At 36.4% G+C, this 55,884-nt stretch carries 69 protein-coding genes, 1 pseudogene and 2 other annotated features (1 of these 72 cut by a window edge); of the genes and pseudogenes, 8 read left to right on the plus strand and 62 right to left on the minus strand.

Annotated features, from left to right (window positions below):
- Positions 1 to 329: 329 nt before the first annotated feature.
- The 20 genes and pseudogenes from B7E07_RS12895 to B7E07_RS23345 form a co-directional block, all read right to left on the minus strand.
- Positions 330 to 920 carry a DUF4256 domain-containing protein gene (locus B7E07_RS12895; protein ID WP_080846242.1) on the minus strand — a complete coding sequence of 197 codons (591 nt, stop codon included), beginning with the start codon at positions 918 to 920 and terminating at the stop codon, positions 330 to 332.
- Positions 898 to 1,887 (minus strand): glycerophosphodiester phosphodiesterase family protein, encoded by a 990-nt coding sequence (locus B7E07_RS12900; protein WP_080846243.1) that lies wholly within the window; start codon positions 1,885 to 1,887, stop codon positions 898 to 900. The genes B7E07_RS12895 and B7E07_RS12900 overlap by 23 nt, the downstream gene beginning before the upstream one ends.
- Positions 1,888 to 1,894: 7 nt before the next feature.
- Positions 1,895 to 2,872, minus strand: coding sequence for an alpha/beta hydrolase (locus tag B7E07_RS12905; RefSeq protein ID WP_080846244.1), 978 nt, complete (start codon positions 2,870 to 2,872; stop codon positions 1,895 to 1,897).
- Positions 2,862 to 3,410 (minus strand): helix-turn-helix domain-containing protein, encoded by a 549-nt coding sequence (locus B7E07_RS12910; protein ID WP_080846245.1) that lies wholly within the window; start codon positions 3,408 to 3,410, stop codon positions 2,862 to 2,864. Before B7E07_RS12910 ends, B7E07_RS12905 begins: the two co-directional genes overlap by 11 nt.
- Positions 3,411 to 3,948: 538 nt before the next feature.
- Positions 3,949 to 4,380, minus strand: coding sequence for a stage III sporulation protein AH (locus B7E07_RS12920; RefSeq protein WP_080846247.1), 432 nt, complete (start codon positions 4,378 to 4,380; stop codon positions 3,949 to 3,951).
- 11 nt (positions 4,381 to 4,391) lie between these two features.
- Positions 4,392 to 4,751 (minus strand): cupin domain-containing protein, encoded by a 360-nt coding sequence (locus B7E07_RS12925; RefSeq protein WP_080846248.1) that lies wholly within the window; start codon positions 4,749 to 4,751, stop codon positions 4,392 to 4,394.
- Positions 4,751 to 5,296 carry a GNAT family N-acetyltransferase gene (locus B7E07_RS12930; protein WP_080846249.1) on the minus strand — a complete coding sequence of 182 codons (546 nt, stop codon included), beginning with the start codon at positions 5,294 to 5,296 and terminating at the stop codon, positions 4,751 to 4,753. Before B7E07_RS12930 ends, B7E07_RS12925 begins: the two co-directional genes overlap by 1 nt.
- A gap of 92 nt (positions 5,297 to 5,388) precedes the next feature.
- On the minus strand, positions 5,389 to 6,219 hold the full coding sequence (locus B7E07_RS12935) for an energy-coupling factor transporter transmembrane component T family protein (RefSeq protein WP_080846250.1): 831 nt from the start codon (positions 6,217 to 6,219) through the stop codon (positions 5,389 to 5,391).
- Positions 6,210 to 7,922, minus strand: coding sequence for an ABC transporter ATP-binding protein (locus B7E07_RS12940; protein WP_080846251.1), 1,713 nt, complete (start codon positions 7,920 to 7,922; stop codon positions 6,210 to 6,212). The genes B7E07_RS12935 and B7E07_RS12940 overlap by 10 nt, the downstream gene beginning before the upstream one ends.
- A 194-nt stretch (positions 7,923 to 8,116) precedes the next feature.
- Positions 8,117 to 8,665, minus strand: coding sequence for an ECF-type riboflavin transporter substrate-binding protein (locus B7E07_RS12945; protein WP_373886054.1), 549 nt, complete (start codon positions 8,663 to 8,665; stop codon positions 8,117 to 8,119).
- Between the two features lie 39 nt (positions 8,666 to 8,704).
- Positions 8,705 to 9,562 carry an SAM hydrolase/SAM-dependent halogenase family protein gene (locus B7E07_RS12950; RefSeq protein WP_080846253.1) on the minus strand — a complete coding sequence of 286 codons (858 nt, stop codon included), beginning with the start codon at positions 9,560 to 9,562 and terminating at the stop codon, positions 8,705 to 8,707.
- Positions 9,563 to 9,619: 57 nt separating this feature from the next.
- Positions 9,620 to 9,878: a binding site (T-box leader), on the minus strand.
- A 95-nt stretch (positions 9,879 to 9,973) separates the two neighbouring features.
- Entirely contained in the window at positions 9,974 to 10,474 is a 501-nt protein-coding gene (locus B7E07_RS12955; RefSeq protein WP_080846254.1) for a small multi-drug export protein, read from the minus strand.
- 484 nt (positions 10,475 to 10,958) lie between these two features.
- Positions 10,959 to 11,390, minus strand: a complete 432-nt coding sequence (locus tag B7E07_RS12960; protein WP_080846255.1) for an NUDIX hydrolase — start codon at positions 11,388 to 11,390, stop codon at positions 10,959 to 10,961.
- A 37-nt stretch (positions 11,391 to 11,427) separates the two neighbouring features.
- Positions 11,428 to 11,712: a hypothetical protein gene (locus B7E07_RS12965; RefSeq protein ID WP_080846256.1), complete on the minus strand. Its 285-nt coding sequence runs from the start codon at positions 11,710 to 11,712 to the stop codon at positions 11,428 to 11,430.
- A 182-nt stretch (positions 11,713 to 11,894) separates the two neighbouring features.
- Positions 11,895 to 12,266: a VOC family protein gene (locus B7E07_RS12970; RefSeq protein WP_080846257.1), complete on the minus strand. Its 372-nt coding sequence runs from the start codon at positions 12,264 to 12,266 to the stop codon at positions 11,895 to 11,897.
- Positions 12,267 to 12,296: 30 nt separating this feature from the next.
- Complete coding sequence (locus B7E07_RS12975; RefSeq protein ID WP_080846258.1) at positions 12,297 to 12,845, minus strand: hypothetical protein; 549 nt, start codon at positions 12,843 to 12,845, stop codon at positions 12,297 to 12,299.
- A 40-nt stretch (positions 12,846 to 12,885) separates the two neighbouring features.
- A complete protein-coding gene (locus B7E07_RS12980) occupies positions 12,886 to 13,257 on the minus strand; it encodes a hypothetical protein (protein ID WP_080846259.1) in 372 nt (123 codons plus the stop codon).
- Between the two features lie 148 nt (positions 13,258 to 13,405).
- Positions 13,406 to 14,098, minus strand: a pseudogene (locus B7E07_RS12985) (Type 1 glutamine amidotransferase-like domain-containing protein).
- Positions 14,007 to 14,438: a hypothetical protein gene (locus B7E07_RS12990; protein ID WP_080846260.1), complete on the minus strand. Its 432-nt coding sequence runs from the start codon at positions 14,436 to 14,438 to the stop codon at positions 14,007 to 14,009. Before B7E07_RS12990 ends, B7E07_RS12985 begins: the two are co-directional and overlap by 92 nt.
- Positions 14,439 to 14,480: 42 nt before the next feature.
- Positions 14,481 to 14,645 carry a serine kinase gene (locus B7E07_RS23345; RefSeq protein WP_139785633.1) on the minus strand — a complete coding sequence of 55 codons (165 nt, stop codon included), beginning with the start codon at positions 14,643 to 14,645 and terminating at the stop codon, positions 14,481 to 14,483.
- Between the two features lie 192 nt (positions 14,646 to 14,837).
- Between B7E07_RS23345 and B7E07_RS12995 the strand changes: the two genes are divergently transcribed.
- A complete protein-coding gene (locus B7E07_RS12995) occupies positions 14,838 to 15,065 on the plus strand; it encodes a hypothetical protein (protein WP_080849189.1) in 228 nt (75 codons plus the stop codon).
- A gap of 23 nt (positions 15,066 to 15,088) precedes the next feature.
- Here B7E07_RS12995 and B7E07_RS13000 read toward each other — a convergent pair whose 3' ends face one another.
- The 6 genes from B7E07_RS13000 to B7E07_RS13020 all read right to left on the minus strand — a co-directional run bounded on the left by B7E07_RS13000 (position 15,089) and on the right by B7E07_RS13020 (position 17,658).
- Positions 15,089 to 15,700 carry a hydrolase gene (locus tag B7E07_RS13000; RefSeq protein WP_080846261.1) on the minus strand — a complete coding sequence of 204 codons (612 nt, stop codon included), beginning with the start codon at positions 15,698 to 15,700 and terminating at the stop codon, positions 15,089 to 15,091.
- A gap of 80 nt (positions 15,701 to 15,780) precedes the next feature.
- A complete protein-coding gene (locus B7E07_RS13005; protein WP_080846262.1) occupies positions 15,781 to 15,993 on the minus strand; it encodes a DUF6366 family protein in 213 nt (70 codons plus the stop codon).
- 61 nt (positions 15,994 to 16,054) lie between these two features.
- Entirely contained in the window at positions 16,055 to 16,384 is a 330-nt protein-coding gene (locus tag B7E07_RS23925; protein ID WP_080846263.1) for a hypothetical protein, read from the minus strand.
- Between the two features lie 312 nt (positions 16,385 to 16,696).
- Positions 16,697 to 16,858 carry a hypothetical protein gene (locus B7E07_RS23780; protein ID WP_176215201.1) on the minus strand — a complete coding sequence of 54 codons (162 nt, stop codon included), beginning with the start codon at positions 16,856 to 16,858 and terminating at the stop codon, positions 16,697 to 16,699.
- Positions 16,859 to 16,932: 74 nt separating this feature from the next.
- A complete protein-coding gene (locus tag B7E07_RS13015; RefSeq protein WP_218970423.1) occupies positions 16,933 to 17,265 on the minus strand; it encodes a hypothetical protein in 333 nt (110 codons plus the stop codon).
- Positions 17,266 to 17,364: 99 nt separating this feature from the next.
- Complete coding sequence (locus tag B7E07_RS13020; RefSeq protein WP_080846265.1) at positions 17,365 to 17,658, minus strand: hypothetical protein; 294 nt, start codon at positions 17,656 to 17,658, stop codon at positions 17,365 to 17,367.
- Between the two features lie 204 nt (positions 17,659 to 17,862).
- Here B7E07_RS13020 and B7E07_RS13025 point away from each other — a divergent pair, with 204 nt between their 5' ends.
- On the plus strand, positions 17,863 to 18,078 hold the full coding sequence (locus B7E07_RS13025) for a hypothetical protein (protein ID WP_080846266.1): 216 nt from the start codon (positions 17,863 to 17,865) through the stop codon (positions 18,076 to 18,078).
- Between the two features lie 1,374 nt (positions 18,079 to 19,452).
- Here B7E07_RS13025 and B7E07_RS13035 read toward each other — a convergent pair.
- Positions 19,453 to 19,764: a 2-acyl-glycerophospho-ethanolamine acyltransferase gene (locus B7E07_RS13035; RefSeq protein WP_257391449.1), complete on the minus strand. Its 312-nt coding sequence runs from the start codon at positions 19,762 to 19,764 to the stop codon at positions 19,453 to 19,455.
- A gap of 246 nt (positions 19,765 to 20,010) precedes the next feature.
- On the opposite strand from B7E07_RS13035, the gene B7E07_RS13040 reads away from it, so the two are divergent.
- From B7E07_RS13040 to B7E07_RS13050, 3 genes are all read left to right on the plus strand, one after another.
- Positions 20,011 to 20,496, plus strand: a complete 486-nt coding sequence (locus B7E07_RS13040) for an outer membrane protein assembly factor BamD (RefSeq protein ID WP_080846269.1) — start codon at positions 20,011 to 20,013, stop codon at positions 20,494 to 20,496.
- Between the two features lie 18 nt (positions 20,497 to 20,514).
- Entirely contained in the window at positions 20,515 to 20,970 is a 456-nt protein-coding gene (locus B7E07_RS13045) for an SRPBCC family protein (protein ID WP_080846270.1), read from the plus strand.
- Between the two features lie 138 nt (positions 20,971 to 21,108).
- Positions 21,109 to 21,297, plus strand: a complete 189-nt coding sequence (locus B7E07_RS13050; RefSeq protein ID WP_080846271.1) for a hypothetical protein — start codon at positions 21,109 to 21,111, stop codon at positions 21,295 to 21,297.
- Positions 21,298 to 21,881: 584 nt separating this feature from the next.
- Here B7E07_RS13050 and B7E07_RS13055 read toward each other — a convergent pair.
- From B7E07_RS13055 to B7E07_RS13065, 3 genes are all read right to left on the minus strand, one after another.
- A complete protein-coding gene (locus B7E07_RS13055) occupies positions 21,882 to 23,150 on the minus strand; it encodes an MFS transporter (RefSeq protein ID WP_080846272.1) in 1,269 nt (422 codons plus the stop codon).
- A 20-nt stretch (positions 23,151 to 23,170) separates the two neighbouring features.
- Complete coding sequence (locus B7E07_RS13060; RefSeq protein ID WP_080846273.1) at positions 23,171 to 23,827, minus strand: ArsR/SmtB family transcription factor; 657 nt, start codon at positions 23,825 to 23,827, stop codon at positions 23,171 to 23,173.
- Between the two features lie 636 nt (positions 23,828 to 24,463).
- Positions 24,464 to 24,862, minus strand: a complete 399-nt coding sequence (locus tag B7E07_RS13065) for a VOC family protein (RefSeq protein WP_080846274.1) — start codon at positions 24,860 to 24,862, stop codon at positions 24,464 to 24,466.
- A 191-nt stretch (positions 24,863 to 25,053) separates the two neighbouring features.
- Between B7E07_RS13065 and B7E07_RS13070 the strand changes: the two genes are divergently transcribed.
- A complete protein-coding gene (locus B7E07_RS13070; protein WP_176215202.1) occupies positions 25,054 to 25,455 on the plus strand; it encodes a DUF3888 domain-containing protein in 402 nt (133 codons plus the stop codon).
- A 69-nt stretch (positions 25,456 to 25,524) separates the two neighbouring features.
- On the opposite strand, the gene B7E07_RS13075 is transcribed toward B7E07_RS13070, so the two are convergent.
- The 8 genes from B7E07_RS13075 to B7E07_RS13110 form a co-directional block, all read right to left on the minus strand.
- Complete coding sequence (locus tag B7E07_RS13075; protein WP_080846276.1) at positions 25,525 to 25,734, minus strand: hypothetical protein; 210 nt, start codon at positions 25,732 to 25,734, stop codon at positions 25,525 to 25,527.
- 232 nt (positions 25,735 to 25,966) lie between these two features.
- Complete coding sequence (locus B7E07_RS13080) at positions 25,967 to 26,422, minus strand: VOC family protein (protein WP_080846277.1); 456 nt, start codon at positions 26,420 to 26,422, stop codon at positions 25,967 to 25,969.
- 433 nt (positions 26,423 to 26,855) lie between these two features.
- The gene (locus tag B7E07_RS13085) at positions 26,856 to 27,380 is read right to left on the minus strand and encodes a GrpB family protein (protein ID WP_080846278.1); all 525 of its coding nucleotides are present in this window, start codon (positions 27,378 to 27,380) and stop codon (positions 26,856 to 26,858) included.
- 324 nt (positions 27,381 to 27,704) lie between these two features.
- A complete protein-coding gene (locus B7E07_RS13090) occupies positions 27,705 to 28,199 on the minus strand; it encodes a hypothetical protein (protein ID WP_139785635.1) in 495 nt (164 codons plus the stop codon).
- A gap of 151 nt (positions 28,200 to 28,350) precedes the next feature.
- On the minus strand, positions 28,351 to 28,914 hold the full coding sequence (locus tag B7E07_RS13095; protein ID WP_080846280.1) for a GNAT family N-acetyltransferase: 564 nt from the start codon (positions 28,912 to 28,914) through the stop codon (positions 28,351 to 28,353).
- Positions 28,915 to 28,994: 80 nt separating this feature from the next.
- Positions 28,995 to 29,243 (minus strand) — a binding site (T-box leader).
- Positions 29,244 to 29,413: 170 nt separating this feature from the next.
- Positions 29,414 to 29,965: a hypothetical protein gene (locus B7E07_RS13100; protein WP_080846281.1), complete on the minus strand. Its 552-nt coding sequence runs from the start codon at positions 29,963 to 29,965 to the stop codon at positions 29,414 to 29,416.
- 130 nt (positions 29,966 to 30,095) lie between these two features.
- Positions 30,096 to 30,647, minus strand: coding sequence for a GNAT family N-acetyltransferase (locus tag B7E07_RS13105; protein WP_080846282.1), 552 nt, complete (start codon positions 30,645 to 30,647; stop codon positions 30,096 to 30,098).
- Between the two features lie 124 nt (positions 30,648 to 30,771).
- Positions 30,772 to 31,251 carry a hypothetical protein gene (locus B7E07_RS13110; RefSeq protein ID WP_080846283.1) on the minus strand — a complete coding sequence of 160 codons (480 nt, stop codon included), beginning with the start codon at positions 31,249 to 31,251 and terminating at the stop codon, positions 30,772 to 30,774.
- 404 nt (positions 31,252 to 31,655) lie between these two features.
- Here B7E07_RS13110 and B7E07_RS13115 point away from each other — a divergent pair, with 404 nt between their 5' ends.
- The gene (locus B7E07_RS13115) at positions 31,656 to 32,066 is read left to right on the plus strand and encodes a DUF3888 domain-containing protein (protein ID WP_218970424.1); all 411 of its coding nucleotides are present in this window, start codon (positions 31,656 to 31,658) and stop codon (positions 32,064 to 32,066) included.
- A 156-nt stretch (positions 32,067 to 32,222) separates the two neighbouring features.
- Here the strand turns inward: B7E07_RS13115 and B7E07_RS13120 are convergent, their stop codons facing one another.
- The 9 genes from B7E07_RS13120 to B7E07_RS13160 form a co-directional block, all read right to left on the minus strand.
- The gene (locus B7E07_RS13120; RefSeq protein ID WP_080846285.1) at positions 32,223 to 32,546 is read right to left on the minus strand and encodes a hypothetical protein; all 324 of its coding nucleotides are present in this window, start codon (positions 32,544 to 32,546) and stop codon (positions 32,223 to 32,225) included.
- Between the two features lie 69 nt (positions 32,547 to 32,615).
- The gene (locus tag B7E07_RS13125) at positions 32,616 to 33,065 is read right to left on the minus strand and encodes a GNAT family N-acetyltransferase (RefSeq protein WP_080846286.1); all 450 of its coding nucleotides are present in this window, start codon (positions 33,063 to 33,065) and stop codon (positions 32,616 to 32,618) included.
- Positions 33,066 to 33,169: 104 nt separating this feature from the next.
- Positions 33,170 to 33,406, minus strand: coding sequence for a hypothetical protein (locus B7E07_RS13130; protein WP_080846287.1), 237 nt, complete (start codon positions 33,404 to 33,406; stop codon positions 33,170 to 33,172).
- Positions 33,407 to 33,519: 113 nt separating this feature from the next.
- Positions 33,520 to 34,269, minus strand: coding sequence for a phosphorylase family protein (locus B7E07_RS13135; protein WP_080846288.1), 750 nt, complete (start codon positions 34,267 to 34,269; stop codon positions 33,520 to 33,522).
- Between the two features lie 53 nt (positions 34,270 to 34,322).
- A complete protein-coding gene (locus B7E07_RS13140) occupies positions 34,323 to 34,961 on the minus strand; it encodes a VanZ family protein (RefSeq protein ID WP_080846289.1) in 639 nt (212 codons plus the stop codon).
- A 126-nt stretch (positions 34,962 to 35,087) separates the two neighbouring features.
- Positions 35,088 to 35,291, minus strand: a complete 204-nt coding sequence (locus B7E07_RS13145; protein WP_080846290.1) for a DUF6440 family protein — start codon at positions 35,289 to 35,291, stop codon at positions 35,088 to 35,090.
- 88 nt (positions 35,292 to 35,379) lie between these two features.
- Positions 35,380 to 36,126, minus strand: coding sequence for an ABC transporter permease (locus tag B7E07_RS13150; RefSeq protein WP_257391450.1), 747 nt, complete (start codon positions 36,124 to 36,126; stop codon positions 35,380 to 35,382).
- A complete protein-coding gene (locus tag B7E07_RS13155) occupies positions 36,123 to 36,977 on the minus strand; it encodes an ABC transporter ATP-binding protein (protein ID WP_080846291.1) in 855 nt (284 codons plus the stop codon). The genes B7E07_RS13150 and B7E07_RS13155 overlap by 4 nt, the downstream gene beginning before the upstream one ends.
- 207 nt (positions 36,978 to 37,184) lie before the next feature.
- Positions 37,185 to 38,186 (minus strand): LytTR family transcriptional regulator DNA-binding domain-containing protein, encoded by a 1,002-nt coding sequence (locus B7E07_RS13160; protein WP_080846292.1) that lies wholly within the window; start codon positions 38,184 to 38,186, stop codon positions 37,185 to 37,187.
- 749 nt (positions 38,187 to 38,935) lie between these two features.
- Between B7E07_RS13160 and B7E07_RS13165 the strand changes: the two genes are divergently transcribed.
- The gene (locus tag B7E07_RS13165) at positions 38,936 to 39,706 is read left to right on the plus strand and encodes a serine hydrolase (RefSeq protein WP_080846293.1); all 771 of its coding nucleotides are present in this window, start codon (positions 38,936 to 38,938) and stop codon (positions 39,704 to 39,706) included.
- A gap of 348 nt (positions 39,707 to 40,054) precedes the next feature.
- On the opposite strand, the gene B7E07_RS13175 is transcribed toward B7E07_RS13165, so the two are convergent.
- The 15 genes from B7E07_RS13175 to B7E07_RS13245 all read right to left on the minus strand — a co-directional run.
- The gene (locus B7E07_RS13175; RefSeq protein WP_080846295.1) at positions 40,055 to 40,594 is read right to left on the minus strand and encodes a competence protein ComK; all 540 of its coding nucleotides are present in this window, start codon (positions 40,592 to 40,594) and stop codon (positions 40,055 to 40,057) included.
- A gap of 199 nt (positions 40,595 to 40,793) precedes the next feature.
- Positions 40,794 to 41,837, minus strand: coding sequence for a DNA sulfur modification protein DndB (locus B7E07_RS13180; protein ID WP_080846296.1), 1,044 nt, complete (start codon positions 41,835 to 41,837; stop codon positions 40,794 to 40,796).
- Positions 41,827 to 42,921 (minus strand): DNA sulfur modification protein DndB, encoded by a 1,095-nt coding sequence (locus B7E07_RS13185; RefSeq protein WP_080846297.1) that lies wholly within the window; start codon positions 42,919 to 42,921, stop codon positions 41,827 to 41,829. The genes B7E07_RS13180 and B7E07_RS13185 overlap by 11 nt, the downstream gene beginning before the upstream one ends.
- A 465-nt stretch (positions 42,922 to 43,386) precedes the next feature.
- A complete protein-coding gene (locus B7E07_RS13190; RefSeq protein ID WP_080846298.1) occupies positions 43,387 to 44,604 on the minus strand; it encodes an SEC-C metal-binding domain-containing protein in 1,218 nt (405 codons plus the stop codon).
- Positions 44,605 to 44,609: 5 nt separating this feature from the next.
- On the minus strand, positions 44,610 to 44,840 hold the full coding sequence (locus tag B7E07_RS13195) for a hypothetical protein (RefSeq protein WP_080846299.1): 231 nt from the start codon (positions 44,838 to 44,840) through the stop codon (positions 44,610 to 44,612).
- 9 nt (positions 44,841 to 44,849) lie between these two features.
- Entirely contained in the window at positions 44,850 to 45,230 is a 381-nt protein-coding gene (locus B7E07_RS13200; RefSeq protein WP_080846300.1) for a hypothetical protein, read from the minus strand.
- Between the two features lie 56 nt (positions 45,231 to 45,286).
- The gene (locus B7E07_RS13205; RefSeq protein WP_176215203.1) at positions 45,287 to 46,423 is read right to left on the minus strand and encodes a DUF1835 domain-containing protein; all 1,137 of its coding nucleotides are present in this window, start codon (positions 46,421 to 46,423) and stop codon (positions 45,287 to 45,289) included.
- A gap of 122 nt (positions 46,424 to 46,545) precedes the next feature.
- Positions 46,546 to 49,146 carry an FtsX-like permease family protein gene (locus tag B7E07_RS13210; protein ID WP_080846302.1) on the minus strand — a complete coding sequence of 867 codons (2,601 nt, stop codon included), beginning with the start codon at positions 49,144 to 49,146 and terminating at the stop codon, positions 46,546 to 46,548.
- On the minus strand, positions 49,143 to 49,826 hold the full coding sequence (locus tag B7E07_RS13215; RefSeq protein ID WP_080846303.1) for an ABC transporter ATP-binding protein: 684 nt from the start codon (positions 49,824 to 49,826) through the stop codon (positions 49,143 to 49,145). The genes B7E07_RS13210 and B7E07_RS13215 overlap by 4 nt, the downstream gene beginning before the upstream one ends.
- A 93-nt stretch (positions 49,827 to 49,919) precedes the next feature.
- Positions 49,920 to 50,924, minus strand: a complete 1,005-nt coding sequence (locus B7E07_RS13220) for a sensor histidine kinase (RefSeq protein WP_080846304.1) — start codon at positions 50,922 to 50,924, stop codon at positions 49,920 to 49,922.
- 1 nt (position 50,925) lies between these two features.
- A complete protein-coding gene (locus tag B7E07_RS13225) occupies positions 50,926 to 51,612 on the minus strand; it encodes a response regulator transcription factor (protein ID WP_139785636.1) in 687 nt (228 codons plus the stop codon).
- Positions 51,613 to 51,714: 102 nt separating this feature from the next.
- Positions 51,715 to 52,365, minus strand: coding sequence for a spore coat protein (locus B7E07_RS13230; protein ID WP_080846306.1), 651 nt, complete (start codon positions 52,363 to 52,365; stop codon positions 51,715 to 51,717).
- Between the two features lie 180 nt (positions 52,366 to 52,545).
- A complete protein-coding gene (locus B7E07_RS13235) occupies positions 52,546 to 52,866 on the minus strand; it encodes a hypothetical protein (RefSeq protein ID WP_080846307.1) in 321 nt (106 codons plus the stop codon).
- A gap of 1,574 nt (positions 52,867 to 54,440) precedes the next feature.
- On the minus strand, positions 54,441 to 55,103 hold the full coding sequence (locus tag B7E07_RS13240) for a hypothetical protein (protein ID WP_080846308.1): 663 nt from the start codon (positions 55,101 to 55,103) through the stop codon (positions 54,441 to 54,443).
- A 316-nt stretch (positions 55,104 to 55,419) separates the two neighbouring features.
- Positions 55,420 to 55,884: the 3' portion of a GNAT family N-acetyltransferase gene (locus B7E07_RS13245; RefSeq protein ID WP_257391451.1), read on the minus strand. It continues 33 nt past the right edge of the window; only the last 465 of its 498 coding nucleotides appear in the window; its start codon lies beyond the right edge, outside the window; its stop codon occupies positions 55,420 to 55,422.

Consider the following 55,884-nt stretch of genomic DNA (forward strand, 5'->3'; position numbering starts at 1 on the left):
CTTTGGGCGCTCGTATGTTCCCGGCATCTCGCTTTTTCCCGGCTGACGGGCACTTGGGATGCTCATATGTTCCCGCCATCTCGCTTTTTTCGGGCTGACGGGCACTTTGGGCGCTCGTATGTTCCCGCCATCTCGCTTTTTCCGAGCTGACGGGCACTTTGGGCTCTCGTATGTTCCCGCCATCTCTCTTTTTCCGGGCTCACGAGCACTTTGACCGCTCCTTTGTTCCCGCCACCACACTTTTTTCGAGCCCACGGGCACTTAGGACGCTCTTTTGTTCCCGCCACCACACTTTTTCCAAGCTGACAGGCACAAAATCACGCCATCTATTACACTCTCAACAACCCGCGAAATCCCCGCGCTGCATAGTAGGAGGATGCCCCGTTGTGATACAAAAACACTTGTCCAAAGCGGTAGTCACAAAATAAGGCTCCGCCAAGTGAACGAACCTCTTCTGGTGTCTGCACCCAGCTTGATGTTTTCTTGTCGAACTCTCCAAGTTTCTGCAGTGCGCGATACTCTTCCTCTGATAACAATTCAATTCCCATCTCAGCTGCCACATCAATGGCATTGTTTTCTGGCTTATTCGCTTTTCTTGACTCTAGTGCTTCACGATCATAACAATAGCTTCTGCGGCCTTTAGGGCTTTCTTCTGAGCAGTCATAGAAAATAAACTCGCCTCCTTGCTCGTCATATTCAACCACATCTGGTTCGCCGCCTGTTCTTTCCATTTCGTTCAGTGACCAGAGTTTCTCAGGCTGTGCTTCCAGTCTCGCTAGGACATCCTCCCATTTAAGATCTTGGTGACGATGCATATTGTTCTCAAACCGCGCTTTCAATGTTTGCAGTAGTTCTTCTCGTTGTTCATTTAACAGCTTTTTCATGTTCAATCTCCTTTTACTTGTTCGATTTCGTCTCATGTACTATGGGGGCAATCACATCAATTCGATTCGTCCAAATTCCGCCCCGGTAATCCTCTGGCACTCTTTCTAAATCAGCCTTTTGATCAAATCCTTCTGACCAATCTCCATTACCCGCTACTAAAATAACTCTCGTGTTGGCATCCTCCATCCGATTGATAAAAGTTTGAGGAAATCCCCACAGGTATGAAGCAAATTTTTCAGGGATATGAATTTGTGTGTTCTTGCATGCTTTAGGAACATAACCTGACCAGCCTAGCGCTTCGTATGATAGTAAACAGCTTTTCAATGTCTCTTTTGACATGGCACGCATTTCTGGGAGGGTTTCCTTTAAAGCCTCAACAGGTTCATTGCCTCCATATATGGTTAATTGTTGCAGCCGATCAGCTGTATACCTAGTTGTCAGGTATTCTGCTAATTTCTCTCCTTCAATTGGATCGTTGCTTTTAATATGAATTAAAAATTCCTTATCTGGAAAATGTGTCAGTACCTCTTGCAGTGTGGGCATTGGACCTAACTCCTTGCCTCGAAAAGGATATGATTTTCCATTGTCGGCTGTATAGCCATAGCCGATGTCAAGCTGTCTCAGTTCTTCCATTGTATGCTCTCTGATTTTCCCGCTGCCATCTGTTCTGCACTCCAGTGTCCAATCATGAAATACAGCAAACTCGCCATCTTTTGTAAGCTGAATATCCAATTCAACTACATCAGCTTCTGCTTTAAAGGCAGCCTCCATTGAAGGAATGGTATTTTCCAAGTACGGATGCTCCGGGCTGTAGATGATTTCTGCGGTACATATTTCTCCTGTAATTTCATCCATTGGAAAAGTCTGTGCTAAACCACGGTGAGCTAAAAGGAGGGGATCTCCCTTTCTCTCTTCTGCAAATAGAGAGCTATTGTTAAGATAAACAAAGAGAATAAGCAGGATACTAAATACAAGCAGACCCTTAAACCATTTTTTCATCATGATCTTCCTATCCGTTGAGCTTTTCTTCCTTAAAAATATTACACACATGCTGGTATCTGCTCAGCCAATCTTCCAGCCTATTAAACAGCTCCTGATCAATAGGCTGATGCAGCTGACTTTTATATTCTTTCATTGCACCTAGTATGGTGTGGGTGCCTTCAAACTTTCGCAAAATATGATTCATATTAGGAATAATATACCACTCAGAATCTCCTTTTACCATATTGGCAATCACTTCTGCATGCTCTGGCGGAACTTGGATATCCTTATCACCGGTAATGGCCAAAACAGGGCATGTGACTTCTTTTAAATAATCACAAACGTTATAAGAAAAAGTCTCTCTTAGCCATTTTGCATTCGTTCTTACTCCTTGAACCCGCATGACTGCCTTGTCAGACATAAGGATTTTATTGATGATTTTCTCATTTTGCTTTCTTGCCTTTTGTTCGGCACGAAGTAGTCTGAATAGCAGACCTTTAAAGCCTTTTGAGTGATTCATTTCTTTATAAGCCATTTCACTTTGTCTTGGAAGTAAGTCTTTAGATGGTTCCGCAGCTCCAGCCAGTAAAATAAGACCAGACACCGGCGACTTCTTATTTACAGCCGGGGCAATTAATGCTCCTTCGCTATGCCCAAATATAACTATTTTTTCTTTATCAACCTGTGGATGATTTTTCAGAAAGTCTACACATGCTGCTGCATCATCAATTAAGTCGTAAACGCCAGCCTCAAGATAGTCTCCACCACTCTTATACGTTCCTCTTTTATCATAATGAAGTGTGACAAAGCCTTTTGAATGAATAAAATCGGCTAAATCACTATAAATATTCATCTTAAAATTCTTAATATTCCCGTCGCGATCAGCCTTCCCCGTTCCCTGAATGATTAAGACGGCTGGGAATTGATTATCTGCTTTGCTTGGGATTTTTAAGGTGCCGCTTATTGGGTAAGCTCCTTGAATCGTAACCTCGCTGCTATTTGTCATCTTCCATTCTCCTTTTGTTTTCAGGAATAAAAATATTGGATACCAATCTTTTTGTTCTTTCAGGTGAAGGAGATTTTTGCAAATACGTTTGATACACTTCCCTCAAATCTCTTGTAAAATCTGCAAACTCCTCATCTGAAAGATGCATAGCAACTTGCCTGTATCCTACACCATCTCTCTGAAAATCGAGATCATCCTTCTGCAGGTATTCTTCAAAATTATGAGTAAGCTGTGCTTGAAAAATCATAAAATATTGAAGGTGGTCTTCTATTGTCAGTTCTTTTACATCATCATTTGTTATATTGGCATTTGCAATATTTAGAGAATAAACTTTTTCAATGGTCCCTCGAATTTGATTTTCCTCTGTAACCATTAAAACCTCTGATTTAACCAGTGCATCCAGCTGTCTGTATAAAGTTGCCTGTGGGATATCTTCTAATTCCTTCGTCAATTTCTTAACTGTTTTACCGTGCCCATCAAGAAACTTTTGTACAATTTTAAACCGAACCGGATGAAGGATAGCATCAATCTTGTTCAATTATGTTCAGCTCCTTTATTATCATTATATATAATATTATCAGTAATGATAATAAAAGGCAATAAGATGTTCATTTTAGCAAAAAAATGAGGCTGGGGTAAAACGAAATTGGTATTTCTAAAACACGAATATTCAATAATTTGCTTTGGGTATTTAAACAAGCCCGTTCCACCTGCGGGGAGCAAGCTGTGCCTCCTCGCCACTCCGTTCCTGCGGGGTCTCACCCTTTGCTCTTCAGCCCGGAGGAGTCGAGGGTCCTCCGCTCCATTTCACTCATGTTCATAAATATATTTTATAATCATAAATAAAAAAAACCGAGTGATTAGAAAGTTGACTTCCTAACCATTCGGTTCTATAGGCGTTGTTAAATACTTATGTCCTAGCATCTTTAGGTTATTCAATTTCTAGTATCTGACTCGGTAGAATATATGCCATGCATCTCTTCCAAATATCCTTCCCGAGCAATACACAATGTGTACGATTGTGCTCTAACCAATCTCTATGTTTCGACCAAACAGATCGTTATCATTTCAACCTATTATTTGGATAAAAATTCTTTCCAAACTTCGTCCTCAACCCCAAAATACCCTTCATGTGAACACGCAGCCAATATACACTGATCCTTCTGATAAAACATTAAATCCTCTGGCATATCCGGGCCGATCCAGCCAAAGAGAGATTGGCTGTATTCTTTTAAGAAGAGTTTTGTCGCACTGTTGTTCCGAAAATAATATACATATGCCTTGTTACCGTCAGTAAGTCTTGTTGTTTCCCATTTGGTTTGCACTTTTCTTTCTATTAAATGCACTTTAATATCTGAGATCAATTGATCCACATAAGCCAGATGCTCTGATTCAAACTCCATCCATTGCGTACTTTCAACAAACGCAAACCTATCTGAGTGTTTAAATAGAATATCTATTAATTGCTTATATGATTTGCCTTTAATATCTTTCATGATCATTACCATGATGTTGTCCCCTAATGAACCCTTAATGCCATAAAAGAGTCTGGATGCAATTCTTCACTTTCTAGTACAATAGCGGTTACGCCTAAATCTGTTTTCGTTTCATGCCATTCATCTTTTTCCCAAAAAACGGCGTCGCCTGCTTGAACTTTTATGTATTCTTCTTTCTCCCCTCTTACGAAACCTTCTCCTTTCATAATTAAAAGAAGCTGAGAGACAACTGCCTGATGATAGCCAATAACACCGTTCTTCTCCAGATGCATACAGCCCACATGAACAGGCTTTTCAGATTGAATGATTCGTGACATGATAAAATTTGAGTCGTATTTCGTTATTTGCTTCCCCACTTCTTTTCGAAAACTATAAATTTTCATTATGAACCTCCATCTTCACGAAATCTTGCCATTACATAGGAATTATAGTACTTCCCATCTGATAGCAGTCTGTCCTTTTTTATTAAGCCTTCGAATTCAAAGCCGAGGCTTTTGTATAGGTCTATGCCTCTCGTATTCGTTTCAAGAACACCGTATAATTCCAGTTTAGCTATATCGTTGTGATCGGCCCAAGCTATTGTTTGTTCCAGCAGATTTCTTCCTACACCATATCCCCAGTAATCCTTTAAAACACCTAACCCAAATTCAGCTTTATGGATAAATCTTTTTAAATCATTGCCGGCACATCTTGAATAAGCAATTAAATTGCCATCCGTTTCAGCAACTAGGAATAAACTTCTGGGATGATTTGTATCTGATTCTATGATTTTTTCAAAACCTGTTTGGTCAATAAAATCTTCTCCCTCTTCTCTGTCCATGTTTTCGGTTTCTCCGTCAATTTTTAGTCGTAACAAGGATAAATTCTTAGCATCACTGTGAACAGCTAATCTAATCTTAAAGGTTAGATCTTTCTTCGTTATGATCACTACAAGCTGCACTCCTTTTTTTATTTAGTTGAGTCATTCAAAAATATAAAAAAACTCCCCAAGCCAAAAACTAAACTCAGGAAGTAAATAAGTTACACAAACGGATTATAAAACCGGCTGCCATCATAAAAGGTCACAACCAGGCTGACAATCAGAATCAGGGTGAACACAATAAGTGTGAGGTAATCTCCAGTCTGAAAAGCACGGGCACTGTACCATGTTCGTTTGTTGTTTTTTCCGAAGCCGCGCAGCTCCATCGCGTTGCTGATGGTTTCGATTTTATCCAGACTCGAGAGGATGAGCGGGATGATAATCGATGCAGCGTTTTTTAGGCGCTTGAACAGCTTCTCATTTTTAGACATATCAATACCGCGGGCCTGCTGTGAGAGCGCAATGCTCTGATAATCGCGCTGTACATCCGGGATGTAGCGAAGTGCCAGGGCGACAGCATAGGAAATGCGGTAGCTGATCCCGATTTTGTTTAAGGACGCCGCAAATTCGCTTGGATTTGTCGTGACGATAAACAGCAAGGCAACAGGGATCACGGTGAAATATTTTAATGTGATATTAAATTGATAAAAGATCTGCTCCAATGTGAGATTATACCGGCCAAAAAAGTCTGCAATCACCGTACTGGTGACATAGATTTTGACACCCTCCTGCGGCGAGAACAAATAAATGGCGACATTATTAAGCAGTAAAAAGGCTAAAATAAACAGTAAAATAAAGGATATTTCTCTTAATTTAATTTTAGAAACTACGAAAATAGCAATTCCTAAAACGAATAAAAAGAGTAGAATGCGTGTGTCATAGGTTAGCATTGCCGCAAAAGACCAAAGGATAAAGCAGATCAGCTTCGTGACCCCCGTTAATCGGTGAATCGGTGTATTTCTTTCAATATAGGAAAGCATTTCTACTGCCATTGCTGTTTCGCCTCCCGATCAAAAGAAATAAACCTGCTGATAAAATCTAATGGATTTTTCACGCCAAGACGGTTTGCGAGTTCAAATAAGGACGTTTCCTTTAAGTTCGCATCCTGAATTAGGGCAGAATCTGTCAATACTTCAACAGCAGATGTATCGCCAATCTTTTTTCCGTCATTGATTACAATCGCTCTTGGTGTGTATTCAAGCATTAAATGCATATCATGTGTAATCATAATGATTGTCACACCATGCTGATTCAACTCTGATAAAAATTCCATGATCTCCGTATAATGGCGAAGATCCTGTCCAGCTGTTGGTTCATCTAAAATAATGATTTCCGGGTTCAGCACTAAAATGGAAGCAATCGTTACTCGTTTCCGCTGACCAAAGCTTAATGCGGAAATGGGCCAGTTTCGGAACGGGTAGAGTCCGCAAACCTTTAATGTTTTTTCGACTCTTTCTTTTATTTCAGCTTCTGCAACTCCACGGATCACGAGACCAAGTGCCACTTCATCATAAATCATATGCTTGGAAATCATATGGTTCGGATTCTGCATCACAAGGCCAATTCTTTCCGATCGCTGCTTGATGCTATCATTTGTAATATCTAAGCCATTCAACCGTATTTTGCCTTCATTTGGTTTTATAAAACCGCAGATCAACTTGGACAAAGTTGATTTTCCAGCACCATTACGGCCAACAATACTGACCATTTCTCCCTTTTCAATCGAAAGAGAGACATTTTCAATGGTTTTCCTGCCTGTACTATAAGCAAAAGAAATGTTCTCCAGCTCAAGAATCGTTTCCGATTTACTTGTAAAAGAGGCTGCTTCAAATTGATCATACCAGTTCAACATCTGATTTCGGCAGCTGTTCACATCAAATGTGCTGATATGTGCAGGTTTCATGTTTGCCGTCAGGTTACAGCCTGCATATTTGGCCGCTTTGACATAGAGAGGTTCACGGATACTGATATCTTCTAAAATATGGCTTGCCAATAAAGTATCAGGGTCCATGTCCGCGACAATGCGCCCATCCTCCATCACAATAATCCGATCCACATCGCGATGCAGTACATCCTCTAAGCGATGCTCTATGATCACGATCGTTTTATTCATTTCTTTATGAATGCGGTCAATCAGTTCAATGGCACTTTTTCCTGTTGCAGGATCCAAATTTGCGAGCGGTTCATCAAATAGGAGAATATCAACATCATCCACCATGACACCAGCCAACGAAACCCTTTGTTTTTGGCCGCCAGATAAATGATGAATAGAAGAGGATAAATGCTCCTCCATTTCAACCATTTTTGCTGTATCTCTGACAATAGAATGCATTTCATGTTGCTTTGTCAGGCTATTTTCCAGTGAAAAAGCGATATCCTCTCCAACGGTAAGGCCAATAAATTGACCATCTGGGTCCTGCAGAACGGTTCCGACCATTTTCGAGCGCGAAAAAAGATCCAGTGTGTTTGCATCTTGTCCCAATATCGTTAGTGTTCCTGCTGTATCTCCTTTATGCGAAAAAGGAATAAGTCCGTTCACACAATGGCCTATCGTGCTTTTGCCAGACCCGCTTCTTCCCACAATTAAAACCTTTTCACCCTCGTGAATGGATAGATTGATATTCTGTAATGTCGGTTCCACTTGACTATGATATTTAAAAGAATAGTCTTTGAACTCAATAACTGTTTTTTTCATTTTTTTCTCCTTGCTTGTAAGAAAAGTGCAGGCAGCAGTCTATGAAGCAATTAAACACTCTTCATGCTTTCTCTATTTGAAGTCATAAGAGCAATTGTATGCCGTAAACGCAGACAAACGCCGCCACCAAAATGGTGGCAACGCTGACACTCTGCAAGTATTCCCTATTTCTTGTGGGCAGCCAGCCATAAAGATTACATTTCTTTATGTAAGCTATTGCTTTGGCTGCGTGTTTTTCCATAAGCTACTAATAAGATTGTACCAATAATTCCAACTGTAATCATATTGGATATACCAGCAAATAAGCCTTGAAGGAATACTTTATTAGCCGGCTCAGCATAAATAAGGATATCGAGTAAAGGAGCAGCTAAGAACCAGCCAATTCCTTGAGCAATCACCTGAACGATGTTAAATGTAACAATTTCTTTTGTTCCAACCTTACCGGATTCTATTTGAATCTTTTTAGATGCCAGACCAATCAAAAGGCCAACAAGCGCTGAAACAACTACCCAGCTCCACCAAATAGATCCATATGAAATGGCGTCATTCAATGCATGCCCGATCAAGCCAATTAACGCACCAGCAATCGGTCCAAATACAATGGCCATTAGTGCTAAAAAGGCATATGACGTTTGAATCGTCGTGTTAGGCACCGGGGATGGAATGGCCGCAAATTTAGCTAGAATGATAAAAACAGCCGCTCCAATTCCGATCGCTACAATCGTTTTAATAGATAATTTCAAAAACTCCAACTCCCTTTTACTATTTTCTTTTTATAGGATTTAATTATATACAAGTTTCTGAACTTTTCGTATAGAAATTTTCCAATTTGGACCTGATTGTACATGATAGGCTTTTGCAAATGAGCCCTGATTCAAGGCAACACCAATTTTATCAAGCGAATTCACATAAAGAAGCGGTTCCCCTAAATGACTATCCGCAAAGGACCGTCCAAATGTCATGATGTTTTTATACACTTGTCTTGTGCCATTTTCAATCACAACTTCAAAAGAGTCGCCATATTCGATGCCTAATTCTTTAAACAGCACGCGATCGATATTAGACCAAAGATTTCCGAAGCGAATATCAAGAATATCAATATTTCCGCTCACAGAGCCATTTGAGATTACTGCTTCTTCTGCAGGTAATTCAATAACACTTGCTGGGTCTAATTCAGGTCCAACCTGTTCGTATGTTATAACGCCAGTTGCCAGTCTTGCTCCTGTGAAGGCATACACATCTCGGCCGTGGAATGTATAAGATTCCCCTGAACGCGGCAGTCTGTTTACCTTTTCATCAATCAATCTTGCTTCTTTTATGCCAATATGTTTCTTAATCTGAGTGAGTGTGCCGTTATCTGGTGTAACAATATAATGATTTAACTCTGTCTTCGCTACAATTGAACGGCGATCTGTTCCGACACCAGGGTCGACAACCGATACAAATACGGTGCCCTCTGGCCAATAAGAGATCGTTTGGTACAAACGATAGGCACCATCCCAAATATTGTATTGAGGTATATCATGAGTCAGATCAAAAATGCGCACCTTTGGATCAACAGATAAAGCAACACCATACATCGCACTTACCGCCCCATCGCTAATGCCAAAATCGGTTTGAATGACTAAATAATTATTCATGTTTTCTTCCTCCAATTGTTTTATAAAATAAAAAACCACGTCATTATCCCAAAATAGGATAAGGACGTGGTTCTAGATCACGTGGTACCACCTTACTTTACTGCGTATATGCAGCCTCATTCACGTACATGACAAATGTCGTTATACTGTGGTGTTTGTAACGAGCACCAAATCTCGCCGGAACCTAAACATGCGAATGCACTTTCAGCACGGAACTCAGAGGCCATTGTTCAGATCAGCACTTTTGCTTCTTTTCAGCTACCGAAGCTCTCTGTGTAAACTGCGTAATCTTACTTTTTCTCTTCATCGTTTGTGGAAATCATTTAATTATTCTAAATATTACTGATGATTATAAAATAGAAAAAAACGTTTGGCAAGTTGTTTTTTAACATTTACAAACTTTTAATCTTTTTATTCTGTATTTTCTAAGAAATTCTTCAGAAACCCTTCATTCCCTGTTTTCTCATAAAAATAATCAATTCCGTAATGAGAGGCAATACTCATCACAATCGTCCAGACAATAATACTGCCCGTCATCCAGAGTGTGATTTGTTTACGGGTCCCGCCATAACTCATGGCCAGGATCACACCAAGATGTGTCCCAATTAAAATAGGGGAAACAATCGTTAAGCCAGGCAAGCCATACTTTTTCCAGATGCGTGCCGCACGCTTCCCTTTCTTATCTGACCCCTCTTTCCCTTTCTTCTCCTTGTGCCGCTGCAGCCACACCTTCACATGATCAATCAGCAGAATCAAGAGCCAAATCGTAAGAATATTCCCAGCGAATGCAAATATGGTGACTGGTATTGCCGGCAAGCCAACCGCAATGCCCAGCGGAATAACACCAACAACTTCCATAAAAGGCGTTGCTCCTAGTAAAAAAATAACCAAATAGGCAACAAACAAATTCATTCGTATCCTCCCTTATTCTAGCCGGTAACTTGTTGTTCTTTATACTTACGAAATAGATGAGCGATCGTTTCAGATTTTTATCTTCAACAACATCGTTATCTCAAGTAAAAAAGCTAAAACCACTGCGGCTTCAGCTTTTTTGCAGTTATCTTATTTCGATTTTCGCTTTCTTAATTCTTTCTTTATAGCAGGAACCACTTGTTCTTTAATGGCTTTTTTCACTTTAGGATCATCGAGCAGCTTTTTTACTTTTTTAAGTACCATGTAATAAACCTCCTCTATCAATCATCTATTCCCGATTACGTGCTATTTCTAACATAACCCATTGAAAAATCTATATGTAATCATCAACAGCAGAATAGATTAAGACCATCTTTACCAAATATACCATTAAAAGAACAGCTAACCTAAATGACGGTAACCATCATATTTCCAAGATATCAGAAGATGTTCCATTCTTCTAAAAAAAAACCTTCTATCTAATCTAGTAGCCCAGCAATTCGTACAATTGCCCTGGTACTAACGTTGAATGTTGAGCGAAATCACTAATAGGCTTCCACACTAGTTTAAAGGGTGCCCCATTATCTTCAACTCCCATAAAAGAAGATTTTTTATAAAACGAAGGATCCGTAAATTCAGCTTCATAAACAAAGACAATTTCATGTCCCAGTTCGCCGTTATACCTAAATATATTTTCAAGCGTGCCTAAAAATTGGATGTTCGTAATCTCAGCACCAATTTCTTCATTTACCTCTCTTATTACAGCTTCCGCACTGGTTTCTCCGTACTCAATTCCGCCGCCAATCGGCCGATAATAGTTTTCACCCTTGAACTCGTCAAAACCTTCAGCCACTAATATTGAATGTGCCGTTCTGAAAACACAAATAGAAATTGCCCGGATTTGTCCTTTTTTCATCCTGTTCCTCAGCTTTCGTCTGCGCACCAATCAAACATTATTTTTTCTTTCTCATTTCTAAAAGTATAGGTGTTATATTTAATAGGATAGAAGCAATTGTCAAAAACCATAATGCCTTTTCCATACCAGGGACAACATCCATTAAAGCTGCCCAATCTTCAGCGAATACCCAATTTGATATGAGGCTATATTCTGCACAGAGTGTCAGTGCTGTAAATGATAGTCCCATTGCCATTGCTAGTTTATAGTCTTTTCCCTTTTTATACATATATAGATTTATGAAAGTTGCTGTGATGGCGATCAGTCCTAATATTACCCACATTATTATGCCTCCATGGTTCTGTTTCAGTTGATCTTCCGATAATCCTCACCGGTAAAATAGGATTAAATCCTTATACCGCTGCCGATCTCAAGCCTGCTTAGACGGTAGTTATTCATTGATTGTTCATCAGCTGCCAGCGTATTACTTCTCCGACTGCCCCTGATGATTATTCATCGTTAAATTTACCGATGCTGGTCAATTAAAATAGGATTCCCATCTGGGTCTTCCAATGTAATGAAAGCTGGACCTTCTGTTGATTCTTCAGCTTCTTTTATGATCTTTATTCCCTTTTCTTTCAATTCTTTTTGGAGTTCACGCACATCTGTAAAATGCTCGAGATTTTTAGCGTTGTCGTCCCAGCCAGGATTAAAAGTCAGAAGGTTTTTCTCAAACATTCCTTGGAAAAGCCCTATCACAGTATGTTCATTTTTCAAGATCAGCCAATTTTGAGTGATGTCCCCTCCTAAAGTTTTAAACCCCAGCGTTTCATAAAACTCCTTTGATACATGTATATCTTTAACATTCAAACTTACCGAAAATGCTCCTAGCTTCATCATAAAGTCTCCTCTCGTCTTTTTTATACTTTATTTTTTAAGAATCTCTTCCACTTTTAACACAAAACGATCAAACTTCTCTTCTGCCTCAGCTCTCCGTGTTGCCAAACAAATGAGAGGATAGTTTGGACATATTTTCTGCAAATGCTTTTCCTCAACCGGTAAATGACAGTCAATTCTTACCTCCCAAACCCCTTGCTCGTTCTTATAGGCAACCGCTTTATATTCACTATTCATATCTCGATTGAAATCAATATGCCAATGACGCCCAATCAGATGTTCTTCTATCTCTTTCGCATAATCACGATATACAGCAGTGATCCATACAAGCTCCATTTCCTGTGTTACGAGGTTGGCAGGAATAGGAGCATTACTCGGCAACTCTTCATAGTCATAAACGATACCCGCAAGAAAATAAGCTAAGTCCTTCTTAGCGTTTTGGATCGCTTCCTTTTTTGTCTTGCCAAGGCTTTTATAATGCTGCCATCCGGTTTCAGGATACAATGTTGGAAAATGGACGCCAAAACCTTCTTTATTTTTCTTAATAAATGCTGGGTAAACTGCGCTTTCAAATGCCATATGTACCACACCACTCTATTTTAATTAACAACAAAGCTGATTACTGTTTCCAGCCTAGAGGAACATTTACAAGTACATAATCCCCTGTCCACATTCTAGTAGAAGCAATTAGGCTTTCATTCTCCTTTTCAAAGAAAAACCCACTGCCCTCCTGCACCTGAAATTTCCATCCTTCCTTCTGAATCATATCCTTAACTTCTTTATAGGCTTTTCCTTGCTCCATTTTTGCTATAAACCAATCATAGTCCTGATCAGTGCCAATTTTAATCATATCTTTAGTCTGTAAAGAATTTAAGATTTCTTTCTTGCTCATCGCATCAATGGGCAGTGAAGGATAATAGAATTTACTATTTAAAGCAACTATGAGTAAAATGATTCCTATTGCGCCAGTGATCATTAGCCATTTATTCACGCGTTCTCCCCTTTTCCAACAACACAATACTATTTCTATAACTTGGGAATAAACTCCTGCTATTGAAGAACATACAGCTTGTTAGAAAAGTTTGTTGATTTTCTGAATCAACCTATTATTTCAGAATACAAACTGTTTCCAAAACCCCTTAAGTTGCACCAAGAAATTTTGTCTGCAATTCAGTTTCTATTAATGGAAATTCTACTGTATAAGCCTTTGCACCTACTCTAGAACTCACAATCTTCCTAAGGTCCTGTCCTATATAATGAAGTGCTACGCCATCATCAGCAGCAACTCCCGGTTTAATTTTGGCAGCTGAAATAAGCTGATGATAAGACGGTCTTCTTTCTGCTTCTCCATCATAATGCGGACAATTGCTTCCCTGTAAAAAACCGAGACATGTTAATGGTTCGAGTCCGTCTCCATAGGAGTCCGTAACACCTTCTTCAAACCATCAGATGGAGCCTGCACTAATTCCAGCTAAGATGATTCCTTGTTCCCAAGCTTCTTTCATCACAAGATCTAATCCCCATTCTTTCCATAAGGCCAATAAGTTTTTGGTATTCCCGCCGCCAACATAAATAATATCTTTTTCCAGTAAAAAACCTGCTAAATCCCTAGTGGGCGGTTTAAATAAGGAAAGATGAGAGGGTTCACAATTCATTTGTTCAAAAAACTGATAAAATCTTGAAGTATAACTGTCAGAGTCACCACTGGCTGTCGGTACAAAACAAATTTTAGGTTTCGATTTATTTGATTGATTCAATATGTAAGAATCTAAGAGTGGATGATTCGGTTCCATAGAGAACCCGCCGCCTCCAAGGGCGATGATTTGTTTCATTTATATCGTACCTCCAGTAGATTAATAATTTACATTGCTTTGCAATTAATGATGAGAGCTGCTGTGTCCATATTTTATAAATAACCTTCCCGTCTTCTTTTCCTTGTTCACTATGTATTTGAATGTTCACTTCATTAAAATCGGCCCAAGAAGGTAAATAATTTTCTAAAGATTTTACCAGCTTCTTTTCCGGTGTCACGCAGCCAACATTCATGTTATTCGCCAAGTAAGGTACCACATCAGAATACAAAGACTCGACCCATTCCTCGACTTCATACTCAGAATCAAAAATCATATGATCTTCTTTATAACCTCCACTTATCCCATTAGCATGCTGCATAGAAATACCTCCTTACCTTTTGAATCTAGAACATGCTAAATTTCATTTCTTTTTCCTTCTCGCCTTAATATAATATACTGGGCCAGCTACACAAATAAGCCCAATACCATTCATAATAAAATTACCTGCCTTGCCATATTGATCTACGGTTAGAGCAAATAAGAAACTGCCAAATAAAATAAGTATGACAGAAAAAAATACTCTCATTCTTCTCACCTTCTTTTCTACCTAAATATAAAAGTGGTTTTAAACAGCACAGAAAGTATTGATTCCTTAAATGAATGTAATACGATATCTATATATTCAAGTGAAAATATTGTTAAAAAATGTTCGTTGATCGTTTTGGTAATCACTCCATCGATAAAAAAATTTGCAAATGAAAGAGGCCAAATCATGGAAATTAGATGGAAAGTGGAAGATTTTATTTTTGATAGTCTAAGAGAAGCTGAAGTTTGGGCGCATTCGTTATCAAATGACTTAATGATTGAGGGAATAAATGGGTATCAAACACCTGACGAAAAAATTGCTTTTGCGTTAGCATTTTATCTTGCTAGTGTTCCTGAAAATATTGTTCATACTGATTATGATGGTCAAATTTATAAGGTGTGGTACAGTGTTATTTCCTAGGTTGATTTTACATTTTTCCTTAATTACTTATTTATTATGGACCTTAGCCAAATCAAGCTCTTATCAACAGACGTCTCAATATAACCAATTATCTGTTCAAGTGTGAATACGGTTAGAGGCATATCAAGTTCGTCTTTGTTATAATCCATGTCTCCAATAACATAAGGGATAAATTTCTCAATGTCGTTAACTCTTACCTCCTCAATTTCAATGATGGTTCCCCTCTTACTTAACGCCTCACTTAGATGTTCTTTAAGTCCGTAATAATCAATTAATTTCCCGTTCAGTAAACGAAAATCATGATGATATTGCTTAAATATGTTTTCATCTGCTTCCATTCTATTCTTTAGCCATGGCAGGTAAAAGCCTTTAAGCCAAAGATCATCAGCGATCAAGTGAGTATAGTAGCCTTGAATGAAGTTTGTGTCTTTATAAGAATGGTATTTATGTATAAAACCGTTATAGTCAATATAACGCGAATAATCATCAACCTTGCCTCTAAAAAAGTGAGACATATCTTTGGGAGCTACTGCATCAGCTGCAATGCCTCCTATCAGAAATGAGGTTTTATCACTTATAGCTAATTCATCCGCAATTCGATTCGCAATAATGACGTGCATGATTCTCGAACCCATATATTCTTCCCCCATTTAACCAAAGACCTCTCAGTCGTTATCATATTTACAGGTAAATTGCCCCGCCAAATTTAAGACTTTTAGAAAAAGATAGAAATAAAGATAAAAGCCATGACAACAACAAGAATCAGAATTCCTGCACCCTTCCACCCTAAGTCTCTAACTAATTCATGGAGATTCCCACTGTATGCACTGTTTATAGAATCGTTCATGATCCCAGTTGGATTGCGTTTCATTTCCTGCTGTCTTAACCGCTCTCTTTTTTGTTCCACCGTTTCTTCTTGGTCTTTCATCTCGACACACCTCACCATTCATTGTCTAAAAATCAGTTGTTTCATCTAATTTCCTGTTTCATTACCTCGTTTGAAGGATTCTAACTTGCTCAGACTGGAGATGAACTAAGTGATAGAGCGATAAGAAGACAACAATAAATAGGATGATCATAATTAAAGCGCCCTTCATATCTGTAGACCAAAGCCTAATAATTCTCTTTACTAAAAGTAAGAATATAACGATGGCACTTATAATGGAAAATAAATAGTAATCTACAGAGACACCTACCCAAAAAGCGATCAAGCAAAAAATAATCAAAAGTTCAAATAGAAGCTTACTAGGATTATTTTTCATTTCTATTTTTATCGTTTTCAGCTTTAGTAAAGTGATCGATAAAAAAATACCTATCATGGCAAAAAAGCTATCAACATACCATCACCACTTTCTAACTAATAAAGCCCATTCAATAGCAATCAACTCAATCATTCATATTATGAATCATCTGGAGACAACATACTTCCTTAAACAAATCAATAAATATCCGCTCACACCCTATATTTGCTAAATATTCAATTATCTTGATTATAACAAAAATATCCATAAGAAATAACCATAATTTGCATAAAAAGAGCTGCCAAAGAAATAACGGCAGCTGCAGCAATCATGAATCTTTTAGAATATGTTTCGTCGAAGTATAAGCTAAAAAAGAACGCTATCCTATCTCTACATTTCTCTTTTAAAGTAATAAACAGTCCCATTCACACCAGCAAGTTCCCATCCTTCTCTGCCCAGAGTATTAAGCTTCTCCGTTATGATATCTTCAAAGTTAGTACCGTTTCTTAATTGAATTTGAATATTTTCTACTCTGTATTCATACTGTTTCACCTTTCACCCTCCTCTGTTATGCCATCATAATTTTGTTCATATTTGGTTAGATACTTTAATTAACTCATAAACGATTATCCACTTACTCTACTATCTAACAACTCTTTGCAAAGTTTAGAACAAATACCCTGTTTACGAAATCTAGTCAACATCTCACTGAGATCGATATTTATTCCGTTTTCTTTAAGCGTTTCTTCCAATTTCTTATATGTTAAATCCGGTTCTATTATTGCTTTTTTATTAGGAAAGTTGATCTGAAAGGATTTATTGATTTCATCCTTCCTACTGCTGATTACTTTAACTGCAGATGTAAATGTTAACACTGTTTCTATAAAGTCAATTTCAGCATTTGATAAATCGTTGGTTTTTAACCAATTTTCTACAGTTTGACACATAATACCACCCACTTTTTAAAAATAAGCAACCGGCTTGTAAAGGGTAAAACCATTGGAATTTTGACCAAAAATTAGGAACCTATTTATGGCAAGGTTCCCTGGCATAATGACTTATTTTTCAATCTTTAAAATGGTTCTCTGTAATGGAACTCCACCCATACTTACATTTCTCTCAATGAGCAGATAATTTTTCCCGTCTATATTGAAGCGGCCATTTCCTTTGTAAGCGACTTCTTTCCCTTCACTTTCAAGTTTGTTTTTAATGGCTTCTACATATTCTTTTTTATTGAAATAACGTTCATCAAAATCAATTGTTATATTGCCTTTTTTGTAACCCATTAACCAGTTAAAAAAGAAAAGAAATCCGATGCCAAAAAGGATATAGAGAATGATTGTAAATTCCATTTAAATCCCTCCTTACACGGCACATACGAATAAAGTTAAAAAAGGTTTCAAAATTTTTCATTAATATTCACCTTAATTTAGCATCTGTTATTATGGGCAGCAGTTGTCTAAATAGCATATCCTATGGTACTTTTGGAATAAGAAGGATATTTTTTTAGAATATTGCGCATGTTTTTACATGTAAGAAGATAAGGCGGTGTTTAGTTGAATAATTATAAATTAAGAATCATCTATATCATTCCAAATGTGTTTTGTTACCTCATGGTGATTGGCTTCTCCTTCTTTGTTTTTAGGAATGCAAAAGGATTAGAGGAGCTTGGCAGACTATCTATCTGGGTGATTATGCTGTTACTGCTCTTTTTCGTCTCTATATATGGAAGCTATCGAATTTGGTCTTGGATTAAGGAAGGAAAAATATAAAGCCCTGGAATGTGATCGTAAAGTTTGTTGTTTTTGACTAAATACATAGGAAAATATTAGGAAGCGGACATTGAATGAAAATAGATTCAAGTTTAAACGGATATTTAATAGGGTCGACAATAATCTTATTATATTCTTTCATAGGACACTTGTTTAATATCGATATTTTAAAAGTTATGACCATCCGAAAAGATGAATTTAGCATTAGTATCGCAGGTGTTGTTATTTGCATCATCACAATGGTTTTACTAGTTTATATTGTTCGGAAATTTAAAAGTACTAGGTAGTATCTCTTTTGTATATAACTTTAAGAAGTCAAAGGATTGCAGTTTGCGCTTTTGTGCATGTAAAATAAATGCAGCTCATAGGTCCTTCGCAGTGATTTTAAGAACTTCTTCATATTAACAATGAGATCCTAAAATGTACTTTACCTTCAAAAATATATGATGGTAAAATAATATAATATTCTGACTATAAAAGGAGGAAAAAGGTTTGAATATAAAGTATATGTTCATATTTACTGCTGTTTTTGTATTATATTTTATCATTTCAAGAACAATTTTAAGCTATTTAATCGCACCTACTATGATTGTTAACATTATTTTATCGATTGCACTTATTATTATTTTATTAGTTTTAACAAAAATCACCGTTGATAAAATAGTTTAATATATTTAATAACAAAAGAATTTAGAAAAGCTAGTAAATCTTTGCCAGATTAATTGTATGAAAGAATTAAAAAGTATTCCACCACGAAAATCCCCTGTTATTGAAATCCAGGGAGCTTCTCCTTGAGCACTGTCATAGGAACCAACACACGTCAAAGAAATTCATCGATCAAGGTGCTTCTGTTTTTTGTCACCAAAGATGTTCCATATCCATAACACTGTCCAAAAAATAAGAACAACTATTATTGATATCCTTTATAAGGGTTCGGTAAAATATAAAAAACTATTAGCATCGCTATAAAAAATGGCGGCATTAAAATCCAATAACGTTTCCTCTTATTCAAATGATCACTTCCTTCATACATATAATTTTTTTCAGGTTCATAAGGAAAACCTAGCAGATTTCGAACAAAGAGATTTAGTTTAAGAATGGATGTCTTTATTTTGTTGCTGGATCTTGTCTTCTAAGTTCGAAATTCGTTTATTTAATTTGTAAATCACCGGTAAAAACATTATCACCACAGTACCTAGCCCTGCAATAAACATAAAAAGATAGCTTTCCATAAGATCTCTCCTTTTTGAATTAGTGTTCTTCGCACAATTCTTTATTCCACTCTGTTTGTTACAAATAAACTAATGTAATCTACCTCATTCCAGTTAGAACTAATAAAACACCCATTCGTTTTATAGGTTCATTTAAAAAACTTTAAAACTTGTCTAAGTATTCCATTATCAAAGCATAGATCACAATGCTGAGCGGTGTCACATTTACAAGTAAAGAGACGATTCTTTTTGCTAAGTTTTCTTTGCTGAACATGGAAACGATACTTAAAGGGATACCAAATACTGAAAAAAGAAAGATGAGTACTCCAATTATTTTTATGATCGATTTAATGCCATCATTTAAGGGGATGAGTGAAGAAAATAGGGAAACTGGGATAAAAACAATCGCAGCTAATGCTATATAGAATGAAATTTGTGTTATTATATTGAGATTTTCTCTCTGCAAAATTCTCACCTCTTGTTATAGAGTTTAGACTTCATTTTATGACTCCCTCTTTCCTTTCCGTGATGTGTCAGTACATAGTTAAATCCATTATCCAGTTTAGAGCTGGCTCCTGTCATCTAAATTTTCTCGTCACTTTACTTTTATAGCCAATTAGGATTATTAAAATGCTGGATCATTCTTGAATTAATAATACCTTCACAGATTTTTATGCTAAAGTAAAAGGACAAACCGCGGAATCTAGGAGAGTGATAACATATGAACAAATTAATTCCAGTTGTGTTTATTTTATCATTAATTCTTATGCTTACAGGGTGTAAGTCAACTGAAGAAAAAAAAGCAGAAGGTTTAATCAAGGATTATTATCAGTCAATGATAGATGGCAATTATGAGAAGGCTTTCGAGCAATTACACTTGTTCCAATATGATGTAAAAACGAATGATTATAAATTAGATGACGGTATCACATCTTCTGCTGAAGAAGCAAAAGAGTTCTATTTAAAGAAAGTAGAGATCTCGCAAGAAAAAGGTTATACATTAACAAACTTTGAGATTGGTGAAGTCGAATATGAAGATGGCCATTCATTCTGGCATCATATAAAGCTTCAAACAGAGCATAATGGCCAGGAATTTGAATGGAATGAAACAGCATCAATTTATAATGGGAGATTATTGATTGGCGGAGATGACCCATTTCAGATTTACCGTGACGGCAGAATGAACTTTGATATTGAAGGTTTTTAATTAAAAGGAGAAAATAAAATGCCTGTAATTGAGCATCAGCAATTTATTAAAGCACCAGTTGAAGTTTGTTTCGACCTTGCAAGAAATGTAGATATTCATACTCAAACGACTTCTAAAACTAGGGAAAGAGCTGTTAGTGGAGTGACAGAAGGATTTTTAGAACAAGGCGATACGGTTACCTGGGAAGCCACTCATTTTGGGATTAAACAAAGATTGACAGCCAAAGTGACAGTAATGGAGAAACCACATAAATTTGTTGATGTTATGGTGACGGGAGCTTTCCATTCCTTCGTTCATACCCATCAGTTTATTGAAGAAGCTGGCGGAACCATGATGATTGATAAATTTCAATATAAATCACCATTCGGTCCAATTGGTGTTGTAGCCGACAAGTTATTTTTGGAGAAATATATGACGGCATTCATAGCTTCTCGTGCAAAGGCATTGAAAAAGATTGCTGAGAATATGGAATAACCTTCCTAAAATATTCAAGATCAGCTCTGTTAATCGAGTAGTTTTTCTCTTTTAGACTATAAGGATAGTTTTTTGGAACAAGGGAATGACAGACAAGAAGTTGAATATAGTTAACAATAGACAAAGGAGGAATTAATAATGGTTTTGGTATGGAGTTTTGTAGGAATGTTTGTTGTTGCACTACTCTTATTTGGATATCTCTTAGATAAAAAAACCAACCGTTATAAACGAATCAGTGATAAGAATGCTAAAGAAGGCCAAGAATTAATGAAGGATGAAGCACAAAAGCACAACCCACCTAATTCGAACCATACAAATTGGTGGTAATGAAGATTAAATGAAATACAACATTGGCTTAGCAAGTATTCGGTTCTTACATTATTGGGTGCTGCGGTCAATGACTACGAAAGGGAACGATACAAACGGAACTGATACCTTCTATGTTAGGGTAAAATGAAAGGTGTGACTGTCATTAAAAATGAAACAGTTTCTGCTAAAATAACTGGGACACTTTACTGGAAAGTATCATTCCCTTTTTATAGTAATTAATAGACTCAGATGATAAGACATTCTGATAAGACTGTTCTGATTTTTTAAGGTGGAGGTGATTATGAAAGAGCCAACATATACACTTTAATGAATAATGTTTATCTGGCTCTTTTGAGATGTTGGAGTTATTGAGCTAATGCACCCTATAGTTTAAGTGTATTTGTTCACAAATATATCTGCTTTTTTAATAATTTATGTAACAACCTATATTCAAATAAAAAATAACGTTACTTCTTTATGAAGTAACGCTCCTTTAAGTTTGACTAAATCTACAATCCCTTCATATATCACCAGCCATTAATCATAGTGCAATATTAAGTTATTACTATACTTACTTTAAAAAACTATAATCTCCCTTAATTTTAATCAACTATTTTCTTCTTTGACCATACTACTACCGGTATCAATATTAAAGATAATACTCCACCAATAAAAGATAATGTTGTATAACTCGAACCAGCAACGACCATACCTGAAAGAGCTCCTCCAGAAGCACCTGCTAGGGCAATTAAAACATCTACTGTACCTTGAGTTTTAGCTCTAGTTGAGGTTTCTGTGGAATCTACAATTAATGCAGTACCACTGATTAAGCCAAAGTTCCATCCTAATCCTAGTAAGGAAAGAGCAACTGTTAAAAGAAACATCGATTCACCTGGAGCTAGTGCCCCTATTAAGCCTGCAAGGAGTAACGTTACTCCTGAAGCTATTGCCATTGGAATGCGGCCAATTTTATCCACTAGAATGCCTGTAAATAATGAAGGAAAATACATAAACCCTATATGAAAGCCTATCACAAGGCCAATTTGTCCAAGATCATGGCCATGATGCCCCATATGTATAGGTGTCATTGTCATGATGGCAACCATTACAATCTGTGTAAGAACCATAATAGTTGCACCAACCATAATACCTTTCCTATTTTCTGCTTGTTCCTCAACTATATTGTCAGTTTGCTTACCCTGTTCCAAGTTAACAGTTATTGATTTTGCTATAATTAATGGATCTGGCCGAAGTAAAATGAAAAATACAAGACCTGCCAGTATATAAGCCGCAGCAGATAATATAAAAGGACCTGATAGAGAGGGAAGTGAGATAGAAACTGCAAAATCACCCATTATATTAACTAAGTTAGGTCCAGCCACCGCTCCAAATGTTGTGAAGACCATAGAAAAACTAACGGCCGTTGCTCGTTGTTTCGTGTTAGCTAAGTCTGTACCTGCATATCGTGCTTGTAAGTTAGTTGCTGTGCCAGCACCGTAGATTAGTAAGGAAGCAAATAATAAGATTATACTATTTAATGATGATGCTATTATTACACCGATTGCTCCAATTCCACCAATCGTAAAACCAGCAGTAAGGCCGATTCGTCTTCCATGCCTTTGAGAAAGTCTTTCTACCAATAAAGCAGCTCCTGCAGAACCAAGAGTAAATAAAGCAGAAGGAAGTCCAGAAAAGGCATCGGTACCAAGCATTTGTTGTGCGATCAGAGCACCAACCGTTATACCTGCAGCTAATCCTGCTCCTCCAAAAATTTGTGAGATACTAACAATTAATAATGTACGCTTATATAATCTTTTTCTCGTTTCCTGTGAATTTATATCAGTTTTTAGCTGATATGTCTCATCAGACATTATTGCACCTTCATTCCATATTATTTAGTTTCAGCAAACTGATTCCATTCATTTACATCTTTATCTAATCGAAAAGCATTGTATCCATGAGAATTTAATAGCTGTACTGCTTCCACAGCCATAAGGCAATAGCAACCACGGCAATAAGCAACTACCTCACAGTTTTTTGGTAATGATGCCAGTTTTTCATTTAATTCTTCAATAGGGATAGAAACTGCTCCGGGAATATGAGATTCATTAAATTCTTCTTTTGGTCTTACATCAATAAGGATTGCTTCCCCGCTTTCCATCTTTTCTTTAAGTTCTTCTAATGAAACGCCATTAACATCCAAGTTACTATTCATGAATTCTTGCTTTATTTTTTGTACCTCTACTAACTGATTTTCAGAAAGTGTACGTAATGAATTTAAAAATTCTGTTACACCTACATCAACCAGTTCATAAATAACGTAATTCCCTTTCTTCTTAGACTTCACTAACTTTGAATTAGATAATGTTTGTAAATGTTGTGAAACATTTGCCACACTCATAGTTGTAGCTTTCGTTAATGCTTCAACAGTCTTAGGACCTTGAGATAAAAGATCTAACAGTTCAATTCGTTTTGGACTAGAAATGCTTTTCCCGATTCTTGCGAACTCTTGATACAACAAATCCTTTAGATTTCTCTCATTGTACATATTTATTCTCCTTTCCATTTAACTATTCAAGAGTTTTATTGAATAGTTAAATGTTAATGCAATTTAGTGCTTATGACAATAATAAATTTATTTATTATCCATCGACATAAACACAAAAAACCTGCAAACTACTGCAGGTTTCAAGTATAAATCTTAAAGCTATCAAAATCTTTGTGAATAAGTGTACTTAAATTAAACTGCCGCCCCGTTCCTACCATAAGCACAGTTTCACTTATTACAGGAATGCTACCCCTATAGTGAAATAACTTCAACGCAAAAGGTCACTTCTCCTTAATTCAATACGAAACTTATTTTTTAGTGTCTTTATTAAGACCTTTTTCTAAAAGTTTAATAATTACTTCATTCTGTTTAGTGGTTTTATGTAAATCCTTTGATATTATTGGTAAATAGTACATTATGAAGACACCAACGGCTAAAAAAAAATAGAACAAAAACTAATTGCAAATCGACTCATCTCCTCAAAATAATCTTATAAGTAATCTTAACATTATTTATTCAACAAACCTGTCCCGTTTGTTCCATAAGAAAAGCCGCCTTATTTGGCAGCTGATCTGAAACATAAGCACCCGTTATGCTTTTTATTGTTGGTATGAACAGGATATTAAGTTTTTCATATTATTTAGGTAGATTTAGTTGCCACGAAACTCCAAAACGGTCATTTAGCCAGCCAAATTTCTTACTGAATCCATAATCTCCTAGTGGCATAAGTGCTTGTCCACCTTCGTTCAGCTTCTCATAAACATTGTCAAGTTCTTCTTCGGTATTACAAGTAACAAATATTGAGAACGAAGGTGTGAAGGAAAACTGATGTTTTACATTACTGTCAATGCACATAAATTCTTGACCTTTTAAAGTGAAAGTAGCCTGCATGACAGTTCCTTCATCCCCACTTTCATTTGCACCATATCGAACAATATTTGTAATTGCTGAATCCTCAATCAAAGATGTGTAAAAATTCATGGCTTCTTCTGCTTTGCCATCTTGAAACATTAAAAATGGTATGACCTTTTCCATTATATATCTACTCCTTTTAGGATATTTTCTAAATAATAGTTCAACTTGTGTTAAAAATCCATTCTTTATCTAAACTGCCCTTATAGCATCATAAGAAAACGGCTTCCCTTTATTTAAGGAAAGCACCCATTAGTATGATAAGACTTTCTCTAAATGTTCAAAATAAGAACAACATTGAATGGAGGTTTCATATGAAAAAAAACCTTGTAATATTAATCGCCTTCCTGACTCTTTTCTCATATTCTCCTATCCAAGCCGAAACCGCAACTAAAAATGAGATACAGTTGCGTGATGATATCATCCTCAGTTTGTTATTTCTACCCATCGACAAAGCACTCGAAAAACATTTTGGCAAACGGAAACAGTTTTATTGTCAACGGATTCTCCAAATCAAAATGGTGGAACCATACGAAACCTACCGTTACTTTAATGTCACTGTGCAGTTAACCACATTTGAAGGTGCTCACGATTTCCCATATGATTTAGTTACTATCACTTTTAGTAATAAATATAGTATGGGATGGCGGAAGATGGATATTAAAAGCATAAGGATAAATCAGAACGAAGTAACTAAGTGCATACATCCTTTATAAAAGGAGGTCTTTTGCTGTTGAACGTTGGGGACCAGTTAGTCAAAGTCAAATGTTACTACATCATCTGTTCTATGTGCGTTCCCCTTGTCCTATTACAATACTATATGAAATATTAAGTTTATCCCAAACCCAAGCCTGAAAAACCCTATCAATTTCTATTTTTAGTGCTTCATCATTCAAATCCCCATCAATACCTAATTCTTTAAGAGTAAATGTTTCTGTAGCCTCAGTACCATCATATTTTGTACTGCTGAATGAAAAAGTAACTGTCTTACCCATCGGATTATCACCTATTTTTCTCCTGAATAAATTCACCTTTAATTACAGTTTACAGTATTCCTTCTTATTGCACTAACTTCACTGTTAGTCACATAAGAAAAGCTGCCTGGTTTGGCAGCTGGATTTTAAACATAAACATACGCCTACTAGAATTAGAGCGATTTTAGGTTTTTTCATATACCGTTTCAAATTAATGCACCCGTTATTTTAATAATGAGAAAGCACATTATTTCTAATTTTTATTATTCCAATCTCTAAACTCCATCATTTTGAAGTCAATTTCCTCATCTATTTTCAGTGGGGTAATAAACTCTAAAGAATTTCCATCTGGGTCTTTAAAATATAAAGCAGCGTGGGATTGTGGGTTATTCGGCAGAACAATTGGTTGTTGTTCTGGTTCAAAACCAAAGGCTTTCCGAACACTTACACCTCTTTCTTCCAACCATTCTTTAGCATTTAGTAAATCATCTAATTCTACATGGAATGCAATGTGTCTAAGTGAAGGGTGATAAGGGGTCTCTACCTTATCTGTTTCCCATAAACCAAGCCAACTCTTTCCTTTTTCAATCCAAAAAAATGTTACTGCTTCTCCATGATGAGCTAACTCTAATCCTAAATTACTATAAAACTCAGTTGATTTGGATATATTACGCACTGGTAAATGTGCTTCATAAATACCTTTAATCATATGTAAAACTCCTTTAATATAGATATCTTTTATACTCTAAATATTGGTGAAAATATCCTTCCTAAATAAAACTGCCCCTTTAGTGCAATAACTTCAAAGAAAAAGGTCACTTCTCCTTAATTCAATATGAAACTTTATTTTTCAGCGTCTTTATTAAGACCTTTTTCTAAAAGTTTAATAATTACTTTATTCTGTTTAGTGGTTTTATGTAGATCCTTTGATATTATTGGTAAATAGTACATTATGAAGACACCAACGGCTAAAAGAAATAGCACAAAAACAAATTGCAAATCGACTCATCTCCTCAAAATAATCTTATAAGTAATCTTAACATTATTTATTTAACTCACCTGCCCGTTTATTTCATAAGAAAAGCCGCCTGAATTAGCAGCTGCTCTTGGATTTAAGCACTAGTTACTTTAAAAAGTGATCACTATTTACTATACATTTCCATTATAGCTTTTTCGATAATAGTTTTAATAAACGGTTCTTTTTTCTTTGTATATGTTGGTCTATCGAACTTATATTTAGAAGCAAGTTCTTTTTTTAATGAAGCATACTCTTTAGCTACATGGGGGTGTAACCTAAGATAATCTCGAAACAATAATTTTTCAATCCACTCACTGCTGTTGATTTCACATATATGCAAATGACAAGTGCCCTGTCCCATTACTCCCTTCCTAAAAAACCTTCTTTCTTTAAACTCAGGTTTATAAACATATTCATATTCAATTCCACTTAGAGGAATAACAAAGTTGGATACTTCATCTAAACACTGGACTCCTACAATAATATCAATTATTGGTTTAGCTTCTAATCCCTTTATTGAAGTGCTTCCAATATGTTCAATCCCAACAACTTTATCACCTAAAGCATCAACAATTCTTTTCTTCTCATATTCAAATTGTTTTTCCCAATTAAGGTTATAATCACTAAGATTAACAATTGGTTTTGTCATGTTGTTCCCACCTATAAAATAATACTTTTTTATCTAATTCTACAAAGCTAAACGAAAACCTCCTTCAACTAAACTGTCCCTGTTTGGTACTGAAGATATGCATCCTATAGGTTTAGTGCATACCTTTAAAAACTGATTTCACTTATTACAGGAATGATGCCCCTATTGTGACATAATAAAAGCCGCCTCAATTGGCAGCTACTCTTACAGTTTAAGTGTATTTATTCACATTGTTTTCTCATAAGCCTTCTACCTATAGTAATTAAAGGAAGATGTCTTAGCAATAGCTGAATTTTCAATGATCCGTCATAGAAGAAAAAATGATTATTCTTCAGTATCAAACCAATTAACTATAAGTGGAATTGTCTTTGCATAAGAACGGATTTCTTTTATCGTTTCAATTACATGATATGTACCCATCTTTTGTTCTTCTTCATCTGAACACTCAATCCATAAGGAGAGCTTAAGATTGTATTCTAACCAATCTAACTTACCTAAAAATCCATTTTCAAATACAGGAGCCCAATCTGTTTGAAATTCCCCCGTTCTCTTTTTATAACCAGCAATAAAAGAAAAAAATCTTTCTTTATCTATATTACCTGTTTCATCTTTAGAGCAATAAAGTGCAATTTCTATTAAATCATGCATTGTATTTATATAACCAGCTGACTCCCAAACAATTAACATAGGATCGTCTAAATTACATATAACATTTTTCGGATCTAAATTTTTATGACTAATTACTAAATGTGTTGAAAGCATTCTATTAGCTTTGTTAGCTAAAGAGGTCCACTCATAAAGTTTATCATAACAAGACATTCTGATAAGACTGTCCAAATTTTTTAAGATGGAGGTTAATGAGTAAGAGCCAACATATACACTTTAATGAATAATGTTTATCTGGCTCTTTTGAGATGTTGGAGTTATTGAGCTAATGCACCCGTTTGTTTAACTGTAAATGTTCACAATGTTACTTTATTATGGAATAAAAACAAGTGTCAGTCAGCTTGCTACCATCTGCGGATAAATCATCATTTCTTAAAGTGCCTTCTAATACAAACCCAAGTTTTTCTGGGATAGCACGACTTTTAAGGTTTGTTGATTCACACCTTATTTCAATTCTTTTAAATTTGATATAATTCAACCCAAAGTTTGCTAATTTCTCTACTGCTTCTGTCATATATCCAATACCGCTAAACTTTGTATTTATCCAGTACCCAATTTCACATTTAGGAATGTCCCAGTCAATTCCCTGAAGGCTTGTTGTTCCAATAAAGTCATTGCTTTCTTTTTCAAATATAAGAAAGCGAAAACTTTCTCTCTTTAAAAAATTTATGTGAGCATTTCTTAAATTTATCTCTGTTTCTTCAACAGTAGGAAGTTCTTGAGCAAATGGCAACCACGCTTTTAATTCATAAAAGGATTCACTAATTGCTTGGTTTACAATTTTACCGTCTCCTGTTTGAAGTGGTGCTCGAAGTATTAGTCTCTCTGTTTCTAATTGTATAGGAACATCTAACAACAAAGGATTCATTTGATTTCCCCTCTCTGAATTTTAATATTAAAAATGTAAAAGTAATACAATAAAAAAACTCTCACCTCCAAGAAAAAATTCTTGAGGACGAGAGTTATAACTTCGTGGTACCACCTCAGTTTGTTGATATGTCACCATATCAACCTCTTCAGGTACATTCATACCCTATCTTTCTATCGGAAGAATCCGTCTCACTATCCCTAATTTTCATTAGATTGGTAAGAAGCTCCGAGGCTTTATTCATTAAGACGAATACTACTCCTTTTCAGCAAACAGGAGCTCTCTGTAAATATCCACTTCTTAACTACTCTTCTCATCAACGCTATTTATTATGAAATTTTCTAAAAATTATATCCTTTATCATAAATCTTGTCAAAAAATTCTTTGTTAAATGTACCTGCCCCGTTAGTCATATAAGAATAGCTGCCTGGTTTGGAAACTGTCCTGGAATATAAGCACCCATTAGCTTAATAACTTTAAACATAGTACCCAAATGACATCACCTTTTATATCTGGTTGAAACTTTCTCACTCAAGGAATCTAACGTAGAATCAAACTTATAATGAATAATCAATTGATTCGGTTCTTCCCATTCTAATTTATATGCACTGTCCGAAAATGCCTTATAGCCATCATCTGTATTAATACTGGTTAAATAAGTCATATATAATCTTGAATTTGATAATTGGTATAGGCGACCATAACCTCTTTCAATCACTATAAATTCTTCTTTATTGTCTGGAGAAGAAAACCTCGTGTATTCAGCCTCTATTAGTAGATTTGGAAGGGACGGTACGATTATGAAAAATACCCCTACCGCAATTATTATTCCTTTTATACCTCTATCATTGAACAAATAGATTAGCGATACTATTGCCAGCATTATAAGCAAATTAGATAATGCCTGATGACTAATACCGTTTGGTGGTGTCCCTATCTGAACAAATACTCCATTGATTTGTAATGTTAGCAAGGAAAAAAGAAATAAAATACTTGTAATAAATGTGATAATAGCTACCTTTGAAAATTCTTTTGTATTACTTTTTTCCACTCTTTATCACCACACTTGAATAAAAATAGTAAATCCTTCTTCAATAATCCTCCCCTTTTATAAAATAAGAAAGGCTGCCTCATTTGGTAGCTGATCTGGAGCATAAGCACCCGATAGTTAAGAACTTTTGTTAATTCCAATCTTTCTTTAGTAGTGAATAAGAAAAATGGTCATAGTATTTGCCTCTAAACAAATGTTTGTCTCGATAAATCCCTTCATTTTTGAAACCTAAGCTCTCTAATGTATTTGATGACTTTTTGTTTTCCAAAGCTACATATGCATTTATCCTATTTAGTTTCATATTACTAAAGCCACTCTCTATTGCTGCAATCAATGCCTCTTTCATATATCCGTATCCCCAAAATTCATACCACAAATCATAGCCTAATTCAGCTATATTATTGGTTCTGTCCCATAAATGAAATCCACAGGTGCCAATCTTTTCATTGCTGTCTTTTTTCTCTATAATCCATCTATTGTATCCTTTTTCTTCTGGATTTTCATTCCACTTAATAAATTCGATTGCATCCTCTTTTTTCGTAAATATCTCTTCATCATATAGAAATTCACATATTTTTTCATTACTGAAGAGTTTAAAGATAAACTCGGTATCAGCATCGTTGACATTTCTTAATTTTAATCTATTAGTTTCTAATTCAGGGAAAAACCTTTGCTCACTCATTATAAACACCCTTTACATTGATTTGCCGTCTTATTCCATTAAACTGCCCCGTTTATGGAATTAGAACAGCCGCCTAGTCTAGGTCGCCGAAATTGAACGATAGACCCGTTAGTTCAAGTAGAATTTATAATAATGGAAGAATATCAGACAAATCGATAAATTCTAGTTCAGCTTCTGCTTCTGCTTTCGAACGATAAACGGTAATTTTATCATAGGGTTTCATGTTGTCTTGCCATGTTTCTATATTACTTAGAAAATTTTCTGCGTTTTCGGAAATTATAAAGCACTCTAAATCCCTATTGATATAACAAATTGGTGCGTCATTTTCCGAATCACACTGTTGATAAACAGTTCCGAAAAATCCTCCTTTACTATCTTTTGCCATAATATCTACATGTGGAACCGTAAAAAACTCTAAATGCGGAATATCATCGTCAAAGATAAATTGAATATCATTATCGTTAGCGTATCTTTGATACTCCTCATTTCTATCATGAACACCCATTGAATAAATGGTTGTTCCTGCTGTTATAATCTCAGTATCTTCTAAATTAATAACTATAGCACCAGAGAATGCTGTTCTATCTAGATAAATTTTTCGCATATAAACCCCCATTTAATCTTATTTTAAAGTAAAATGCTTATTACTTTTGTGATTTCTTATTCAACAAAACTACCCCGTTTGTATAACAAGCACAATTTTGTTGATATGCATAAATATTAGTATATATAGATTTTTAATGATTATCGAAAATACACAAAGACAAACAGCGGTGCTTAATCGTTAAGACCATCAAATACGCTCTCAGTAAAAAAAGAGTCATTAACTGGAAGAAAGTTTCTCAGTTTATCAAGCAAAAACTGTGTCGTCTTTTCAAGCGGTCACAAAAGATTGGTTTATTTATATTATCACCTAATAATTGGTATGCGTTAAATTGCTCCAAGTGGAATACTATCTTTGAGGTGAATAATATGAAAAGATTAGTAATGTTAACTTTTTTAATTTTAATGAGTTTTTCAGTCCCTATTTCTCTAGCACATGCAGAGAAAGATCCTAGCAGCAAGATCAACAAAGAAATTTACGCTTCTCCAGAAGAGCTTTTGGTTGATATGATTAATCCTTATATCACAGAAGTTGTTTATAAAGAATGTGGAGAAGGAGTGAATTGGACATTTGAGAGAGTCAACAAATTAGAATTGATTGTCGATCATACGGGATCAGAGTCAAAAAGTTGGTACGAACTTGAATTGATGATTCGTACATTTAGTTCTAACCTAAAGAATGAAGCTATGAATTTGGACACGGTGACCGTAAAGATTGATCCTAAAACGTACTTCGGCTCAATTGAAGGTAAGAGAAAGAACCTTGATGAAGTGTCCGTTAAAGCAGTTAAATACAGTCATCATCATCATGAATAAGGACTGTTTGAGCTGTTGCAGAACAGCTCATTTTTTGTAGCTGACTATTTAATGAAGTTTACTTTATCTGAAAACATAACATTTCTCAGCAAAAAAATGAACGAGTAAACTGTAAACCACGTTATAACACGAACACCATTTTTGTTAATCATGATCTCATTCATCATCCGATTTTTTGCCAAAATGAACTTCTGAGGGTAAATTCTTATCTTTGATAGTCTCTATAAGCAGCGGTTTATAGTGTAGATCAAGGCCCTGCTGAACTTCACTAGGTATGACACAAATCATTTTAATTTCATCCTTGTAGATAAATGAATCAATATCCGCTTTTTTTTCGTTTTTCGTTAAAATCCTTACATCGTACCCATTTAGTTTTTTTCTCTTACGCAAAATCTTTAACATTAAAACATCTTCACTTGTTGTTTTCACAATAATGTACTGCCCGAGATAATATCCTAGATTATTCGCTAGATTAATCATACTTCACCTCTTAAACTTAAATGCTGGCGGCATTTCCTCTGCCGCTGGGAAGTTATAAAAAAATAATTTTTACAGCTTTAAAAAATGTGTTGAATTAGGATATTTATTTTCACATATAAAACCAAATTTAAGATAAAATGCTCCTGCCTGTGTTGTATCTGTATAAAGAACAAGGATACTGTAATAACTTTTAGCAGCAGTGATTATTTCCTTCAACATAAAACCGCCAACACCTTTTCTTCTAACATCTCTGGAAACATAAAATCTTCTTAGCCTTCCGATTGTTTTATCATTGGTGAAGGGGTCTATATTCAGTCCAGCTATTGCTATTAGCTCCTCCTTCTCATTAAAAACACCATATAACCATTCACCAGGTTTATTAAATGTATTAGTCCCTTGTATATAATCCAGCTTTAATCTTTCTAAGAAATGAAACCCTTCTTCTTTGCTTTCTTCAAGCAACGGATCTATATCTACACCGGAAAGGTTCTCTATCGGTTGTATTTTGAATGTTGACATTTTCCCTCCTGAAATTTTAAAGTTTTGCACCAACTGATAATTTGAACTTTGTAAATCTTTATAATTCTAGCTCCTTATTCAAATACAGCTTGTCAGTGTTTAAGCTAATCCATTACTAAAGCAACCCAAACTTTATAAACCTGGCCATCATAATGTGACTGCACTTTAAATTCAGGAATTGATGCCAGCAAAAAAGAGAGTGCAAAGGCAATCTTGCAATCCGGGGTTATGTATCCATCAAATAGTCTTCCGTAGATTTCATTGGCAATTGAATCCGCCCAAACTTCAGCTTCTCTTAGACTATCAAAGATAAACTCTTCCGTTTTCCATCGAACCTCCATTTTGACACCTCATTATATCGATCAATTTAATGTAAGAATAACTTAAAGTTAAAGCCATCCCTTTATCCAATTACATCGTTGCTCCTATTGCCATGCTGTAATCAGTGCTATCACTAATCGCAGTTTGCAGTTAAGTAAAGCGCAACGTCTCTGATCTTTTCATCAGTCTCAGCTTCAATTTTTTCACGCTCTAGTGTATAGGAATAAAGTGTATCTCCTGCTATCAACTGGTCAGATAGATTTAACAAACCAACCGCGCTTTTACCAAACTTTCTGGCTGCTGCCAATGTTGCTGCTGTTTCCATATCCACTCCCTTATGACCGTTTAAAACCCATTCTTGAATCATCTCTTGCGTTTCCAGAAGCATTGCACTTGTTGATAAGACACTGCCGACAACATATGAATAACCCTTTTTTTCACAATATTCCACTGCTGCATTAAGAAGCTGCTCATCTGCCTTAACAGTCATGTGATTGGGAAGATACCAATGTGATGTTCCATCTTTCATTTCTGCTTCTGAAACAATAAGAATATCACCATAATTCACATCAAAAGATATACCTCCAAAGTATCCAGTTTGAATAAACTGATTGGTTCCTGCCATAGCAAATTGGTGTGTCATCATAGTTGCCATAGAGCTTCCATAAACATTGGCAAAGCCAATAGTCTTTCGTTTATATTTACCGATTACAGTGTTCCACTTTGGCAGCCACAAGTCCTCTTTTAAAGTATCTTTCCAATAATGCAGATTTTCTTCATGATTCCACTCCCCATGAATGATCAGGGATGCAGGAATCTGTAATTCATTTGCACAAAGAGCATTCAGCCAATCACGTTTAGTAAAATCACCATACAATTTCATACTTCTCACTCCCTGGAAAAATATCTGAACAATCATCCTAAGTGAAATAAAGATTATGATTTCGAATATATATTAAACAATTCTGATTTACTCCTAATCTTCTTACCAGCTATTAATTTGCCTAGACTAAAACACCAATACCCCAAAGATCCGCCTAATGTATTTAAAATAATGTCATCAATATCTGGAGTTCCTGCTGAAAAGATCAGCTGAATTCCTTCGATTAATATGGAAGTTAAGAAGATAAGGCATAATGATTTAAAATTTGTTGTAAATCTCTTATATAAGACGTGCAAATAAATACCGAATGGGAATAGCATAATAAAGTTCCCAATAATTTGTTCATCAAATATATGATAGTCAGTAAAAATATTAAATGGGACTAAATTGACGTTTCTGCTCAGGGAAGAATTGGTTAAGAAGTTTTCTAATGTTAGCGGGAATAGAGTCAAGTAGTACACACAAGCTATATATACATAGAAGCTTGCTAGGACAATCAGTTTGAAAATAGATATTTTTTTTCTCATGCACACATCAATCATGACAAATAAACTCAAAGGCAATATATTCAATGCAATATCGAACAGATGAGTGCTATTTATGCTTTCTGAAAATAGATAGGCAAACCTTGAATAGACCATATTTATGATCAATAAGAAAAATGGAATAACGGCAATGACTTTTTTAAACATAAAATCGGTCTCCTTTCTATTTTCTAATAATTGTTATTTTTCTAAAAGTATAACATAGATGCAAATATTCAAGGTCACTTTCAAAACAAAAACCCTTCCACACCTGAAAGGGTTTTTACTACTTTATTATTCTGAACCGTCAATCGGATCCACAATGACTTTTCCGTTTTCATCTAATAATGGGGTTAATCCGCTGCCTTGTGTATTCCAAACATGCATATAATTAACACCTGTTTTCCGATCCACTAAAATGTAGATCAGTCCGTGCTGATAATTTTGGACTAGTTTTTCATCAAATCGTTTTTCTTCTTTGTTTTTGTCTCGAAACATGCTTTCTCACTCCTAATTTAATTTTTTAATAGCCTTTTCGCTTCTTCGTAATGTTTTTTAGAAGGTTCCCTGTTTATTTTCCTCACCGCTAGCGATCTAATCCATTTTTCTTGTAAGCGTAAATAAAGATGCCTAGAGATACAATCAGCCAGCCGAAGAGTACACCTATGTCCGTTGTATTCCATTGGTATCCACCTTCTGAAAACAAGCTGTTGACATAGTTTGTTAATACACCTGTATACGTGTAGTTTAAAACTTCTGCAAGGTCTTGCTGCAGAACTTTTAGCACGGGTACTGACGTTAAGATTAGTGTGATCGGTAAACTGATTAAAGAGGTTTGTGCTTGGTTTTTGGAAAATATGCCTACAATATAGCCAATTAACAAGCTGATAAAGCTGGCCACTGTTGTAATGATAAAATAACTGGCAAAAGGGAGTTCTGTAAAAGAAATACCGCTAACAGGAATCATAATCAAATTCGCTAAAACTAGAATCACAAGTGGCGGAATTAATGTTCCGATTAGATATTCTAACCCGTTCACTGACGATGTCATGAGAACTCGCAATGTGTTCTTTTCCTTTTCTTCTGCTAATGGACTGCTGCTCATTGAAATACCCGCAATGGCAATGTTAAAAACAACCCCAAAGCTTAGCACAAAAGCACTGGTGGAGAAACTCAATCCCTCTTCATTTACATTTAAATCCGGCATGATATTTTTCATGACGATTGCGAACCCTATTGCAAAAACAGGTCCTAAAATGACACCGAGGTTGTTGATTAATGTTTGAAACTTCATCCCTATAATCGCTTTTACTTTTCTCGCCGAAACGCTCACACTAATTCCCTCCCGGTTAATTCTAAAAATACTTTTTCTAATGTCGGTTCACATGAATGAATGGTCATAAGCTCATCATTTGCCATCCACTGGCCAATTTTTTGCCCTGTTTCGTCTGAATGGGGTAATGTCAGCTCTCGTTGATCCTTTAGCAAGACTCTATAGCTTTTGTTGCGATTATATTTTAGGCATAATGCCTTGGGGGATCCATATTCGACTATAATGCCATCATTCAGAAGAGCAACATGATCGCAAAGCTTTGTTGCTTCGTCCATATTATGTGTGGTCAGGAAGATCGCTGTCCCATTTTCTTTTAATTCTAACAAGAGTTCATGAATGGCTTCGGCTGTACTGGGATCAAGACCACTTGTTGGTTCATCTAAAAACAGCACCTTCGGCTGATGCAATAAAGCTCTTGCAAGAATTAACCGCTGAGCCATGCCCTTCGATAATTTACTCGCAATTTTATGTTTATCCTGCAGCAAGCCAACTCGTTTTAAAAGGAAATCAATCCTTTCTAGATCAACATCTAATAATTTTGCAAACAGCTTCAGGTTATTGTATACGGACATCCTTTCATATAATCCGCTATTATCTGTCACAATGCCTACCTGTTCATAAATCGTTTCATTTATCTGTTCTACCGGCTTTCCTAAAACGGACGCTGTACCTGAAGTTTGTGTTAATTGACCTGTTAATATTTTGATTGTTGTGGTTTTACCTGAACCGGATGGTCCAAGAAAACCAAAAATCTCTCCTGATTTCACCGAAAATTGAAGATCTTTTAAAGCAGATTGATCTTTGAATGTTTTCGATAAGTGCTCAACGTGAATCACTGTCGACTTATTCAATTGCGTTTCTCTCCCTTATCATAAAGATATTTAGCCTGGCTTCCTAAAAAACGGTCCTTATCTGGACATGTTCTTTTAAGCCGCCCCTCTGACTTTAGTTTAGGGAAATGCATTGAAAAAGTCGTAAAAGTCCGCTGAATCGTACCAAAAAAAGCCCAAATGCATCAAAAAAAGGCTGAAATGTACTCATTTCACCCTCAGTTGTACCTAAAAATCAATATATTGTTTCATTTCCTCTAAACGATTCCGGGATAGAGGCAATTTCACGTGAGGATTTCCTTTCAAAATTAATGTATAGCTATTTTTCGAATAACTAATTAATTCTGACACACGCTGCAAGTTCACTAAATAGGAACGATGACATCTGAAAAAACCAAATTTACTTAATTTTTCTTCTAAGACATTCATTGTTAGATCAGTTGGAAAATACTCTTCATCTATCCGTATATTGCTGACACTATTAATACTTTCAATGTAATCAATTTCATCCGGACTAAAGAAAATCGTTTTATCAGCCATTTTACAGCTCACTTTAAACACATTCGTCGGTTTAAAGCTATTTTCATCCTCTTGCTTCTCATGAGAGGCATCATCTTCATCAAGGGCAAGATCCGTTTTTTCGAGTCCTGTCGATGTATGATATCGATAAACCTCATTGCTTAATAACAATAATTCCTCGATGGAATTGGATGTAAATAACGTAGCAATCTCTTTTGACCGAAACGGCTCTAATGCCTTTAAATATAGCTCAATTCCATCAGCTGTTTGATTATGTAAGGGATTTTCGATTAAAATCACATCCGGAGTGTACAAAAACATGCGAAATAAACTGACCCTTTTTCGCTGATCCTCTGTCAGCTTTTTAATTTTCGTTCCCCAAACATCCAAAAGAGAGAAAGCAGGTATGTAATCCTCCAAATCGTAAGCGAAGTTTGCAATTTGCTTAAAAAATTTCATGTAACTTTGTACGGTTAACGTATCATATAAGCCATCATCTTTATGCTGAGATAAAATATTGTCCGTTTCAATTTGTATTTGACCACTTGTCGGCGGAACACTCCCGGAAATCAAATCAAATAGCATGACACTTTCTTCGCTGGACATTTTTATTCCGATTTGATCGTTCCTTCTAAGAGCTAAATTAATATTTTTTAGAATGATACGATGATCTTCTTGTTTCATGACGTTTTCTAATGAGAGTAGGTTCATTGAATGCACACTTTCTTAATTATATTTGGCTGTTTTCGAAAACATTGCTGCTATAAATCTAAATGAGTAGAGGGTGATTTCCGCTCCGAGATGCTCGCTTTCCGAGATGTGGTAAGCTTGAGCCTCCTTATCGCATACCTCATATGGAGTCTCAACTACCCACTCCACCCAGAAGTTTCGTCCCTTTTGCTAAGCTGTATATTCATTTTACTAATTTAACCAGCGATTAATATAACCGATGTCCATATAAATATAATCTTTACTCATGATAGCAAGCAGAACCATCGATTGTCCAATTCGGTAAAAGTGTAAAAGGAGTACAGGAGGCGTGGTGGTGGCTCTTCTAAATTGCTGTGAATATAATGCTTTATTTTAATGAAAAAGCAATATTTATCGGTGATATTGGAAACCATCAGCAAACACTTGTTTCTGCATTTAACTGATATATGTTTGGCAGTCTGTTTATTACTCTTTATGAACCATTACTTAAGGGGAAACCTGAATAAGTATTAAAATTTATTCATTCTTTATGAATTGCTGCTTAGTGCACTAAGCGATTGGACGAGAGTGATACTATTTTTTAGTGCTAAGAGATGCATTATATAAATTCTACAAAATGTTGCTGACTGGTGCAGTATTTTTTAATGGTCTAATAACGAGGAATTCCAGTTTTAAAGAAGGATTTTTGAACTTGGATAGCTAATTTGATATATAGTTAATATACTTATAATGTAAAAAAGAGGTAAAAAATGAAATATATCCAAGAAAAATTAAATGAAATAAATGGTGAAGTTGGAATTATTGTCTTTTCAAATTCAAAAGAGGAAATTATTTTCTCATCTAACGAGGATTTATTAGTTCCTCTTGCGTCTGCTGCTAAGGTGGGAATTGGTTATTGTATCGCTAAGTTTATAGAAGAAGACGAATTTAAATGGACTGACCAGATTGACCAAATAATTTTTAATCCAAAAGAGGATAGCAAAGAAATATACCCACACCTCCAGTCAAGAGACTCTCTTTTATTACAGGAGGCAGTTGAAGTTATGATTGCTTGTCACGATAGCTTAATTGCGAATCGTGTTGTTCATTATTGTGGAGGTTGGGAAAAGATTAATCAAAAAATACAATCTAGTTTTATTCATATGAATTTCACAGAAGACCCCAGAGATATACAAAACGTTGGAAAATTGAGCGAGTTAATGGGCCTAATGCAGATAATATACCAAGGCTATAAACATAACTCTAAGATCTGGGCTCCTATTGTCAATGGTTTAGTCAGGCAGCGTGGGGTCATTAAGGGAATAGCGTCTCACCACCTGACTCATATGACTGGTGGTTTATCTAACGCAGCTATTGATCTTGGAATCTTAGGAGAGTTTTCTAAACATCCCTATTTATATATATTGGGTGCAAATAAACTGCCGAATAGATTTAATGATGATTTCGCAGATAAAAAAATTATGGAATTGATGGTTTTACTATATAAACTAAATCAAATTGAAGTAAAGGATTTAAATTAAAGTATTTTTCAGAAATAAAACTAAATATGAGAACAAATATACTTAAATAGTACTTTAACACTTAAAAAAAATAATGAAAGAGCCTAAAATATGCAAGTTTTCTGCACTATGCCATTTTTAGTATTATTTAAATGCTAAATATACCACTTCATAAATAAAATTCAATTCATCCTGGAGGTAAGAAATATTCCAAAAATCTTTAATCAAGTCTTTAAGTATGGGATTAAATTTGATTGGATTTTCATTCAGAAGAAAGGTAGAACTTCTTTGGCTTTTATGAATACAGCATTTTGAAAGAAAGCGAGGAACCAACTTCAGTTCCCCGCCGCATATCCTTTATTTATGATTCTAATCTTTGTTATATTGCATCTTTCTCTCCATCGCTAAACTAAAGTTTTCATAGTTATCGATATAGATGAGCTTCAGTCTTCTCTCTCTAACAATGTTTCTCAACAATAGAGCGCGATGATATTTTGCTTCAAAGCACGTTCGGCTTAGATTGACGACTAAAGTTGTGTCATCATTAAAAATGACTTTCGTGTGCCTGCCATCTACACTTGGATAATCTTTTATATGTTCAGGATTAAGCCATTGGCAGGTCTCTTTATATGGTGATGTCACTGGGAACATCACTATATTGTTGAATTCGCAAATGACAATTGGCAGCATGTTATGATTTCTGAAGTGTATTTTTGAAAATTGCATAGCTGCCTGGAAGCTTGATTTGTTATTTTCTAATGTCTCATTTAGTATTTTTCTTGGTGATTTCCTTACTTGAAGTATGTCTCCTTCTAGAAGTACTGTTGAGTATAGGTTTCCGAACTCATCATAATAAGGGTTAATGACTTTGGTTCGTTTATTTATATTGTATTCATTGAAATACTTCAAATAAAAGCCTCCTTAAACTCATGTACTATTTTATTATTTTCAAAAAAAGGGTATACTCACAAGTAGAGTTGGTAGGCAACTCTTAGGAATCCCTAGACATGTCCTTCTACGACACTTTGTCTAGGGATTTTCTTTGCGTTGGTCTGCTGTTTGAATGAACATCACTCCCTTTGTATTCATATTGGATCTTTCCTATACATTACATGGTTCTCACCTCCTTAAGCCAGTGTATAAGTTTATCCAGATTGACTTTATTGTTAGCGATATAAAATAATTGTTCCCGGCCAAGGTTTTTTCCCTCAAACTGCTTCCACTCCAAATTCGAAGGTTTCCAATCGACCTGTTCTAGGCTCTGTATCCGTTCTTTTATCATCAATTTGCGCTGTTCAACGTTTTCTTCTATTTGGCCCTCATTTACATACTTGGCAATACTTAAAAGGACAGGAAAGCTAGCAAGCATACATTGACGATAATCTCCTATTTGTGTTGGAGAATAGATCTTAAAAAGCTCAGCTAAAAATGTGTTAACCAAATTTATATAGTCTTCCTGACTTAGCGGCAGCGGTATTTTTGATTCTTCTCGTCTAGGAAGGGGCTGCCCATTCAAAAAAACTTGAACAATCTGTCTAAGCTGTGAAAGGGAAACAAACTTTTTATTTGTTGGTCTGATAACGGCCCTTTTTTCTATTTCAACTCCTGCAATTTGAAGGTCGGTGTTCGATTGTAATATTTTATTTGTGATTTGGTTCACTTGATTACGCGAATCATAGGCAATTATTTTAGATAACGCAACTGTTTTTCCTTTTGTATTTAAATCAATATAAAGCTGATCTGCCTCTTCCTTTGTCAGCCTCTCAAACATTTGAATGGCAAAGCTAGTTTGCTGCAGCAAATATTGCAGGCTGTAGCCTTTTTTTATTTCCTTCGGGTCTTCGCTATGCTTTGATTTCATGATCATTTCTTCTAATTGCTGCAATGCAATCATTCTCTGGGTACCATCAACAATTGCAAACTGATTTGGTTGATGATGCTCTGTTAATGGTTCTTCTATGTTTGCTACAAATGGGGGCAAGTAAATATGTCCTGTAGCAGCGTTATCAATGATATATTTCTTTATAATTCTAACCTGTGACTGATTTACATCTCTTAATTGTATTGCATTTGCCTTAAGGAGCTGAATCAACTCAGCAAAGGAGTAAATCAGAAAGGTTTGTTTTTTAGAAAATACAAGATTAATGCCCATGAATGAGCCCCTTTTCCTCTTCAATTATAGTTGTAAATAGATTAGCTGTTTTTCTGATTGTTGTAGTAGCAGAGTGGTTTATGATTCGCTTTTTGTCGGGGTCGTATAAATGATAGAATAGCGGGTCATGATGCTTCCAGTTACAGCGTTTACTTAAAATGTGCAAGGATGCTATGGCTTCCTGATGAGTTAATTGGTGGTTTTTTGTAAGTGTATAAACGGTATAACCAAGTGCAATCTGGATACCGGTATATCCTGATACATACTTTCTTCGATTTGCTATTTGCCGAGGAAATAGCTGTTTCCATGCAGTGAAAAAGGCAAGACTAATTTCCTCAACCTCTCCATCATGATATTTCTGAAAGAATGGTTCTCCTTTTTTAACGCTTAAAATCCCTTCAAACATAGCTAAAAGACAACGCCTCATAACAGCGAGTGATGTCACGGCAGTGCTTTGCATGGTAATCCGTGATAACTTTTGTTCAATCTCGTAATATTCATTTACTTTCTCAGCCACTTTTCTAGCCAGTTCAGTATACTTGTCTCGCTGATCATATTGCATGACTAAACCAACATGTGCTTCTCTTCTTCTAGTATTAATATCCGAGAACAGCTGCTGCTCCTCATTTGTCGCTAAATCTAAATAGATATACATCGAAATAGGATATTCTTCTAATTGTTCAATTTTTCTTTTGAGTAGGCTTCCTTCTTCTTCGTTCCCTTGCATCTCAACCATTTCTAATTTTGTTTTCAGATAATTCATCGCACTAGATAGAGCGCTTGTTCGGTGTTGGCCGTCTAGTATAAACAGCTTGCTGCCAGGCTCCAGCTTCCATTTTTGCTCTTCCAGCTTAATTGCTCTTCTCGCTGAAAAAATAAATGGGGAAAAATAGAATTCTTTAGTATCGAGGGCATTCAGAATAAACTCTCTAATTTCGAGCCGCTTTTTTGGATCCAGTTCCCGCTGTACTTCAGGGTCGACTTTAAAGATCGACTCTAAGGATGAAAATCTAAGCTGAGATATCAGCACTTCTTTTCCAAATTGATGTAAGCTTTGTCCTTCAAGTAAATATGAATTTGCCATGCAGTACCAACCTCCTATTAGGTATTATGCAAAATAGGAAATGTTCTGTAAATGACTAAATCCAGTGCACAGCCTCTTATATAAAACATAAAGACGAAATTGCGTATTACTTGTGTTTGCTTCACTCTTGACAGTTCATCAGATTTTCGTATAATAGAATATTTCTCTTCATACAGAGAAAAAATCACTATGTTTCTATCATTTTCATGAATAAATTCCTTTCTTTTTGCTTCTCTTTAGCTATATAGAATCTAGTTTTCTCTAGTTCACAAAGTTTTCATAGTTCCAAAACTTTTTTTAAAATTTATTTCATATGAGGACATTCTTTGTTTTATATAGATTTTCTGTATCTATGCTAAGGTTTAAAGCAGCTTTTTATCAGGCTGTCTGGTAAAAAGCAAACCGAACTTTAGCTATTAGCATAAAAAAACTGCTCCTCAACCGATTGGTTAGGAGCAGTTTCTTTTATTTCCCGCAGCACTTCTTATACTTCTTCCCGCTGCCGCAGGGGCATGATTCGTTTCTGCCCACTTTTTGCCTTGATTTTATATCAATCATGTTGCTGCTGGCAGGTGTTGCTAACACAGCGGTTGGCTTTGTATTTGGTTTGCGGATTTCTTTTGGTGCGTAGCCTTTTAGGTGCCATTGTTTTGTATGATTGACTAATGTCGTAACAGGATTCATAAAATCATTTACCTCATCAACATCCTGAAAATCTATGTATTCCTGTAGATAAAGCAGAATTTCACCCAATTGCTTGCCTTTCTTTATGAGAAATACAATTTCTCCTACAATGTTTTCTGCTTCGGACTTTTTCATGGGATAGTGAGTCACCATGTATTGCACAAGCTGCTGATAGCTGGCGGTTTGATCAATGTAGCCAGGTTCACTTGCTTGTAAGAGCTGTTCCTTTGTAAAGGGATAAAACCCAATATGCGGACGCATATTATGTTCATTTTTGAGCTTATCTAAATCTTCCAGTTCATCATGCTGAACATAGCCGTCTTTAAAAATAATTTCTGAGCCATATACTCTGCTATCAAGTAAAAGCTCTAAATACTTTAGTAGGCTTACTGGCTTTTTCAGCAGCTTTTCAATCATCGATAATAACTCATTGTACGAGACTGCACCATAATAAAAAAGTATTCCTTTTGTAATTTTTAATAGCTCCGTGTTCCGTTTGACTGCTTGCTTTATGTCAGTGCTATCACAAAGCGCCTTTAGCTGCTCTACAAGATCTGCTGGAATATAAAGGACTTTTTCTCCGTTAATCGATCCTGTTGCTACTATGCCGCTTTCACGAAAATAGGCTATCTTTTGATGAGATAAATCAGTAAAAGCATAATACCCTCCATTTTGGAGAATCTTTTTGATTACCTGCATCCTTTCTGCATCAATCCTTGCCAAAAAAGATTCCAAATGATTTGGGATGCTTACATTTAGCACTTCTATTAATTGTGCTTTTTTTAATGCACTGAGTCCCTGCAGCTCGTAAAATTTTCGAATGAAATCTAATTCCGCTTTCGTCTTCGTGCTCAGGGTATCTTCTAGACTAATAGGGTAGTCCACTGTTGCATAAAGCTTTTTATCTCTCTTTTCTTTTTCCAATATAACCGTTTCTTTCATATTGGAGAGTGCATTTAAAAGCTGTTTCTCTACGTTGCCGCTCACTTTATTACTCATTTCTTTCACTCCATTATATCTTCGTACTTTCTTAATTGATGAGGGTATTCTACTCCTATGTGTTCTACATTAAGTTTTCGCTGCAGATCAACCGGGAGAATAAAGATGATCTCTTCATTGCACAGGTCACTGACTTTAATCTCATTTATTCTTGTATAACCGGAAACCTCATCGCCTATCATAGCAAGCTGAAACTTGGATTGTCCATAAATGTTGATAAGTAGTTCAATGAACATCTCATGAATTCATTTTAAACATTGATTTTGCTTGATGGTTAAAGGATAGTCAATTGAAAAGCTCTCTTCTAATTCTGATTGGGGAATTGAAACAATAATAGAAGCTGTTTCATCATCAAGAACAATGACTTCAACAAGGCTGTTAAGGGTAATGGTTTCTGAATAAGTAAATTTTCCAATAAACGAATATGTTTGCTCTTTATTTAACTGTATTGGAAGCTGGACAGGCTGGCGTTTTTCTACATAGTTATCCTTATAAGCTAAATCCATGTGCTTTGCTATGGTTTTGAGCGCTGCATTTATAACGTCTTCGTGGCTTCCATCATACTGCATTTCCAGTTCATAATAGCTCCCACGCCATTGAGCAGGGTCGCTTATTTTTTTGGTCATTGAGATCTCCCCGTCATCTTAATGCATCTATAATTTGCATTTATCATTGTAAAACATTACGAACGCAGCTTCACACGATAATGTCCCATCGATTTTGGTACTCCTTTTAACTCAAGAAACCCTGTATAGATTAAGTCCCTTATCCGATATTCCAAATAGTCCGCATGTTTGAATTCTTTACGGTTTTCCAAAACCTCACCAATAACACTGCCTGTTTTAATAAAGTCTTTTTGTTCCTGTGCCTCATGCAATTTTTTGATCGTATTTAAAATCAGTGAATCATAGTGATTCTGTTTCATTTCCATAATTGCATTGTCACGGTAAATCCGCAAAACTCCCTTAGCCTGTGAGAGTGTATTCCATTCTTTATGATATTGATACAGCTCTGCTTCATTTAATGCCTTAACTTCTCCTCTTTTTTCAAAAAGAACCCTAACATCTTGAGAGGCAAGATAACTTGTATATAAGAATTCTTGTTGTGCATCCTTTGTTGTTATGTATTTTTCATAGAGTTCAACAAAATTCATTAGATAAATCACATTTGTTTTATGCCGCAGTATGTATAAAATAAACCGCAGGAATGTTTGTTCAGATGCATCGTTTCCATACCAGATATAAATCGGAAGAGTTTCTGGAATGTCTTCGATCTCCCGAAGCATATTCCTAAATTTATTTTCACCCTCAAATTCTTCCTGCTCACTATTAATATGGTCAAACAGCCATTCATTGCGATACTTTTGTCCTTCTTTCTCATGCAGCTTCCAGATGGGACCGATTGCAAGAAATTCAGTAAAGCCTATAACAGCCTTTGGATGCTGCACTCCTATTCTGACCGTGCCTGCTGCGGATTCGGAAGATACAATATGTACGCTATCCACTTCTTTGAATGGATCTCTGCTGAACGGTTTACAAGCCAGCAATGAGCGGTATTGCTGGATGCTGTTGTTGATTTCTTCAACCATATCGTTCAACACATCCTGGTTGACGAATATACTGAATCCTTCAGGCGGGTTTGTCTCTTCATGTTTAAACGTTTCAAACGCTTCCTCGTCAGCTATTTCAAATGATCTCCACTCGCCATTTTGAGTCCAATTCGAAACGGTTAAATACTCCGTAGAGTCCATTTTGTACATATAGACCCTTTTAGGCTCCAGATAAAAATACACGAACGGAAATCTGACTTTGCTTTTCACTTCGAACCACTCCTTTTCTATAAATTTTACCATATTCACTCATGTTAAAAAGCGCCATTTCCAATTAGAAATGACGCTTCGTTTTTGAGGTCAGAAAAGAACCTCATTTTTTCAGCTGTACTCTATATATTCTCTTGTTTAATACTCTCAATAATATTATCCTGATTGACTTTTCGAATTGAATACAGCATGGATGTTCCTACAATCAGGAAAATGCTGATAATGCAATAGAATATATTCATCCACGGCACTTCAAATTTATAGTCAAATGATGAGGTTGTAGCATAATAGATCAGATACATGACAATAAGGCTGAGCGGCAGGCCGTACAGTATGGATTTGAGACCGTAGAAGAGACTCTCATAGCTGATCATTTTATTAAAGCCCATCGGTGTCATCCCTACTGACTTGAGCATAGCAAACTCTCTTTTTCTAAGGGAAACACTAGTAGATATTGTGTTAAAAATATTCGCAACTGAAATCAAGGTGATCAGCGCAATAAAGCCATAGGTGAAGACAGAGAGAATCAAAATTAGCTGTTCCTGCTCCTGTCTTTCTCTGTATAGATTATAAACATGAAGATCAGCGTCGGCGTCTTCAATCATTTCCTGCAGTTTTAGCGGGTCCGAACTTCGGAGATATACACTTGAATTGGCCAAGTCCTGAATGTCAGCTGTCACTAACTCATTATAGACCGCTTCGGTCGTAATAAAATGAACACTGCCTGGCCCGGCGTAATGGATCCCCATTGGAACCTCATTTGTTTCAGCTGCGATTGTGATATCTGTAACGCTCTTGTCTATTGATTGTCCGTAATCATGATAGTACAACGATAAAGTATCACCAATCTCCTTAATAATGGCTTCTGTCTCGACAAATCTTCCACTTTCGGAATCTTGGTATTGTGCTGTGTTGACCATAATGACCGGAAAATCCCCTGAAGTTTTATCCGAAAAAGAATATGCACCTATTTGTTCCGCATATTCTTCAAAGCTTTGTTCATCTAAACTGGAGACCGTCGCATTGTAAAGAAACCCTTTTTCGTCCGACTCCAATAGTCCGCTTTGTATGTCTTCTTGGAGCGGCAAAGCAGCTTCCTCTTCTTTTACATAAAAATTTAAATCAATATATTTATGCAGCACAGAGCTCTCAACCAAGTCGTACTCTGTTACACTTGACAGCTGTTCGGTTTTCTCTTCATCATTGCTATTTAGCGAAACTCTAATGTCAAAATTAATCCCTTCTTGAGATAATTCTAATGATTTTTTTAAGCTATCGGTAAAAAAGGAGACCGATAAAAATAAGAGAATGCTGATGACAAGGGAAAAAACGGTCACATTATAACGGCGTTTGTTTCGTTTTAAATTTTTAAGCCCTATTTCTCCTTCAATGCCAAATAGCTTTCTCACAAGTTTCGGTGTTTTAATCTTTTTGCCTGTGAGTTTTACATCCTGTGATTGGCGAATCGCGTCAATTGCAGATATTTTTGAAGCCTTAACAGCCGGTAAATAGGTTGATATAAAGATGGTTGCTAACGACAAAAGGCATGCTGTCACGATGGACATTGGGGTAATGACCACCGTTAATTTTTCTGAAATGCCTAAAGCTCCTTCAATCATGTCATTGATTAATAGGAAGGTTATCCATATACCTGTTAAACCGGCAATGATCCCCAGCGGAATACTGATAAGAGCGATCACAAAACCTTCAAAAAAGACGGAATTCCTTTTTTGGCGTTTGGTTGCCCCCACACTTGACAGCATTCCTAAATGACGGGATCTTTCAGAAACACTTATCGCAAACGCATTATAAATCAATGCAATAGACCCGATCATGATAACAGCGACTATAATCCCCAGCAGCCTATACAATGTAGTTTGCAGGTTTGCATTATCTGTGACACCGTAATAGCGGAGCAGACTATCATTAAAACTTAAGGATGTTTTCTCCAATCCAATGCTTTTTGCTAAAGCTTCCGCATGGTCAAATATATCCTTATTAATGTCTTTGACGATCACAGATACATCAGCTAAAAGCCCCGCTTCTTCACCATCAACAAAAGAAATAACCGTATATCCAGGCGACCATGTTGGCTCCCATTCTGGTCTTTCAATCATGCCAACAATTTTAAATGTCTGTTCATCAGTTTCTGCAATCGTTTCAGCGGTTTCGCCGTCCAGCTGAATAAGGGAGTCGGTTTGTTTTAATTCTCTTTCAGGATCAGCGTCAGGCAGAGTATTCACTCTCTCTCCCACCTGAAGTGTCAATTCATCGCCAACCTGATAAGAAACTCCTCCATTTGTTTCAATATGCTCTGACAGAACTACTTCATTACTTGCTTCGGGCAATCGGCCCTCTTTTATATGAACCGGGTAATTCTTTAAGCCAGCTGTATCAAAGGATTTAATAAAGACATATGGTTTGTTATCATTTTCAGAGCCAGTTAAATAGGCATAGCCATCATTTCTCGATAGGAAGGATGATTGTGTTTGTTCGTCATCTTGAATCGCCTGTATTTGTTCTTTACTTACATTTTCGTATGACACATGCCATTCACCATGATTGGCAATGGATTGTTTTTTAAATAAATCTAGAAAAGAGACTCCTAAAGTCGTTACGGCAACAATCATCGCAACAGATATAATCACACCAAAGATCGTAACGAGCGTTCTCCTTTTATTCTGTTTCAAATGCTGAATGGTCAGCTTGTTCACAATATTCATGGATGAAGCACCTCATCCTTTGCTATCCTGCCATCTTCAATTGAAATAACGCGATCTGCTTCGAGTGCCACTCGCTCGTCGTGGGTAATCACAATGAGTGTTTGCTTATACGTTTTATTAAACATTTTCAGCAGGTCCATAATTTCCTCGCTGTTTTTGCTGTCCAGATTGCCTGTCGGTTCATCTGCAAGCATAATGGCAGGCTGGCTGATGAGCGCTCTTCCAATGGAAACACGCTGCTGCTGTCCGCCTGATAGCTGATTGGGCAAATGTGACAGCCGGTGTTCTAGGCCTAGTGTATTCACAATATCAGTTAAATGCTGATTGTCGACTTTATGTCCGTCAAGCAGTACAGGCAGTGTGATATTTTCTTCTACTGTTAATACAGGAATTAAATTATAAAATTGATAGATCAATCCAATTTGCCTGCGTCTGAAAATCGCAAGCTGTGATTCGTTTAATCCATAAATATCGGTATTGTCGACCAGCACCTTGCCGCCCGTTGGAATGTCGACACCGCCAAGCATATGCAGCAAAGTTGATTTGCCAGAGCCGGATGGCCCAATAATCGCCACGAACTCACCCTTTTTGACTGAAAAAGAAACATGATCAAGGGCTTTAACGGCTGTATCTCCTGTTCCGTACACTTTAGACAGATTCTCTATTTTTAAAATATCCATATCATATACCTCCAACATTCAATATACATAAAGTATATCTGCCTAAAATGACTCTGCCGTGACTGTAAAATGACAATTTAGTCACTTAAGCTCTTACAGGATTTGTTTATATAATTTGATGTGGAATGTGGTTCCTTGGTTCAGTTCACTTGTGACCGTAATAGAGCCATTCTGCCTTTTTATAATGCTATATGCCATGGCCAGTCCTATTCCAATGCTGTCATCGCCAGCATTTTTTCCTTTGTAAAATCGCTTAAATATGTATGGTAGATCTTCTTTCGGAATACCTCTTCCATTATCATTAATGACGATTTCGGTAAAAAGTGCATTTTCAGAGCAGGATGCCTTGATGTGTCCGCCTTCCGCCGTATGCTCCACACAATTCTTCAGAATGTTCACCAGTGCTTCTGCTGTCCACTTGGCATCTCCGATAAAATTTGCTTTGTCCTCACCTGTGAGTTCGAATGTTTGATTTTTTACATCCATTGGAATCAATAGCGGCTGTGTCGCCTGCCTTATAACATCTTCTGCATTCACTGTTTCCTTTTTAAAATGAATGGTCCCAGCATCAATTTTCGATAGTTTTAATAATGAGGACACCAGCCACTCAATTCGTTCAAGCTGCACGGTCATGCTGCGAGTGAATTCTGAACGCTTTTTATCATCTAAGTTGCTGTCGTTCAGGAGATCAGACATCACCATCATGGACGTTAAGGGAGTTTTTAATTGGTGTGAAATATCAGATATAGCATCAGTCAATTCCTGCTTATTCTTTTGAAGATAAGCACTTTGATCAGAAAGCTTCCTCGTTACTTTATAGATTTCATTTTTTAGAATGCTTAATTCACCTTCGTAATTATCACGAATGTCATATGCTATGCTTTCACTGCTGATTTTTCGCATATAATGTGTAAGTTTTTCAATTTCCCGATAGCGCCACCGTGTAAATAGTAAAAAAGCGGTAATCAGTAAAACTTCTGCTGCCAGAATGTAAATAAGAGCCTCGGTTGTTAAAAAAAATGTGGCTGCTCCCAATATAAGTACACTTATTGTCATCAATACAATCAAAAATAATTGCCATTCTCTGTTCCGCCACATGCTACTCACCTACTTTATAGCCAATACCGCGGACGGTTTTAATGATTTCTGGTGTTTGCGGATGGTCCTCAAGCTTTTCACGCAATCTTTTTATATAAACGGTTAGGGTGTTATCGTTCACAAAATCACCCGCTACATCCCATAACTGTTCAAGCAGCTGTGCTCTTGACAGCACTTGTCCAATATGATTGCTGAAAATGAGCAGCAAACGATATTCAAGTGCAGTTAGAAATACTTCTTCATCCCTTTTGAACACTTTCCCTTCCAGCGTGTTTATGACTATATGTTGAATTTCGATATTTTTTTTATTCAGTGGCTGTTTCGAGTATCTGCGCAGCACTGATTTAATTCTCGAGAGCAGCTCCCGAATCCGAAAAGGCTTCGTAATATAATCATCTCCGCCCATATCGAGGCCCATCACTACATTCACTTCATCGTCGAACGCTGTTAAAAAAATGACCGGCAGATCCTTGCGCTCTTTCACGTATGAGCACAAATCATAGCCGCTCCCATCTGGAAGTCCCACATCAAACAAGCAGAGATCAATACGGTCTATCTCTCTTGATAAAATATCCAGTGCTGAAGCAGAATTATAACAAAGAATAGATACAAACCCATCTTGTTGTAATGTATATTCAAGTCCTGCGGCAATCGTTTTGTCGTCTTCAACAATCATAATCGTTACCATTTTATTCACCCCAACCTCTAGCATAAAGGATCAATGAAGTGATAAGCAAAGTTTAATTACTTAAAAATAGAATACCCCTGCACAGGAGCAGGGGCACGTTGATTAATGCTTCATTTGGTTGTTCATAGGCATTTGCCCTTGTCCTGGTGCTGCAGCTGGCGCGTATGCATTTGTTAAAGCCTGCATATCCTGTGCTGCCAGTTGTGGAACTTGGTAGTAGTGATGTTTGTTTTGATAAATCGATAACTCATAAGCCATTTCAATGCAGTTTGGCACTGAATCAGCCAGCACTCGGCGTACAACTGGGTTTGTTACTTCAAGTGCAGACATTGTTTTTAGTGACGCTGCTGACTTATGTGCATGCAGCAGGCATCCTGAAATATATTCATCGTTTATTTCAGTTGCAGACTGGAATGGCTTTTTAGGCGCTCTTGGTGTTAAACCATAAATAAAATCATTATTTTGCGTCATATTATACGTTTGTGTCGGCACCTGAGGATCTTGACCTGTTTTGAAGCACTCAAGAGTTGTATTATACTCTTGAACAAGGAAAGCATGCTGGCGATTCATGATATTAATCAGTTCAGGATCTTGTGCATGCTCTTTTAGCAAGACAAATTGATTAATCGTGCCAACCCCTGCAGTTAGTACTTCGTTTAAGTCAAAAACCTCATGACCACCATGATTCATTTGCGGTGGTACAGTACCTGTGTGCATATTTTGGTGCATTTGGCCTTGTTGTTGGTTTTCCATGTCATTACCTCCCTTTTTAATCTCGATGTTACCTTGTTATTATGAAATCTTTTCGAGTACTTATTCACTTGTTTTCAATAACCAAAAATAAGCATAAATCGGAAGAATTACAGGAAAGAGAGTATGATTGGAAGGTGGATGTTTTGTGCTTCTTCATGAATCAGCAGCTTTTCACTCTGCTTATGTTTTCGCTTTGATTTGCTCCCGAATGCTTTCTAATTCCTTGATTGGCAGCGAGCCCAGTGATTTCATGATTTCTTTTTCAATGGATTTGCGGTTTCGTTCCCGGAACCCATCCCACCATTCGCGGAGTCCTTCTGTATTTTTGAGCAAGTATTCAATATCAATTTCCTCAACCTCATCATCAGACAAGTATGTTAACACTTCCCCAAGCATTCGGTTTAATTGCTCGATATCATCTTGATCGCTGTTGTGTTGATGTTCTTTCGTTTGAAGAGTTTCAGCCTCTGTTTCATCAGGTTTCTCAGCTTTTCTTGGCATTATGAATCGCTCCTGTTTTTTCTTTAATATGCCCTGATTGGGGGAACAGCAATCGATGAATTTTGTGAGTTATTAATGTAGAGGAAAATGAAATATGCGGAATTTTTCCGTGTATTTGTGCGGCATTGGAGCGCGAGTCATTATTCCAGTCGATTTGTGAAGTTGTGGGAAGTAGAAACCTTGCTGGCCTTCATAAAATAAGCGGCGATTTTCCGGTTATTTGCTGAGTTAAGCTATTTTAGGAGGAAATAAGCGGAGTTTTTCCGACTATTTGCTGAATTGAGCTATTTTGTGGGAAAATAAGCGGAGTTTTTCCGACTATTTCGAGAAAAATGGCCTTTTTTTATGTTTTTCGGGTAGTTAGTCGGAATTCTTCCGTCTATTTTAGCTCATTTTCCGTGATTTTATGATTTAGTCGGAATTTTTCCGTCTATTTCAGCAACATTGGAGCGATCCTTTATTCCCAGTCGATTTGTGCGGATGCGGGACGCAGAATCCTTGCTGGACACCATAAAATAAGCGGACGTTTTCCGACTATTTGCTGAATTGAGCTATTTTTTCGGAAAATAAGCGGAGTTTTTCCGACTATTTCGAGAAAAATGGCCTTTTTTTATGGTTTTCGGCTAGTTAGTCGGAATTCTTCCGTCTATTTTAGCTCATTTTCCGTGATTTTATGATTTAGTCGGAATTTTTCCGTCTATTTCAGCAACATTGGAGCGATCCTTTATTCCCAGTCGATTTGTGCAGATGCGCGACGCAGAATCCTTGCTGGCCTCCATAAAATAAGCGGACGTTTTCCGACTATTTGCTGAATTGAGCTATTTTTTGGGAAAATAAGAGGAGTTTTTCCGACTATTTCGAGAAAAATGGCCCTTTTTTATGTTTTTCGGGTAGTTAGTCGGATTTTTTCCGTCTATTTCACCACATTTTCCGTGATTTTATGATTTAGTCGGAATTTTTCCGTCTATTTCAGCAACATTGAAGCGATCCTTTATTCCCAGTCGATTTGTGCGGATGCGGGACGCAGAATCCTTGCTGGCATCCATAAAATAAGCGGAGTTTTTCCGACTATTTGCTGAATTGAGCTATTTTTTGGGAAAATAAGCGGAGTTTTTCCGACTATTTCGAGAAAAATGGCCTTTTTTTATGTTTTTCGGGTAGTTAGTCGGAATTCTTCCATCTATTTTAGCTCATTTTCCGTGATTTTGCGATTTAGTCGGAATTTTTCCGTCTATTTCACCACATTTTCCGTAATTCAGCGATTTAGTCGGATTTTTTCCGTCTATTTCACCACATTTTCCGTAATTCAGCGATTTAGTCGGATTTTTTCCGTCTATTTCACCACATTTTCCGTAATTCAGCGATTTAGTCGGAACTTTTCCGTCTATTTCACCACATTTTCCGTAATTCAGCGATTTAGTCGGATTTTTTCCGTCTATTTCACCACATTTTCCGTAATTGAGCGATTTAAGCGGAATTCTTCCGTCTATTTCAACAGCATGAATGCGACGTCAATCCATAATAACGAATATACATATTTTCCCGATTGATCTCTTCACTTTGTAGGAAAATCATTAGATGGGAGTCTTCACTTTATCCCCCAGTCGATAAGTGCGTACCCTCATGCTACCTGATGCAGGAATTAGAAGCTTTTTATCCACTAGGTTAGAGAGTACTTTTTTGACCGTTTTATCACTTAACTTCAAATACTGTAACACTTCTTTAGGGGAAATGGGTTCTCCTTTTCGAACAGCCAGCCGGAGAACTTCCTTTTCAGAAAAGGATAGTGTTGTTTCATCCAGTTCATCTCCCAGCCATTGGCCAATCACTTGCTGAACGACCTGTTGGCAGCGACGCGGTTTGTCTTTTAATTGGTCATAAGAAAAGCGAATCACAGTCCATCCATCAATCACTAACTGGTTTTGACGTTCAAGGTTGTCGGCAAATTGCCACCTGCTTATGTTTTTCAGGTGAGGTCCATACCCATCAATTTCAAAACATATCCGAACACCAGGGCGAATATAAGCAAAATCTAAGTACCTCTTGCCATCCTTGAAATCCTCCACTTCAAATTCTGGATGAAGGTACTTGAACTGATAAAATATTGGCCACCACACTTGCTTTAAAAATAGCATTTCAGCCTGATTATGACCTTCTTCCAAGCGCCGCAGCCGCTCACCAGTTCTTGCCTGCATGTGAGCACTGAAAAAAGCCCGATATTCTTCTTCGTAACCCATAGAATGCCTCCTCTCTCAGTATAGGTTCTTTTTTTATCAAGCCTAAAGCCATACCTAAGAGTATTTTTTAAAATTCAAAAAGTGTTCTATCAGGTTGTCCTGCATTTCTAAATAAGCTGTTAATGTGTATTATTTTGATTAATCTTCGGAAGAATTGTTAGGATTTACAGTGTAAAAGAAGATAGTAAAACGGAAGCAAAACTCATTGTGGATAGTTAAAGGGATCTGTGGAGATTACTATTTTTAGTTTATTATAAATCTTTCATTTGTCAATTTTATGTTCTTTATATCCTGGAAACGCAGTAGGCTTCATCAATTATAATAAACCGTTGCACTTCTTCAGTCTGTATTGAATTAATCGCACATCTTCTCCTAAGTATTCTTCTTTTCCGTTTCTGCTTGTTTCTTGGAACCCTACTTTTTCAAGCATTTTCCGTGAACGCTTGTTGTTTTCATGCGTTTCAGCCATGTATGTGGTAATTCCAAATTTCTTTAAACCATATTCCATTAATTCTGCCGCAGCTTTTGTGCCAATTCCCTGCCCCCAAAGGGTACTGTCTCCGATCGCTATTCCCAATTCGGCAGTATGGTTCTTCATATCTGCCAAGTCTCCATATCCAATTAATCTTCCCTCGTGCTCAATCCCTAATCTGACAAATTCAATAGAGGAAGTGTACACTTGATTGAGCCACCAGTCATATAATTCTTCTGGCTTTCGATCCATCTGCCAGCCGTTTGCATGACAAAACACCTCATCCGTACTCCAATTGAGCACATATTT

This window comes from Cytobacillus gottheilii (assembly GCF_900166665.1).
Lineage (GTDB): Bacteria > Bacillota > Bacilli > Bacillales > Cytobacillaceae > Cytobacillus > Cytobacillus gottheilii_A.

Excerpts from the sequence above, each read along its gene's own strand:
- B7E07_RS12895 (WP_080846242.1), bottom strand. The coding sequence starts at position 920 with ATGAGACGAAATCGAACAAGTAAAAGGAGATTGAACATGAAAAAGCTG.
- B7E07_RS12900 (WP_080846243.1), bottom strand. The coding sequence starts at position 1,887 with ATGATGAAAAAATGGTTTAAGGGTCTGCTTGTATTTAGTATCCTGCTT.
- B7E07_RS12905 (WP_080846244.1), bottom strand. The coding sequence starts at position 2,872 with ATGACAAATAGCAGCGAGGTTACGATTCAAGGAGCTTACCCAATAAGC.
- B7E07_RS12920 (WP_080846247.1), bottom strand. The coding sequence starts at position 4,380 with ATGGTAATGATCATGAAAGATATTAAAGGCAAATCATATAAGCAATTA.
- B7E07_RS12925 (WP_080846248.1), bottom strand. The coding sequence starts at position 4,751 with ATGAAAATTTATAGTTTTCGAAAAGAAGTGGGGAAGCAAATAACGAAA.
- B7E07_RS12935 (WP_080846250.1), bottom strand. The coding sequence starts at position 6,219 with ATGGCAGTAGAAATGCTTTCCTATATTGAAAGAAATACACCGATTCAC.
- B7E07_RS12940 (WP_080846251.1), bottom strand. The coding sequence starts at position 7,922 with ATGAAAAAAACAGTTATTGAGTTCAAAGACTATTCTTTTAAATATCAT.
- B7E07_RS12950 (WP_080846253.1), bottom strand. The coding sequence starts at position 9,562 with ATGAATAATTATTTAGTCATTCAAACCGATTTTGGCATTAGCGATGGG.
- B7E07_RS12955 (WP_080846254.1), bottom strand. The coding sequence starts at position 10,474 with ATGAATTTGTTTGTTGCCTATTTGGTTATTTTTTTACTAGGAGCAACG.
- B7E07_RS12960 (WP_080846255.1), bottom strand. The coding sequence starts at position 11,390 with ATGAAAAAAGGACAAATCCGGGCAATTTCTATTTGTGTTTTCAGAACG.
- B7E07_RS12965 (WP_080846256.1), bottom strand. The coding sequence starts at position 11,712 with ATGTGGGTAATATTAGGACTGATCGCCATCACAGCAACTTTCATAAAT.
- B7E07_RS12970 (WP_080846257.1), bottom strand. The coding sequence starts at position 12,266 with ATGAAGCTAGGAGCATTTTCGGTAAGTTTGAATGTTAAAGATATACAT.
- B7E07_RS12975 (WP_080846258.1), bottom strand. The coding sequence starts at position 12,845 with ATGGCATTTGAAAGCGCAGTTTACCCAGCATTTATTAAGAAAAATAAA.
- B7E07_RS12990 (WP_080846260.1), bottom strand. The coding sequence starts at position 14,438 with ATGCAGCATGCTAATGGGATAAGTGGAGGTTATAAAGAAGATCATATG.
- B7E07_RS23345 (WP_139785633.1), bottom strand. The coding sequence starts at position 14,645 with ATGAGAGTATTTTTTTCTGTCATACTTATTTTATTTGGCAGTTTCTTA.
- B7E07_RS13000 (WP_080846261.1), bottom strand. The coding sequence starts at position 15,700 with ATGGGTTCGAGAATCATGCACGTCATTATTGCGAATCGAATTGCGGAT.
- B7E07_RS13005 (WP_080846262.1), bottom strand. The coding sequence starts at position 15,993 with ATGAAAGACCAAGAAGAAACGGTGGAACAAAAAAGAGAGCGGTTAAGA.
- B7E07_RS23925 (WP_080846263.1), bottom strand. The coding sequence starts at position 16,384 with ATGATAGGTATTTTTTTATCGATCACTTTACTAAAGCTGAAAACGATA.
- B7E07_RS13020 (WP_080846265.1), bottom strand. The coding sequence starts at position 17,658 with ATGGAATTTACAATCATTCTCTATATCCTTTTTGGCATCGGATTTCTT.
- B7E07_RS13040 (WP_080846269.1), top strand. The coding sequence starts at position 20,011 with ATGAACAAATTAATTCCAGTTGTGTTTATTTTATCATTAATTCTTATG.
- B7E07_RS13045 (WP_080846270.1), top strand. The coding sequence starts at position 20,515 with ATGCCTGTAATTGAGCATCAGCAATTTATTAAAGCACCAGTTGAAGTT.
- B7E07_RS13050 (WP_080846271.1), top strand. The coding sequence starts at position 21,109 with ATGGTTTTGGTATGGAGTTTTGTAGGAATGTTTGTTGTTGCACTACTC.
- B7E07_RS13055 (WP_080846272.1), bottom strand. The coding sequence starts at position 23,150 with ATGTCTGATGAGACATATCAGCTAAAAACTGATATAAATTCACAGGAA.
- B7E07_RS13060 (WP_080846273.1), bottom strand. The coding sequence starts at position 23,827 with ATGTACAATGAGAGAAATCTAAAGGATTTGTTGTATCAAGAGTTCGCA.
- B7E07_RS13065 (WP_080846274.1), bottom strand. The coding sequence starts at position 24,862 with ATGGAAAAGGTCATACCATTTTTAATGTTTCAAGATGGCAAAGCAGAA.
- B7E07_RS13070 (WP_176215202.1), top strand. The coding sequence starts at position 25,054 with ATGAAAAAAAACCTTGTAATATTAATCGCCTTCCTGACTCTTTTCTCA.
- B7E07_RS13075 (WP_080846276.1), bottom strand. The coding sequence starts at position 25,734 with ATGGGTAAGACAGTTACTTTTTCATTCAGCAGTACAAAATATGATGGT.
- B7E07_RS13080 (WP_080846277.1), bottom strand. The coding sequence starts at position 26,422 with ATGATTAAAGGTATTTATGAAGCACATTTACCAGTGCGTAATATATCC.
- B7E07_RS13085 (WP_080846278.1), bottom strand. The coding sequence starts at position 27,380 with ATGACAAAACCAATTGTTAATCTTAGTGATTATAACCTTAATTGGGAA.
- B7E07_RS13090 (WP_139785635.1), bottom strand. The coding sequence starts at position 28,199 with ATGTCTTGTTATGATAAACTTTATGAGTGGACCTCTTTAGCTAACAAA.
- B7E07_RS13095 (WP_080846280.1), bottom strand. The coding sequence starts at position 28,914 with ATGAATCCTTTGTTGTTAGATGTTCCTATACAATTAGAAACAGAGAGA.
- B7E07_RS13105 (WP_080846282.1), bottom strand. The coding sequence starts at position 30,647 with ATGAGTGAGCAAAGGTTTTTCCCTGAATTAGAAACTAATAGATTAAAA.
- B7E07_RS13110 (WP_080846283.1), bottom strand. The coding sequence starts at position 31,251 with ATGCGAAAAATTTATCTAGATAGAACAGCATTCTCTGGTGCTATAGTT.
- B7E07_RS13115 (WP_218970424.1), top strand. The coding sequence starts at position 31,656 with ATGAGTTTTTCAGTCCCTATTTCTCTAGCACATGCAGAGAAAGATCCT.
- B7E07_RS13120 (WP_080846285.1), bottom strand. The coding sequence starts at position 32,546 with ATGATTAATCTAGCGAATAATCTAGGATATTATCTCGGGCAGTACATT.
- B7E07_RS13125 (WP_080846286.1), bottom strand. The coding sequence starts at position 33,065 with ATGTCAACATTCAAAATACAACCGATAGAGAACCTTTCCGGTGTAGAT.
- B7E07_RS13130 (WP_080846287.1), bottom strand. The coding sequence starts at position 33,406 with ATGGAGGTTCGATGGAAAACGGAAGAGTTTATCTTTGATAGTCTAAGA.
- B7E07_RS13135 (WP_080846288.1), bottom strand. The coding sequence starts at position 34,269 with ATGAAATTGTATGGTGATTTTACTAAACGTGATTGGCTGAATGCTCTT.
- B7E07_RS13140 (WP_080846289.1), bottom strand. The coding sequence starts at position 34,961 with ATGTTTAAAAAAGTCATTGCCGTTATTCCATTTTTCTTATTGATCATA.
- B7E07_RS13145 (WP_080846290.1), bottom strand. The coding sequence starts at position 35,291 with ATGTTTCGAGACAAAAACAAAGAAGAAAAACGATTTGATGAAAAACTA.
- B7E07_RS13160 (WP_080846292.1), bottom strand. The coding sequence starts at position 38,186 with ATGAACCTACTCTCATTAGAAAACGTCATGAAACAAGAAGATCATCGT.
- B7E07_RS13165 (WP_080846293.1), top strand. The coding sequence starts at position 38,936 with ATGAAATATATCCAAGAAAAATTAAATGAAATAAATGGTGAAGTTGGA.
- B7E07_RS13180 (WP_080846296.1), bottom strand. The coding sequence starts at position 41,837 with ATGGGCATTAATCTTGTATTTTCTAAAAAACAAACCTTTCTGATTTAC.
- B7E07_RS13185 (WP_080846297.1), bottom strand. The coding sequence starts at position 42,921 with ATGGCAAATTCATATTTACTTGAAGGACAAAGCTTACATCAATTTGGA.
- B7E07_RS13190 (WP_080846298.1), bottom strand. The coding sequence starts at position 44,604 with ATGAGTAATAAAGTGAGCGGCAACGTAGAGAAACAGCTTTTAAATGCA.
- B7E07_RS13195 (WP_080846299.1), bottom strand. The coding sequence starts at position 44,840 with ATGTTCATTGAACTACTTATCAACATTTATGGACAATCCAAGTTTCAG.
- B7E07_RS13200 (WP_080846300.1), bottom strand. The coding sequence starts at position 45,230 with ATGACCAAAAAAATAAGCGACCCTGCTCAATGGCGTGGGAGCTATTAT.
- B7E07_RS13210 (WP_080846302.1), bottom strand. The coding sequence starts at position 49,146 with ATGAATATTGTGAACAAGCTGACCATTCAGCATTTGAAACAGAATAAA.
- B7E07_RS13215 (WP_080846303.1), bottom strand. The coding sequence starts at position 49,826 with ATGGATATTTTAAAAATAGAGAATCTGTCTAAAGTGTACGGAACAGGA.
- B7E07_RS13220 (WP_080846304.1), bottom strand. The coding sequence starts at position 50,924 with ATGTGGCGGAACAGAGAATGGCAATTATTTTTGATTGTATTGATGACA.
- B7E07_RS13225 (WP_139785636.1), bottom strand. The coding sequence starts at position 51,612 with ATGGTAACGATTATGATTGTTGAAGACGACAAAACGATTGCCGCAGGA.
- B7E07_RS13230 (WP_080846306.1), bottom strand. The coding sequence starts at position 52,365 with ATGGAAAACCAACAACAAGGCCAAATGCACCAAAATATGCACACAGGT.
- B7E07_RS13235 (WP_080846307.1), bottom strand. The coding sequence starts at position 52,866 with ATGCCAAGAAAAGCTGAGAAACCTGATGAAACAGAGGCTGAAACTCTT.
- B7E07_RS13240 (WP_080846308.1), bottom strand. The coding sequence starts at position 55,103 with ATGGGTTACGAAGAAGAATATCGGGCTTTTTTCAGTGCTCACATGCAG.